General features: G+C 70.0%; 42 protein-coding genes and 1 pseudogene (1 of these 43 running past the window's edge). 24 read left to right on the top strand and 19 right to left on the bottom strand.

Translation table 11 applies throughout. The features are described from left to right. From AB0M65_RS07835 to AB0M65_RS07820, 4 genes and pseudogenes are all read right to left on the bottom strand, one after another. Nucleotides 1-114, bottom strand: the 5' portion of a protein-coding gene (locus AB0M65_RS07835; RefSeq protein ID WP_364023146.1) for a hypothetical protein. The gene continues 18 nt to the left of window position 1, outside the view; only the first 114 of its 132 coding nucleotides appear in the window; the start codon lies at nt 112-114; its stop codon lies beyond the left edge, outside the window. Between the two features lie 126 nt (nt 115-240). Further along, nucleotides 241-939: a hypothetical protein gene (locus tag AB0M65_RS07830; protein ID WP_364023144.1), complete on the bottom strand. Its 699-nt coding sequence runs from the start codon at nt 937-939 to the stop codon at nt 241-243. Between the two features lie 202 nt (nt 940-1,141). Next, nucleotides 1,142-1,855, bottom strand: a pseudogene (locus AB0M65_RS07825) (nucleotidyltransferase domain-containing protein); the annotation flags it as partial. A gap of 69 nt (nt 1,856-1,924) precedes the next feature. After that, a complete protein-coding gene (locus tag AB0M65_RS07820) occupies nt 1,925-3,232 on the bottom strand; it encodes a type VII secretion protein EccE (RefSeq protein ID WP_364023141.1) in 1,308 nt (435 codons plus the stop codon). A 178-nt stretch (nt 3,233-3,410) separates the two neighbouring features. On the opposite strand from AB0M65_RS07820, the gene AB0M65_RS07815 reads away from it, so the two are divergent. Genes AB0M65_RS07815 through AB0M65_RS07800 form a run of 4 tightly spaced genes read left to right on the top strand, consistent with a single transcriptional unit; the run spans nt 3,411 to nt 9,794 of the window. Beyond that, nucleotides 3,411-5,552 (top strand): fibronectin type III domain-containing protein, encoded by a 2,142-nt coding sequence (locus AB0M65_RS07815; RefSeq protein WP_364023138.1) that lies wholly within the window; start codon nt 3,411-3,413, stop codon nt 5,550-5,552. Beyond that, nucleotides 5,549-6,502 carry a MoxR family ATPase gene (locus AB0M65_RS07810; protein WP_364023135.1) on the top strand — a complete coding sequence of 318 codons (954 nt, stop codon included), beginning with the start codon at nt 5,549-5,551 and terminating at the stop codon, nt 6,500-6,502. Before AB0M65_RS07815 ends, AB0M65_RS07810 begins: the two co-directional genes overlap by 4 nt. Before the next feature lie 2 nt (nt 6,503-6,504). Next, complete coding sequence (locus AB0M65_RS07805; RefSeq protein ID WP_364023132.1) at nt 6,505-7,632, top strand: DUF58 domain-containing protein; 1,128 nt, start codon at nt 6,505-6,507, stop codon at nt 7,630-7,632. Then, entirely contained in the window at nt 7,629-9,794 is a 2,166-nt protein-coding gene (locus tag AB0M65_RS07800) for a transglutaminaseTgpA domain-containing protein (protein WP_364023129.1), read from the top strand. The genes AB0M65_RS07805 and AB0M65_RS07800 overlap by 4 nt, the downstream gene beginning before the upstream one ends. 288 nt (nt 9,795-10,082) lie before the next feature. Here the strand turns inward: AB0M65_RS07800 and AB0M65_RS07795 are convergent, their stop codons facing one another. Then, nucleotides 10,083-11,531 (bottom strand): protein kinase, encoded by a 1,449-nt coding sequence (locus AB0M65_RS07795; RefSeq protein WP_364023126.1) that lies wholly within the window; start codon nt 11,529-11,531, stop codon nt 10,083-10,085. Nucleotides 11,532-11,633: 102 nt separating this feature from the next. On the opposite strand from AB0M65_RS07795, the gene eccD reads away from it, so the two are divergent. Next, nucleotides 11,634-13,016 (top strand): type VII secretion integral membrane protein EccD, encoded by a 1,383-nt coding sequence (eccD, locus tag AB0M65_RS07790; RefSeq protein WP_364023123.1) that lies wholly within the window; start codon nt 11,634-11,636, stop codon nt 13,014-13,016. A gap of 4 nt (nt 13,017-13,020) precedes the next feature. Further along, nucleotides 13,021-14,454 (top strand): type VII secretion protein EccB, encoded by a 1,434-nt coding sequence (eccB, locus tag AB0M65_RS07785; RefSeq protein WP_364023120.1) that lies wholly within the window; start codon nt 13,021-13,023, stop codon nt 14,452-14,454. A gap of 72 nt (nt 14,455-14,526) precedes the next feature. Here eccB and AB0M65_RS07780 read toward each other — a convergent pair whose 3' ends face one another. From AB0M65_RS07780 to eccCa, 5 genes are all read right to left on the bottom strand, one after another. Then, nucleotides 14,527-15,771 (bottom strand): hypothetical protein, encoded by a 1,245-nt coding sequence (locus tag AB0M65_RS07780; protein WP_364023117.1) that lies wholly within the window; start codon nt 15,769-15,771, stop codon nt 14,527-14,529. Nucleotides 15,772-15,781: 10 nt separating this feature from the next. After that, the gene (locus AB0M65_RS07775) at nt 15,782-16,198 is read right to left on the bottom strand and encodes a hypothetical protein (RefSeq protein WP_364023114.1); all 417 of its coding nucleotides are present in this window, start codon (nt 16,196-16,198) and stop codon (nt 15,782-15,784) included. Between the two features lie 11 nt (nt 16,199-16,209). Beyond that, nucleotides 16,210-17,676 (bottom strand): hypothetical protein, encoded by a 1,467-nt coding sequence (locus AB0M65_RS07770; RefSeq protein ID WP_364023111.1) that lies wholly within the window; start codon nt 17,674-17,676, stop codon nt 16,210-16,212. Nucleotides 17,677-17,685: 9 nt separating this feature from the next. Next, nucleotides 17,686-18,066: a hypothetical protein gene (locus tag AB0M65_RS07765; protein ID WP_364023108.1), complete on the bottom strand. Its 381-nt coding sequence runs from the start codon at nt 18,064-18,066 to the stop codon at nt 17,686-17,688. Between the two features lie 88 nt (nt 18,067-18,154). Beyond that, nucleotides 18,155-22,126 (bottom strand): type VII secretion protein EccCa, encoded by a 3,972-nt coding sequence (gene eccCa / locus AB0M65_RS07760; protein WP_364023105.1) that lies wholly within the window; start codon nt 22,124-22,126, stop codon nt 18,155-18,157. A gap of 129 nt (nt 22,127-22,255) precedes the next feature. Between eccCa and AB0M65_RS07755 the strand changes: the two genes are divergently transcribed. Both AB0M65_RS07755 and AB0M65_RS07750 read left to right on the top strand, forming a co-directional pair. Continuing rightward, nucleotides 22,256-22,585, top strand: coding sequence for a hypothetical protein (locus AB0M65_RS07755; protein WP_364023102.1), 330 nt, complete (start codon nt 22,256-22,258; stop codon nt 22,583-22,585). Nucleotides 22,586-22,604: 19 nt separating this feature from the next. Beyond that, complete coding sequence (locus tag AB0M65_RS07750; RefSeq protein WP_364023099.1) at nt 22,605-22,913, top strand: hypothetical protein; 309 nt, start codon at nt 22,605-22,607, stop codon at nt 22,911-22,913. Between the two features lie 56 nt (nt 22,914-22,969). On the opposite strand, the gene mycP is transcribed toward AB0M65_RS07750, so the two are convergent. Beyond that, nucleotides 22,970-24,250, bottom strand: a complete 1,281-nt coding sequence (gene mycP, locus AB0M65_RS07745; protein WP_364023097.1) for a type VII secretion-associated serine protease mycosin — start codon at nt 24,248-24,250, stop codon at nt 22,970-22,972. A 118-nt stretch (nt 24,251-24,368) separates the two neighbouring features. Here mycP and AB0M65_RS07740 point away from each other — a divergent pair, with 118 nt between their 5' ends. The 4 genes from AB0M65_RS07740 to AB0M65_RS07725 are packed head-to-tail and all read left to right on the top strand — an operon-like array spanning nt 24,369 to nt 40,023. Next, a complete protein-coding gene (locus tag AB0M65_RS07740) occupies nt 24,369-24,740 on the top strand; it encodes a YbaB/EbfC family nucleoid-associated protein (RefSeq protein WP_364023094.1) in 372 nt (123 codons plus the stop codon). Continuing rightward, a complete protein-coding gene (locus AB0M65_RS07735) occupies nt 24,737-25,090 on the top strand; it encodes a hypothetical protein (protein ID WP_364023091.1) in 354 nt (117 codons plus the stop codon). The genes AB0M65_RS07740 and AB0M65_RS07735 overlap by 4 nt, the downstream gene beginning before the upstream one ends. A gap of 15 nt (nt 25,091-25,105) precedes the next feature. After that, the gene (locus tag AB0M65_RS07730; RefSeq protein WP_364023088.1) at nt 25,106-37,828 is read left to right on the top strand and encodes a toxin glutamine deamidase domain-containing protein; all 12,723 of its coding nucleotides are present in this window, start codon (nt 25,106-25,108) and stop codon (nt 37,826-37,828) included. Between the two features lie 23 nt (nt 37,829-37,851). Further along, nucleotides 37,852-40,023 carry an ADP-ribosylglycohydrolase family protein gene (locus AB0M65_RS07725; protein ID WP_364023085.1) on the top strand — a complete coding sequence of 724 codons (2,172 nt, stop codon included), beginning with the start codon at nt 37,852-37,854 and terminating at the stop codon, nt 40,021-40,023. 22 nt (nt 40,024-40,045) lie between these two features. Here AB0M65_RS07725 and AB0M65_RS07720 read toward each other — a convergent pair whose 3' ends face one another. From AB0M65_RS07720 to AB0M65_RS07705, 4 genes are read right to left on the bottom strand one after another with little or no spacing between them, the layout of a single operon-like run. Further along, the gene (locus AB0M65_RS07720) at nt 40,046-40,975 is read right to left on the bottom strand and encodes a DUF6177 family protein (protein ID WP_364023083.1); all 930 of its coding nucleotides are present in this window, start codon (nt 40,973-40,975) and stop codon (nt 40,046-40,048) included. Continuing rightward, nucleotides 40,960-41,316 carry a hypothetical protein gene (locus AB0M65_RS07715; RefSeq protein ID WP_364023080.1) on the bottom strand — a complete coding sequence of 119 codons (357 nt, stop codon included), beginning with the start codon at nt 41,314-41,316 and terminating at the stop codon, nt 40,960-40,962. The genes AB0M65_RS07720 and AB0M65_RS07715 overlap by 16 nt, the downstream gene beginning before the upstream one ends. 14 nt (nt 41,317-41,330) lie before the next feature. Further along, nucleotides 41,331-42,584 (bottom strand): HAMP domain-containing sensor histidine kinase, encoded by a 1,254-nt coding sequence (locus AB0M65_RS07710; RefSeq protein WP_364023077.1) that lies wholly within the window; start codon nt 42,582-42,584, stop codon nt 41,331-41,333. After that, entirely contained in the window at nt 42,581-43,246 is a 666-nt protein-coding gene (locus tag AB0M65_RS07705; protein ID WP_364023074.1) for a response regulator transcription factor, read from the bottom strand. Before AB0M65_RS07705 ends, AB0M65_RS07710 begins: the two co-directional genes overlap by 4 nt. 177 nt (nt 43,247-43,423) lie before the next feature. Between AB0M65_RS07705 and AB0M65_RS07700 the strand changes: the two genes are divergently transcribed. The 4 genes from AB0M65_RS07700 (at nt 43,424) to AB0M65_RS07685 (ending at nt 46,897) form a co-directional block, all read left to right on the top strand. Continuing rightward, nucleotides 43,424-44,074: a helix-turn-helix transcriptional regulator gene (locus AB0M65_RS07700; protein WP_364023071.1), complete on the top strand. Its 651-nt coding sequence runs from the start codon at nt 43,424-43,426 to the stop codon at nt 44,072-44,074. After that, entirely contained in the window at nt 44,074-45,732 is a 1,659-nt protein-coding gene (locus tag AB0M65_RS07695) for a right-handed parallel beta-helix repeat-containing protein (protein ID WP_364023068.1), read from the top strand. Before AB0M65_RS07700 ends, AB0M65_RS07695 begins: the two co-directional genes overlap by 1 nt. Before the next feature lie 10 nt (nt 45,733-45,742). Continuing rightward, complete coding sequence (locus AB0M65_RS07690) at nt 45,743-46,405, top strand: response regulator transcription factor (protein ID WP_364023066.1); 663 nt, start codon at nt 45,743-45,745, stop codon at nt 46,403-46,405. A gap of 99 nt (nt 46,406-46,504) precedes the next feature. Continuing rightward, nucleotides 46,505-46,897: a hypothetical protein gene (locus AB0M65_RS07685; protein ID WP_364023063.1), complete on the top strand. Its 393-nt coding sequence runs from the start codon at nt 46,505-46,507 to the stop codon at nt 46,895-46,897. Nucleotides 46,898-46,969: 72 nt separating this feature from the next. Here the strand turns inward: AB0M65_RS07685 and AB0M65_RS07680 are convergent, their stop codons facing one another. Continuing rightward, entirely contained in the window at nt 46,970-47,671 is a 702-nt protein-coding gene (locus AB0M65_RS07680; RefSeq protein WP_364023060.1) for an IclR family transcriptional regulator, read from the bottom strand. Nucleotides 47,672-47,750: 79 nt separating this feature from the next. Here AB0M65_RS07680 and leuC point away from each other — a divergent pair, with 79 nt between their 5' ends. The 6 genes from leuC (at nt 47,751) to AB0M65_RS07650 (ending at nt 51,496) form a co-directional block, all read left to right on the top strand. Then, nucleotides 47,751-49,169, top strand: a complete 1,419-nt coding sequence (gene leuC, locus AB0M65_RS07675) for a 3-isopropylmalate dehydratase large subunit (RefSeq protein ID WP_364023057.1) — start codon at nt 47,751-47,753, stop codon at nt 49,167-49,169. A gap of 32 nt (nt 49,170-49,201) precedes the next feature. After that, a complete protein-coding gene (gene leuD, locus AB0M65_RS07670) occupies nt 49,202-49,810 on the top strand; it encodes a 3-isopropylmalate dehydratase small subunit (protein WP_364023054.1) in 609 nt (202 codons plus the stop codon). Nucleotides 49,811-50,056: 246 nt separating this feature from the next. Next, the gene (locus tag AB0M65_RS07665; protein WP_364023051.1) at nt 50,057-50,728 is read left to right on the top strand and encodes an HU family DNA-binding protein; all 672 of its coding nucleotides are present in this window, start codon (nt 50,057-50,059) and stop codon (nt 50,726-50,728) included. 90 nt (nt 50,729-50,818) lie between these two features. After that, entirely contained in the window at nt 50,819-51,049 is a 231-nt protein-coding gene (locus AB0M65_RS07660; RefSeq protein WP_364023048.1) for a winged helix-turn-helix domain-containing protein, read from the top strand. Between the two features lie 37 nt (nt 51,050-51,086). Next, on the top strand, nt 51,087-51,296 hold the full coding sequence (locus tag AB0M65_RS07655; protein ID WP_364023269.1) for a hypothetical protein: 210 nt from the start codon (nt 51,087-51,089) through the stop codon (nt 51,294-51,296). A gap of 38 nt (nt 51,297-51,334) precedes the next feature. Then, the gene (locus AB0M65_RS07650) at nt 51,335-51,496 is read left to right on the top strand and encodes a hypothetical protein (protein WP_364023267.1); all 162 of its coding nucleotides are present in this window, start codon (nt 51,335-51,337) and stop codon (nt 51,494-51,496) included. A 54-nt stretch (nt 51,497-51,550) separates the two neighbouring features. On the opposite strand, the gene AB0M65_RS07645 is transcribed toward AB0M65_RS07650, so the two are convergent. The 3 genes from AB0M65_RS07645 to cofC are packed head-to-tail and all read right to left on the bottom strand — an operon-like array spanning nt 51,551 to nt 55,465. Then, the gene (locus AB0M65_RS07645) at nt 51,551-52,486 is read right to left on the bottom strand and encodes an NUDIX hydrolase (RefSeq protein ID WP_364023045.1); all 936 of its coding nucleotides are present in this window, start codon (nt 52,484-52,486) and stop codon (nt 51,551-51,553) included. Then, entirely contained in the window at nt 52,483-54,801 is a 2,319-nt protein-coding gene (locus tag AB0M65_RS07640; RefSeq protein ID WP_364023042.1) for an RNA degradosome polyphosphate kinase, read from the bottom strand. The genes AB0M65_RS07645 and AB0M65_RS07640 overlap by 4 nt, the downstream gene beginning before the upstream one ends. A gap of 58 nt (nt 54,802-54,859) precedes the next feature. Continuing rightward, entirely contained in the window at nt 54,860-55,465 is a 606-nt protein-coding gene (gene cofC, locus AB0M65_RS07635) for a 2-phospho-L-lactate guanylyltransferase (RefSeq protein ID WP_364023258.1), read from the bottom strand. A gap of 132 nt (nt 55,466-55,597) precedes the next feature. Between cofC and AB0M65_RS07630 the strand changes: the two genes are divergently transcribed. Together AB0M65_RS07630 and AB0M65_RS07625 are read left to right on the top strand one after the other, a co-directional pair. Further along, nucleotides 55,598-56,302, top strand: a complete 705-nt coding sequence (locus AB0M65_RS07630) for a lysophospholipid acyltransferase family protein (RefSeq protein WP_364023039.1) — start codon at nt 55,598-55,600, stop codon at nt 56,300-56,302. After that, the gene (locus AB0M65_RS07625; protein WP_364023036.1) at nt 56,302-57,318 is read left to right on the top strand and encodes an NAD(P)H-dependent glycerol-3-phosphate dehydrogenase; all 1,017 of its coding nucleotides are present in this window, start codon (nt 56,302-56,304) and stop codon (nt 57,316-57,318) included. The genes AB0M65_RS07630 and AB0M65_RS07625 overlap by 1 nt, the downstream gene beginning before the upstream one ends. Nucleotides 57,319-57,671 lie beyond the last annotated feature (353 nt).

The raw sequence follows: 57,671 nt of genomic DNA, 5'->3' as shown, positions 1-57,671 counted from the left end.
GTCGGGGTCGTCGATACGGCACGCGGCCCCGTCGGTGAGCTCGAAGTCGAAGTCGTCGAGCGCGGGGACGGCCAAGGCGGTGGTGGCTTCTTCCGGCGTGGCGGTGGCGGACATGGCACTCCCTTGCAGGCGAACGGGATCTTTCTCTTATGTAGCGCTCAAGATCGGCGAGCATTCCGTGACGCGCGACACAGGGTGAAAGCGTGACTCGCGTGCTCAGGAACGGATCTCACGGCCTGGTCAGCCGTTCAGGTGCTGGTCCAGATGTTTGAGCGTGACGTTCAGGGCCACGGCGTACACCGCGATCCGGCAGACCCATCGCGCGAACGTACCGGCCCGTGGCGCGGGCGCGGCGGAGACCGCGAGCACGTCGATGATGAGGTCGTGCACGATCCGCCGCGTCCGCGCGACCAGGACGCGGACGGTTTCGGTGATCTCCGCCAGCGCCGCCGAAACCGAACCGAGGCCCCTGATAGCCTCGATGTTGTTACCCATCAGGCGCCGGTGCTCGTCGGCTTCGTGCCCGTACCAGCCGGAGATGTCGTACTCGACGAAGTCCTCCAGGTCGTCGGCCATGGCGGCGAGTTCGACGGCGATGTTCCTCCAGGTCGCGGCTTGTGCCGCGATGACGTCCGGTTCGCCGGTGAGCCGGACGAGGACGTCGCGCAGGGGTTCGACGTCTTCGAGCCGCCAGCCCGCCCGCGCCGCCGGCCGGACCGCGACCGATGCGATCAGGGACGGCACGGCGGCGAGGCGGACCGGATCGGGCGCCGGGGTTTCGTCGCTCAGCGTGTCACCGATGAGCCGGAGGTTCTCCTCGACGTACTCGACCAGTCCGTCCTGGCGGACGTGCTTTTCGCGGAAGTTCTCGGTGATCCACCGGCACAGCCGCCCGTAGGTGCCGTCCGCGCGGGCGATGGCGGAACTGGCGTCGTGCACTGCCGCGAACCGCAGGCGCACGGCCGCGATGTTCCCGGCATGCCGGGAAATCTGGCCTGCCACCTCGGTACGGCCGTGCACGTTCGCCCCCTCGCCGGTCGCCGTTGTCGGCGAACGGTACAGCGGCGTCGCCGCGGGCGAGGGGGTTTTCGCGGATCAGACCGCCGCGGCCGCCGAGTGGAAAAGGGTTTTCCGCGTCGGTGACCGCCTTGGCGAGGGCGTCCGGGTCCGCCTTCAGCCCGGCCACGATCGCGTCGACGTCCCGCAAACCCGCCCGCGACAACAGCCTCTTCTCGTTGGTGACCCACTCGCCGCGCGCCGCCAGCACCGCGTGCGCCGTCTCCATGGCGGCCGTGGCCAGCGCGCCCGCGACCTCCGTGGCCTGTCCGCGTGGCACGAAGGCGCCTCGGGTGTACCGCAGCGTCAGCTCCGCTCGGCCCCGCCACATCGGCGGAGCCGTTTCGCGCAACGCGTCCGGGTACGCGGGCCGCGGCAGGTCACCGCGCAGGACCCGGTTGACGGCGAGTTCGGCCACCACCAGGTAGCTCGGAATGCCCGCGAGGTGGAACATCAATGGTTCCCACTGGAACCGGCCTTGCCGGGCTTCGGCGAGATGATGCTCGACGGCGTCGAGGTCACGGTAATGGACGTCGACCTGTCTGCCGTCGATCGTGAGCCAGGCCCCGCCGTTGAACACACCGCCACCCCAGGCGCCGATTTCGGAGACCTCGCCGTCCCAGCCGACGGCACGCAGATCGGCCGGGTCGAAGCCACCGCGGTAGTAGACGGCGAAATCCCAGTCGCTGTCGGGCGTATGGGTGTTCCGCGCCCGCGATCCGCCGAGGGTGACGGCGTGCGCGGCGGGCAGGGCGGCCAGCTTGCCGGCCACGTGGGTGAGGAAAGTTTCGTCGTTCATGGCGCGGACGAGGTTAGTGACGGTACGGAGCGAACGCGACGCGTTTTCGCGAGCGCCGGGTTCCGCCGCTCAACCGATCCCGATGGGCAGGGTGGCGGCCAATCCCTTGGCGTGCCTGCCATCGAGGCGTTCCAGGGTGAGCCCGCCCCGGCGGGCGGCGAGTTCCAGGTCCCGTACGGCGTGTTCCACCGCGTGCGCGCCCGCGGCGGCGACGCGGATCGCCGCGCTGACGTGAGGTTCCGTCTCCGGTGCGTTCCGGCGCGCGGTCACGGCGAGTGTCACGGCCGCCCGGGGTGCCGCGGCGAGCAGGCGGCGGGACAACTGGGCCGCCACGGCGGGGGACAGTGCCGCCCAGCCGTCGAGGCGGAAGGTCGCCTGCGAGATCGGGCCGCTGTGCCAGAGCCGCCATTCCTCGCGGATGCGTGCCCGTCCGGCGGTCACGTGCGCGAGCGAGGCGAGGGCGCCGAGGACCTCGTTTTCGGCGAGTGCCCGTACCGGCAGCCCGTCGCGGCGGAGTTGCCGCCGCACCCGCCGGACGGTGTTCCCGAGCGCCCGGCTCACATCGGCGTCGCGGTGGACGTCGGCGGTGCGCAGTGCCTGCAGTGCGACCCAGCCACGCGGTGGCCGGGAGCGGTCCGCGCCGGCGTGCTGGATCACCTGCGCGGCGACGTCCAGCACTTGTTCCCGCGAGGTCGGCAGCAAGGTCCGCGGTGACGGCATCGGCTGCTCGCGTGCGGCCGATTTCGGTTGCAGCACGGCGGTGATCCCGTCGGCGCGGCTGAGCATGAACACCGTCTCGCCGCCGATCTCGCCGGTGGTCCCGGCCGCTTCCGGTGACAGCAGGTTCAGCAGCGCCCGGCCCGCTTCACCCGCGTTCCGGAGATCCTTGTCCCGGTCGCGCACCAGATAACCCGACGCCGAGCCGAGCCAGGCGTAGAGCCAGCGCCCCCGGACCCGGACGGCGGTCAGCGCGATGGTCACGACGGCCGCGGTGACCACGGCGGCGGCCAGCGGCCACGGCCGTCCCGCGACCAGTACCAGCGCGACGAGGACGAGCTGCCAGCAGAGGATCTGCGGCACCCCGATCCGGAAGCGGCGCCGGGCCGGGGCCGCCACCGGCGGGGGCGACGGCGACGGCGGCCCGCTCGCGGGGACGGGAGCGGGCGCCGCGGACCACTGGGGACGCCGCTCCGCCTGTCGAGCGGCGGTCAGCGCGGCGAGCGCGGCCTCACGTGCCGCCGCCCGCGCGGCCGGAGCGGCGTAGGCGAGCGGGCCGGGGAGGGCCTCCGTCCGCGGTGCGGCCGGAGCCTGCCGCGGGAGCGGCGGGGGCGGCGTACTGAACCGCCCCTCGATACCGGCCGCGCCGGGTTCGGTCATCGTCGTGCCTCCTCAAGCCGTCGTGCCGCCCACCCTCCCCGGCGAACATGAGGTTTCGATGACACGGTGGTCCCAGGCCCGCGACAGGGTGTTTCATCGAAATTTCATGGTCGCTCTCTAACTTGACGGTCATGTACGCACTACTCGCGCGCGTCCGCGATTCCCGGGACGTCACGGCGTGAACACCGAGAAACGGTTCAGCGTGCTGGCGCGCACCCGGGCGGCCGTGGCGCTGCTGGTCGCCGGCTGCCTCGCGCTGGTCGCCTTGGCCGTGACCGGGCAGGCGTCGACCCCGGAAGGCCTCGAGTTCGTCCAGGTCGGCCACTGGGTCTACAACGACGCGGCCCAGTCGGCGTTCCACGTCGACGGCTCCACGAACCGCGTCGACGCGCGTGCGAACGTGCCCGGCGCCGAACGCGGCAGCCAGGTCGTGCAGGGGGACGAGAACGGTTACGTCGTCGAACGGAACCGCATCACGGAGTTCGACAAAGCGACACTGAGTGTCGAGGAGTCCACACCGGCGCCCGCGCCGGAAACGCCGTTCGTGCTGGAGATCGCGGGTGGCCCGTATCTCGTCTACCGCAACGCCGGCCAGATCGTCCGCCTCGGCGACCCTGCCGCGACGGTGCCCGCAGGGGGGCCACTGTCCCGGCCGGTCGCGACCGCCGACGGCACCGTCTGGGTGCACCGCATCGACAACGGCTCGATCTGCGAGCTGCCGAAGGGTGCCGCCGTGCTGACCTGCACCGCGCAGCTCCCGCCTGGCCACGGCGGGGCGCTCACCCTGGTCGGCGACCGGCCGGTGGCGCTCGACTCCACTGGCGACAGCCTCCACCGGGTCGGCCAGGACGGGCTCGGCGGGGCACTGTCGCTCGGCATCAAGCTTTCGCCGTCGGCACAGGTGGCCAACAGCGCTGTCGGGGACAGGCTGGCCATCGCCGACCCGGAGCGCAACCAGCTCCACCTGATCGACATCAGCGGCCTCGACCAGGACCGTCCGTCCGCGAAGCCGATTTCGGTCGAGCTGACCAAGGGCAGCCGGTTCAACGGCCCGGTCTCGTCGTCGAACGTGGTCGCCATGGTCGACGAGACCCGCGGCGAGGTGCTGACCTACGACAGCGCCGGCGTCCTCAAGTCCACCAAGAAGGTGCCCGGCGAGGGCGCGGCACCCAGGCTCGCCAAGGGTGAGGACAACCAGATCTACGTCGATACCTCCGACGGCTCGCATGTGCTGGTCGTCAACGGTGAGGACGGCACGGTGGCCGACGTCGACGTCGACAAGGCGGCCAACAGCCAGACCGCGGGCGCGCCGTCGTCGAACGCGGAACCGCCGCCGTCCGGTGACGCGCCGCCGCCACAGCAGCCACAGCAACCGCAGGCGCCTCTGCCCACCGAGGTGAGGAAGGTGGTCGCGCCGCCGCCGGTGGCGAAGGCGACCCCGCCCGGTGCGCCGAGGAATGTGGGCGCGACCGGCGGTGACGGCTCGATCAAGGTGTCGTGGAGCCCGGCCGCGGACAACGGCGCACGGGTCACCGGCTACCGGGTGAGCTGGGCAGGCGGATCGACGCGAGTCGGCGGATCGGCGCGGGGCACCACTGTTTCGGGGCTGACCAACGGGACTTCGTACGTGATCACCGTCGTCGCCGAGAACTCGGCGGGCACCGGTGCCGGCGCGAGCAGCAAGGCGGTCACCCCGGTGCCGGCGGGCAGGCCGGCCGGGGCACCGGCGGTCACCGCGAACGCCGGCACCGACGGGAAGGTCTCGGTGAGCTGGACCCAGCCGGACCTGCGCGGCGGCACTCTGGTGAACTACCTGGTGAGTGCGACGGGCAAGGGCGAACGCAGGCTTTCGGCCACCTCCACGGAGTTCACCGGGGTAACCGGCGCCGCGACCGTCACCGTCCGCGCGATCACGAAGTTCGGTTCGGGGCCCGCGCTCACCGGGGCCGCGGGGAGTAAGAAGGTCACCGTGCCGGTGGCTTCCGCGCCGCCGACGATCACGATCTCCACGGTGAGAGTCAAGGACCTCGCCTTGAACATCGCCGTCAACGCCAATGGAAAGGGGGGTTCCGCGACCTGCCAGGCGAAGTTCGGCAATGCCACGTCGCCGTGGAAGCCCTGCTCAGGCGCGACGACCCTGCTCATCCCGAACGTGAACTACATCGGCGCCATCACGGTCACGGCGACCATCAAGACCGACGGCGGCACCGCGTCGGACAGCTGGACCGGGGTTCCGACCGTGAACGGCGGAGGGCTGTTCTGGCTCGGCCCCATGGCGCTGGTAGGACTGCGCCGACGAAAGGACAAGGAAGTTCTGTGACGCTCACACCCAGGGTCGCCTACGAGCAGATCGCCGAGAACGTGCAGTCGGTGGTGCGCGGCAAGCCGGAAGTCGTCCGGCTCACCGTGGCGGCGATGTTCGCCGAGGGACACCTGCTGATGGAGGACGTGCCCGGCGTCGGGAAGACGACGATCGCGCGCTGTCTCGCCGCCAGCATCGGCGGCCGGTGGAACCGTATCCAGTTCACCCCCGACCTGCTGCCGGGCGACATCACCGGCGTGATGGTCTACCACCAGAACGCCGAACGGTTCCAGTTCCACCCCGGCGGCATCTTCGCGAACGTGGTGCTCGCCGACGAGATCAACCGGGGCACCCCGAAGACGCAGGCCGCGTTGCTGGAGGTGATGGCCGAACGCCGGGTCACCGTCGATTCGGTCGCGCAGGCGGTGCCGCGGCCGTTCCTCGTGGTGGCGACGCAAAACCCGATCGAGCTGGAGGGCACCTACCGGCTGCCCGAAGCGCAGCTGGACCGGTTCCTCATGCGGATCTCGGTCGGCTACCCGGATCTGGAATCCGAGATGCGGGTCGTGATGGGGGATTGCGCCGGGGTGAACCCGGACGAACTCAAGCCGGTGCTGAGCATCGGGGACGTGCAGCGGGTGATCGACGAGGTCCGGAAGTCCCATCTGGCACCGGATATCGTCAACTACGCGGTCCGGCTGGCCGCGGCGAGCCGTTCGCATCCGGACGTCCGCTACGGCGCCAGCCCACGCGGCAGCATCGCGTTGATCCGTGCGGCGCAGGCACTCGGTGCCACCTACGGCCGCGACTTCGTCACCCCGGACGACGTCAAGGACGTCGCGCATCCGGTACTCGACCACCGGCTCGTGCTCTCGCCGGAGGCGGAGCTCAACCAACGGCGGAGCGCCGACATCGTCGACGAACTGCTGGGCGCGACGGCCGCCCCGATGGCCGCGATGGGGAGGTAGGCGTGCGGCTCACCCGCCGCGGCGTCATCGTGCTCGCCTTCGCCGCCGGGTTCTACGCCCTCGGCGAGCTGGCCGGGTACACGTTCTTCCGTGCCATCGCGGGGATCGCGGCGGGCGCGGTGCTGATCGCCTTGGCCACCACCAGGTTCCGGCCCAAGGTGGAGATCGGCAGGACCGTGCGGCCGGACCGGGTCGAACGCGGCAGGCCCGCGCTGGCCTCACTCGTCGTACGCAACACCGGAACCCGCAGGCACGGCGGTTTCGCGGCGGGGGACGGGATCGGGACCGAGACGCATCGCCTGCGCGTCCGCCCGCTCGCGCCCGGCGCCGAAGCGACGTACCACTACGAACTGCCGACGACCACCCGCGGGAAGCTCCAGGTCGGGCCGCTCGTGGTACACCGTCCCGACCTCTTCGACCTCGCACGCGGCGACCAGACCATGGGTGAGCCGTCGTGGTTGTGGGTGCATCCGCGACGGCACGCGGTGCGTGCGGCGCAGGCCGGGCATCCCCGGCACCACCACGAAGGCCCGATCACCGATCCGCCACTGCGTGGTTCGGCGGATCTGCGTGCGGTACGGGAGTACGTGATCGGCGACGAAGTCCGGCATCTGCACTGGAAGGCGACAGCCAGGACTGGACGGCTGATGGTGCGCGAGTACGCCGATCCGGCGCAGCCGCGGTTCACCGCCGTACTCGACACTCGGCGCGCGGCGATGAGCCCCGCCGTTTTCGAAGAGGCTGTCGAGGTGGCGGCCTCGCTGTTCTACGCGTCGGCGTCCGCCGGGCAGCACTGCCGGTTCATCACCGCGACGGGAGCCGACACACTGACCGACAGCGGGGTGCGCGCGGCGAGGACGTTGCTGGACGAACTCGCGCTCGTCACCCAGAACGCGGCCGACGACGCCCCGCTGCTGCCCTCGGTGCTCGCCGCCGACCGGCGTCCCGGCGGGGTACTGGTCGTGATCACCGGCCCGGACGCCGATCTGGGCCACGCCGCCCGCTGGCGGCCCGACACGGTGGTCCGGCTCGGCGACCTCCGGCCCTCGGCGGGATCGAGCGGCCTGATCGTCGCGGTCGACGCGGCCGGTGCCGCCGCGCAGTGGAATTCCAAGGCGGGTCACGCATGACCGCCGGATTCGACCGGATCGCGGTCGCCGGGCTGCTCGGGGCGACCGGGGTCGCCGGGATGCTGTTCGCGCCGGTGTTCGGATGGCTGCCCTTGCTCGTTCCGGTGCTCGTGGTCGTGCTCCTCGGCTACGGCTGTGCCGAGCTGACAGCGCGGTTCCCGAAACTGGTGCCTTACCGGCCTTTGCTCGTGACGGTGCTCGGTCTGCTCGGCTTGATCGAGACGGTGCTGACCTCGACCACCCTCGCCTTCCTGCCCACGATGGCTTCGCTGCGGGGGCTGGCGCGCGGGTTCACCCAGGGCTGGCAGCTCACCTTGCAGTCCACCTGGCCCGCGCGGCCGGTCCCCGAGCAGCTGCTGTTCGTCCCGCTGTCGGTCCTGCTCGCCGTCGTGCTGGGACTGGAGTTGTTGCTGCGGCTGAAGAAACCGCTCCTCGCGTTGCTGCCGGGGCTCGCCGTCGCCGGACTCGCCCAGGCGTACCAGGCGTTGACCGGGATCGGCGCGGTGGCAGCGGCACTGGGGTATGCGCTGCCCGTCGGTCTCCTGCTGTGGTCGGGCCGTCGCCCCGGTTCCACGGGCAGCTCCGCCGGGCCGCGGTTCTCGTGGCGTGCGACCGGATCGGCCGTCTGGCCCGCACTGTCCACAGTGGTCGCACTGCTGGCCGGGGCGGTCGTGCTCGCCGGGCTCGATCCGGTGGACCGCGATCCGGTGACACTCAAGGACAGCCAGGCCGCGCCGCCGCCGAGGACCAGACTCGGCAACCCGCTCGACGAGATCGCACTCCGGCTCGGCAGGCCCGATCAAGAGGTGTTCCGCTATCGCAGTGACACTCCGGTCGACCAGTGGCGGCTGATCGTGCTGAACGGTTTCGACGGCGCGAACTGGCTCGCCGACTCGCGGCTGCGGCGGCTGGGTGCCGGTCTCGACGGGGCGCCGTCCGGCGCGGCCGGATCCGCCGAACTGCAGGTGCGCGGGCTCGCGGGCCCCTGGCTGCCGAGCCATCCGGACCTCACCGGCGTCGACGGGCTGACGCCGCTGGTCGACCAGACCGCCGGCACCCTGATGGCGGATTCGGCGTCGGCCCGTGACTACCGGCTCCGCTGGTCCACGCCCGAGATCGAGGGCCTGGGCACCGGCGAGATCGATCCGCGGGCACCCGGTGGTCTCGACGGCCTCGGCGCGGTGCCGCCGGATGTCGAACAGGTGGCCAAGGAAGCCGTCCGCGGTCTGCGTCCGACGTTCCAGTCCGCGTTGCAGCTGGAACGCTTCCTCGCCACGAACTACCAGGTCGCGGTGGGCGAGGATCTGCCGACCGGGCACGGCTGGCCGCAGCTGCGGCATTTCCTGCTGGAAAGCAAACGCGGGACGAGTGAACAATTCGCCGCCGCGTACGTGGTGCTGGCGAGGATGAGCGGTATCCCGGCCCGGCTGGTCGTCGGGTTCCGCGGTTCGGACCGGACCGAAGGCGGGATGAGCGTCGTCCGCAACCGCGATGTCCTGGCGTGGCCAGAGGTCGCGGTCGCCGGGGCGGGCTGGGTGCCGCTCGATCCGACCGCGTCGGCAGGCAAGGCCGGTCAGCTGCGGACCGGCCCCGGCAAAGCCGTCGCGCGGGCCAGGGCGCAACTGCCCGCCGAACAGGAACTGCGGCCGCCGCAGCTTCCGCCGGGGACACCGCCGGACGCCGCCGAAGACCAGAACGCCGACGCGGGCACGACCTGGTGGTGGGTGGCACTCATCGGTGTCGTCGTCCTCTTCGGACTCGGCTGGCTGCTCGGGGTTCCGGTGGCGAAGGTCGTCCGCGCACGACGGCGACGGCGTCGTTCGGGTGCGGAAGGAGTACTCGGTGCCTGGGACGAGATCCGCGACCGGCTGCGTGCGCACGGCGTGCCGTTCCGGATCGGGATGACCCCGAGGGACCTCGCCGAATCGGCGGGTTCCCTTGCCGGGGACGGGATCCGTGAGCCCGTCGCCAGGCTGGCGAAGGTGCTCGACGTGACGTTGTGGTCCGGCGTCCCAGTTGGGGACGGCGCGGTCCGACGGGCCTGGCAAGAGGTGGGCGAGGTCCGCAAGGGCCTGGCCGCCAGGCCGTTCGCGGCTCGGGTGCTGGCGGCACTCGAGCCGCGAACCCTGGTGCCGCTCAAGGCTTCGCGGCGGAAGTCCTAGCTCCGGTCCCGCAGGCTTCGTGAGGCCCGGTGCCGCTGCCGGTGCGGTGCCGCTGCCGGTGGCGCGGCACCGCACTCGCGTGCTTGAAGCCGGATCATGCGTGCTTAAAGCCGTAACTTGCGTGCTTAAAGAGGGAACTCGCGTGCTTGAACCTCGCACACGCGAGTTGCGGGTTCAGGCACGCGAGTTATGTGTTCAAGCACGCGAGTTGCGGGTTCAGGCACGCGAGTTATGTGTTCAAGCACGCGAGTTGCGGGTTCAGGCACGCGAGTTGCGGGTTCGGCCGGGTCAGGGGTTGCAGCGGGCACCGCGGATCGGGATCGGGTCGGTGGTGTAGATGTACCGGCCGTCGGTCGCCCTGAGCTGGAAGCAGTACCGGCGCGCCGGGTCGACCGGGACGTCCAGGCTGTGCTGACGGTGGGCGACGAGCTGTTTCGTTTCGAGCCGCTCGCCCGCCATGATCACGACGAAGTCCAGTTCGCCTTCCGCGGTCCAGGTCAGCTCGACGTGGTCGCTTTGATCCTTCGGCGCTGCCAGTTCCAGTTTGACGTTCGGGGCCGGGGCGGAAGCCGCCGGAGAGGGGATCGCGGCCGCCAGCGGGACGGCCTGCCCGCCGACCTCCGCCGGTCCCAGTAACAGCGGCACCACGGCCAGCCCGGCGACGAGCACTCCGGCACTCGCCAACGCGATGGTGCGCCACGGAATCTCGCGCCCCGGCTTGAGCGGGCCGCTGAACTCACGGATCAGGGTGCGGCCGCCCGCCGCCGGTGCCCGCACGGGCTGTACCGACGGCATCGCCGGGGCAGGTGCGACGGATGCGACCGGTGTGACAGGTGAGACAGGTGTGACAGGCGCGGAAACCACGGCGAAGTCGTCGAATTCGACGTCGACCTCGTCTTCTTCGCTTGCGACGTCAGGGGAATCGCCGGTGACGACCTCGCCACCCGGCTGACGCAGTTTCGTGAACAGCCGCGCCAGTGACGCCACGTCCTGCGGCCGGTCGGCGGGTTCCTTGGCCAGCAACCGGAGGATCGTGGCGGCGAGTTCACGGGGGACGGCGGGATCCGGGATCGGCGCCACCGGTTCCCGCAGCACCTGCAGGATCCGCTCGCCGGGCTGCTGCCCGGTGTGCTGGGGGAAGGGCGGCGCCCCGGTCAATGCGGCGTAGAGCACCGCGCCGAGTCCATAAAGGTCGGACGCCGGGGAAAGCGTGTCGTCGCGCAGGGTTTCCGGTGCGGTGTACTCCACCGCGTACATCGGATCGCGCGGGAACCGCCGCCGCAGCGCCACGCCGAAATCGGCGAGCACGAACTCGCCTGTCGCGCGGTACAACACGTTGTGCGGGCTCACCCCGCCGTGCAGGACGTCCGCACCGTGCGCCGCGGCGAGTGCCGACGCGATCGCGGCCCCGAGGGTGAGGACGTCGGGAACTCCCAGCCGGGCACCGGAATCCAGCAGTCCGGCCAGCGATCCCGGGCACAGTTCACGCCGGACGCCGGATCGGCCGTCGGCGTAGGAGATCACGTCGTCGACCTGCAGGACCGACCGCGTCGCACGTACGGCGGACAAGGACTTCCGCTCGCGTTCAAGCCACGCCGAGGTCTCGCGGTCGAAGGCGCCAGGGAACATCTTGACCGCGAAGTCGTTGCCCGTGGCGGGATCCCGGCCCGCGTACACGGTGGCGATGGGGCCCTGGGCGAGCAGCCTCGGTCCGCCGACGGTGGTCTCGATGGTCATGTACCCATTGTCGCGCAAGAAGGACGGTTTCGGCGTGCTTTCCCGGCGGCAGGTTCCTGCCGAACCGGCCCGGCCGCCACGATCGTGGCCGACCCTTCTCTCATGCAGACTGCCGGCCTGGTCAGGGTCACCATCACCACTCCGCACCGGCGCATCGACATGGCGCTGCCGGAACACGCGTCCGTCGCCGAAATCCTCCCCGGCCTGCTCGCGCGGGCGGGTGAGGGGATGGCCGACGACGGCGTTACCGGCGGCGGCTGGCAGTTGCGCCGTGCCGACGGGGCACCCTTCGATCTGGACCGGACGCTGGGTGCGCACCGGGTCCGGGACGGGGAGATCCTCCATCTGACACCACGCCGCGCCGAATGGCCGGAGCTCGAATACGACGACCTGGTGGACGCGATCGCCACCGGTTCCGGTCGCACCGGCCGGGCCTGGGGGCCGCGGCACACCCGGCAGGCTGGGCTGACGGCCGGTGCCGTCGCGGCGTTGTTCGGGTTGCTCGCCGTGCTGCGCGCGGGGCCGCCGTGGACGTCGCCCGCGTCCTGGTCCCTTGCCGTTTCCGCGTTGCTGCTGGCCGCCGGTGTACTGCTCGCGCGGGCGATGCGTGACGCCGGGGCGGGGGCGGTGCTCGCCGCCGTCGCGCTTCCGTTCGCCTTCACCGGCGGTGGTCTGCTGCTGGCCGGTGACGACCCGATCGGTGCCCTGTCGGCCGGTCATCTGCTGCTGGCGAGCGCGGCGTTGCTGCTCGCGGCCGTCGTCGGCCACCTCGGGGTGACCGCCGCGCCGGAACTGTTCGCGGGTGCGGCGACGGCCGGGCTGCTCGGCGTGCTCGGCGGCTGGCTGGCCACCTTCGACGACCTGGCAGGCTACCGGGCCGCCGCCGTGATCGGCGGTGGCGTGCTCGCGTTGTCGACCACGTTCGCCCCGCTGGCACTGCGGCTCGGCCGGGTGCCGATGCCGGTGCTGCCGCGTTCGACCGCGGACCTGGTCCGCGACGATCCACAACCACCGCTCGACCTCGTGCACGCGGCCGTGGCCAGGGCCGACGCGCTGCTCACCGGCATGCTGGGCGGCGCGGCCGTCGCCGTCGTGTACTGCCAGCTGGTGCTGATCCGCAGCGACAGCGAGGCGGCGGTCGTCCTCGTCGCCCTGCTCGCGGCGGGTTTCCTGGTGCGGGCGCGGTTGTACCCGATCCTGCGGCAGCGGCTGCTGGTGCTGGTGACCGGGATCTTCGGCGCCGGTTGCCTCCTGGCTGGTCCGCTGATGGCGGATCACTCGCTGCTGCTCGTCCTGGCCGGGCCGCTCTCGCTGGCGGTGGCCGCGGGGGTGGTCGCGTCCGGGATCGTGCTGAGCACCAAACCCGCGAACCCTTATCTCGGCCGGATCGCCGAGTATTTCGAGATCCTGGTGATGATCGCCGTCGTTCCGGTGGCGTGTTCGGTACTCGGCTTGTACGGCTACGTGCGCGGACTGGGGGGCTGAAACCATGGCGTCCAAACGGGATCAACTGCAGGCGTACCAATTCATGGTGCAGCGCGCCATCTCCGCGCTCGTCACCAGGGAGACCGATCCGGAGCAGCCGCCGTTCCGCCGCCCGTCCGGTGCCGCTTTCGCCAGTGTCGCGCTGGCGATCGTGGCACTGGCGTGCGTCGGGGTCTACGGGATGATCGTGCCGGGCGGGAACAACGCCTGGCGCAAGGACGCCGCGGTCATCGTCGAGAAGGAGACCGGCACCCGCTACGTTTATCTGGACGACCGGCTGCACCCCGTCGCGAACTACGCGTCCGCGTTGCTGCTGCTCGGTAATCACGGCACCACGCAACAGGTTTCCCGCAACTCGCTGGCCGGAGTCCCGCGTGGGCCCCGGATCGGTATCGCCGACGCGCCGGACGCGTTGCCCGGTCCCGAAAAGCTGCTCACCGGTTCGTGGTCCCTGTGCTCGGCTCCCGCCAGCGACCTCGCGGGCACCCGGATCGAGGAGTCGGTCCTGCTGGCGGGTGCCTCACCGTCGGGCGGCGCGGATCTCCAGGATCAAGCGCTGCTGGTGGAATCGACGTCGACCGGCGACCGGTTCGTCGTCTGGCGCGGGCACCGGCACCGGATCAACGACTACGGCGCCGTCGGCACCGGACTCGCGCTCACCGCCGAACCGTGGGCACGGGTCGGCCGGGCGTGGCTCGACGTCCTCCCGGAAGGCACGCCGATCGGCCCACTCCCGGTGGCCGCGGCGGGCGAGGCGTCCACCGCCGTTCCCGGCCGGGCCGACATCCGCAACGGGATGCTGCTGATGGTGCAGACCTCCGGCGGCGGGCAGCAGCATTATCTCGCCGAACGCGACGCCCTGCGGCCGATCACCGAACTGCAGTACGACGTCCAGCGCGCGAGTGCCCAGATGCTGGCCGCTTATCCCGGCACCGAACCGAAAACCGTGCCACTGCCGCCTTCACTGGCGACCATGTCACGGCAACTCGACCCGATCCAGGCCGAAGCGGGTGCCGCCCCGGCCGCCCGGCCCGTGATCGCGCGCCTGCGTGACCAGGACGCCACCGTATGCGCCACTTTCGGCGACGGTGCCGAGGCGCCTTCGTTGACCGTCGATCCCACGCTGCCACCCGCCGACCCGATGTCCACCACCGCCCGCCGGACGGCCTCCGGCACCCCGCTCGCGGACCGCGTCCACGTGCCCCCGGGCAGCGCTGTCGTCGTCGAAGCGATGCCTTCGCCGCAGGCACCCGCCGGAACGCTCACCGTGGTGACCGACATGGGACGCCGCTATCCGCTTTCTTCACCCGACGTGCTGAAGATGCTCGGCTACCCGTCCGCGCGCCCCGTCCGCCTTCCCGCCGGACTGGTCGCCCGCCTGCCAGAAGGCCCGAGCCTCGACCCGGCCGCCGCCCGGCGCCAGACCCTGGGTGGCTGAAGGGTCCTGGAGGTACATGATGGCCCCCTTCCTTGCGTCCAGCGCGAGGAAGGGGGCCATCATGTACTCGGGTCAGCGGGAGTTCGGCTGCCAAAGGTCTTCGTCGAGCATCTGCACCGAACCGGATTCCGTCTCGTCGGACCGGTGACCGCGTGCCAGCGTGAACCCGCCGTCCGGAGTGCCGGTGGAGGCCCGGCCGCGGAGTTTCGCCGGGACCCCGTCGGTCTTGCCGGAAGACGACCTGCGAGTCGATCCGTTCCGGCCGGTCGGCTGATCACTCGAGCCGGGCCGCAGCGTGCCCGCCGTGGCCTGACCCCCGCCGCCGCCGTGAGGCGACATCATCGGCGGAACCCCGGTACCGGCGGATTTCGAGCCTGCCGTGGTCGCCGTGCCCGGTTGGATCTCCGACGCCAGGCTGGGTGCCCGCTTCCCGACAACCGGCTTCGCCGCTCCACCGAGGCCACCGAGGCCACCGAGCCCACCGAGTCCGCCGGCGGCGCCGATCCCGCCAAGGAGACCGCCCGGCATCGGCGGAAGGCCGGATCCGCCGGGGAGTCCGCCGAGCGAGGGGAGCGCGGCACCGGCCGCGGATGGCAGGGGCGCGAGCCCCGCCAGCGAAATCCCGGACGAGCCGCTCGGGCTGCTGCCGAGTCCGCTCAGGCCTTCGGACGCCGGGAGTTCGGTGCCCGCGCCGTCGCCGCCGAAGGAACCGGCCGTCTCGGCGAGGCTCTGCAGATCGGTGAGTGCGGTCATGCCGGCCTCGGCGGCGGCGAGGAAATCGGTCGGGGAGTTACCCTCGGCCGACACGGTTTCCTGCGACGTCACCAGGTCGGCGGGGGATTCGATGCCCGACGCCGCGCAAACGCTCAGCATCGAGGTGTCGAAATGCCCGCCCAGTTCGGTCATTTTCACGCCGGACGCCTGCTGGAGGGCGAAAGCCACCGGAGCACCGAACAGAGAACTGGCGGCGACTTGGTACTCCGCGTAGAGCGTCGCCACCGCCGCCGCGGTCGCGGAAACGTTGGACGCCAGCGTCGTCAGGGTCTCGGCGGGTTTGGCCGCGTCGATCCGATCACCCCAGAACTTGAGTTCGGCGAGGGTCCGCTGGGCCTCCTCTTCGTGCAGCCGTCCGGCGTCGTCCGTCCAAAAGGGAGAGAGTTCGCCGACCCGGGTGCCGAGTTCGGTCGTGGTGGTGTCGATCCAGCGGCGCACCTCGGTCCACATGCCCGCCGCTTCGAGCAGGACCGGGACCTTGCCCGCCTCGGCGCGGGCCATCTCGAAGTGCATCTCGATGGGCAGCAGTTGGTAGGGAATCATCGTCGGCTCCTCAGACACTCGCCTGCGGGCCGTCGGCCGCCGGCGCGTCACTGGTTTCGTCTTGGGACTTCGGGGCTTGGCCGATCGAACTCGACGCCTGTTTCAGCAGGCTCAAACCCTGTTGGGCGATTTTGAAGGACGACGAGGCCAGCGTGAGCGCGCTCGCCGCGTCCGCCGCGGTATAGCTCGCGGCGATGGCCTTGACTTTCGTCGAATCCGTGGCGAGGTCCACGGTGGTCTTCGTCAGGAAGGCCGTCATCTCGGCGGTCGCGGCCTTGTCCAGCAAGGACATCGCGATGCCCTCGAACAATCCTGTCGCGTTCAGGCCGTTCCCCAGCCTGCCCAGCGAACCGGGCATGTCCGGCGCTTTGAGCTGCCCCGAGTAAGCGGCCATCGCCTCGGGGTCACCGTCGACGAAATCGGGCATGAGCCCCTCCTTTACTGTCCGGTCCGGTATTTCGGTTCGTCGTGCCCGGTCGGGCCGACCTGCCACAGTTCCTCGTCGAGCAACTGGACGGTGTTCTCGCCGTCCCATCGCCGTTCGGCGGCGGGTGGCGGTGTGACGGCACCCGCCCGCCCAGTCCGGCCTCGCAGCGACACCCCGGGCGTACTGTCCGGCTTCCGGGATCGGATGGCGTTGACCTGTTCGGCGGCTCCTGGCCGGACCCCACCCGAAGAATTTCCCCCGCCGGCGTGCGGCGGGTGCATGGCGGGCATCATCCCCCCGCCCGCCATTCCGCCGGTTGCCGCGCGCGACACGCTCCCGGTCCCCGCCGCCGTTCCAACGCCGGGAAGCGGTGCCCCCGGCATCGACGTTCCCAGGCCCGCCGTGCCGGACATGGGGACCGAACCCGCGGTCGAAGGCACACCGCCACCACCCCCGCCGGAACCGATGCCCGCCGCGCCGCTGTCGAGACCGGCAAGACTGGGAAGCCCCGACCGATCACTCGACAGGCCACCGAAATCCACGGGATCGGGCAAGGGAGCCAGCGGGGACAACTTGCCTGGTTCGAGACCACCGAGTTCACTGCCGAGGTCCGTGCCGCCGACCTGCTGCAGGAGCCCGCTCGCCGCTTCCAAGGCCTGGGAACCGCTGTCCAGCAACGACGACGCCGATTCCATCAGGGACTGCGGGGTTTCCTGCTTCCCGGGGGTCTCCGGGGTGACCGGGGTGACCGGGGTCGCGGGTTCGGCAGGAGTCGCGGGTTCGGCGGGTGTTCCTTCCGTGCCGGTCCCGTCGGTACCGGTTCCGGACGGGCTCGTACCGTCGCCGGTGGCTGACGGACCCGGCGAGGTCGTGCCGGGAACCGCCGCACGCGGGCCGGACCATGGCGCGCCTTGGGCGTTGGCGATCACCATGGAGTACGTGGAGAAGTAGGGGTAGGTGAGGGACGACAACTCGGCCGCCATCCTGGCTCGGTAGCGCGGCTCCGCCAGGCCCTTCTCCTTGAGGTCGAGGTCGTAGATCCGGTGGAAATCGTCGTGCAGGAGCTTCATGTTGTTGTAGACGGTACGGACGTCGTTCGCCAGGTTCCGTAACGCGCCTGCCACGTTGGATTGGGTGATACCGAGGGTGTAGGTGGTATTCATTGTCAGAGCTCTGGAACTGTCCAGACCGAATACCGGTCTCTCCGCGCCGGGGACCTCGTTCGTCGACTCGGTCCACGAACGCAAGGACTCCAGATCCTTTTCCGCATGTGCGGCGAACAACTCGCCGGCGCCGTCGTCCCACTTTCCCTCGCCCCTGAGGTTCTGCAGCTCGGCGCGAAAGCCGACGATCATGGTGTCGATCCAGTCCCGGGCCTCGTCCCACATTTTCGCCGCGTCGTCCATCTTCGCGGCGTGCGGGAGTTCGGCGCTGATCTTCCTGAACAGGTCGTCGACGGAGAGACCTTCATCAGACATGGGCACGCCCTACTTCGGTTGGGCAACGGCAGGCGGGAACTCGGGTGCGATAGCGGGCAAGTTGGCGTCCCGTCGTTTGGCGAGGTCGTTGTCGAGGATTGCCCGCTTGCCCGCTTCCGCGGCCTGGAGATATTTCACGCCTTCATTTCGGACGAATTGCGCGTAGGCGCTGAATCCATAGCGAACATCGGTGATGAATTGCTGAAGATTTTTCGTGACTTCGGCGTCGACGCCGGTGAAGTATTTGCACTCGTCGATACCGCCCGCGCACGGGGGATCCACGACGCGGCGGAGCGCGCCGCCGGGAACTTCCTCGACGAGAGCCAGTACACGTTGTGAGAACACCTCCATCGCCGTGGTGTCCGCATCGGTCACATCGCCAAGGCCCATTTCACACCCCTGAATTCGAGTCTTTACGGAAAGGCAATCACTTCCCCCGCCTCGGCGGGCCGCCGCGACAGGAACCGGCCAACCCCGCTCAGTTCTCCGGCGGCAGCCAGGCCAGCTGGACCAGGCCCTTGGTGCCGCGGCGGTCGATCAGCCAGCCCCGGCCCGGTGGCAGCACCTGCGCCCGCATCCCGCCGAGCAGCGGGCCCTCGTCCCGGTCGCCGGACATCATCAGGCCAGGTGCTCCGACTTCCTTGACCCGGCCGAAGAACGGTTCGAAGATCCCTCGTCCGGCACCACCTGTGCGGCGGGCGAGTACGAGATGCAGACCGACGTCCGAGCCGTGTGCGATCAGGTTCAGCAGGGGCAGCAGCGGATGTTCCTTATGGGTGGCCACCATGTCGTAGTCGTCGACGAGAACGAAGATCTCCGGGCCCTGCCACCAGTTGCGTGCCCGTAGCTCCTCCGGCGTGATGTCCGGACCGGGCAGCCGTTTTTCGCAGATCCCCGCCAGTTCGGTCAGGAGGCCGCGGCTGTGCGTGTCGCTGGTGCCGTAGGCGAGCAGGTGTTCCTTCCCGACTTCGCCGAGCAAGCCCCGCCGGTGGTCGATGAGCACGATCTTCGCCTGCTCGGGGGTGTAGGCACGGGTGATCCGGCTGGCCAGCAAGCGCAGGAACGCGGTCTTGCCGGATTCGGTGTCGGCCAGCAGGAGGAAATGCGGGTCCGCGGCGAAATCGAGCCGGAACGGCGAGAGGTCCTTCTCGTGGATCCCGACGGTGAGCCCGGCGTTCGCGCCGCTGAGTTCGTCGGCTTCGGGGAGTTCCTCGTAGCCCAGCACACCGGGAAGGAGACGGACGGAGGGCGCGGGTTCGCCCGGCCAGGCCTTGCGGACGGCTTCGACCAAGGCGGCCAGTCCGTCGGCGAGGTCGTCCGGATCGGCTTTGCCGTCGATCCGGGGCAGGGCGATCAGCATCTGGTGTCCCTGCATGGCGAGACCCCGGCCCGGCGCACCGGACGGCACGCTCATCGCGGCGCGGCGGTCGATGGCCGAGTCGATCGGGTCGCCGATCTTCAGTTCGAGCCTGCTGGCGAACAGATCCCGCACGTTCATCCGCAGGTCGAACGAACGGGTGCACGACGCCACCACGTGCACGCCGAAGGATAGGCCGCGCGCGGTGATGTCGTTGACGATGTCCTCCAGTTCCGGGAAGTCGTTGCGCAGCGTCAGCCAGCCGTCGACGATCAGGAAGACGTCACCGTGCGGGTCTTCGGGGAACTTGCCCTCGGCACGGAGCCGCCGGTAGGTGACGATGCCGTCGATCCGGTGTTCGGCGAACATCCGTTCCCGCTGGGCCAGCAGGGCGGCCACCTCGGCGACCGTGCGGCGGACCGCGCCGGTGTCGAGCCGCCCGGAGACCCCGGAGACATGGGGGAGGCCGCTGATCGAAGCGAGGGTGCCGCCGCCGAAGTCCAGGCAGTAGAACTGGACTTCGCGCGGGGTATGGGAAAGCGCGAGGCTGGCGATCAGCGTGCGCACGGCGGTGCTCTTGCCGGTCTGCGGCGCGCCGAGCACCATCAGATGGCCTGCCGCGCCGGAGAGATCGAGCACCAGCGGATCCCGCCGCTGCTCGAACGGCCGGTCGACGATGCCGAGCACCGGCCGGAGCGTGCCTGCCAGCTCGGGCGCCACGGGAGTGAGCCCGCGCTGAGGGTGGACGACCAGTCCGGGCAGCAGCCCGTTCAGGGTCGGCGACTCGTCCAGCGGCGGCAGCCACACCTGGTGCGCGGGAGTGCCTTGGCCTTCCAGCCGGTCGACCAGGATGTCGAGGAGCGTCTCGCCGACAGCCGTGTCGTCGTCGGTGGGGGTGGCCTCCTCTTCTTCGTCGAAGCCGACCTCCGGAGCGACATAGGAGGTCGTGTACTCGTGCAGTTCAAGCTGGTCGTGTCCGGTGGACTGCACCGGGATCCCGGTGTCACGCTGGTAGACGCCGGAGACGTACGCGGCGCGGAACCGGTCCATCGGCTCGGTGCCGACCTTGAGGAAGCCGTGTCCCGGTGCGCGGGGCAGGTGGAACGCGTCGGCGACGCCCAGCACGGCGCGACTGTCCATTTCGGAAAAGGTCCGCAGTCCGACGCGATAGGAAAGGTGTGCCTCCAGGCCGCGCAGCCTGCCTTCGTCGAGTCGTTGTGACGCGAGGAGCAGGTGCACCCCCAGCGATCGGCCAACGCGGCCGATCTGGACGAACATGTCGATGAAATCGGGTTTGGCGGACAGCAGTTCGGAAAACTCGTCGCAGATCACCAGCAGCGTCGGCACTTCGGGCAGCGGTGCGCCCGCGGCCCGTGCCTTCTCGTAGTCGCGCAAGGAGGAGAAGTTCCCCGCCGCACGCAACAGTTCCTGACGGCGGATGAGCTCACCATTGATCGCGTCGGTCATCCGGTCGACCAGATGCAGTTCGTCGGCGAGGTTCGTGATCACCGCGCTGGTGTGCGGGAGCGCGTCCAAGCGGGCGAAGGTGGCCCCGCCCTTGAAGTCGACGAGAGCGAAGTTCAACGAGTTCGGCGGATGCGTGACGGCCAGCGCCAGCACCAGGGTCCGCAACAGCTCGGATTTACCGGATCCGGTCGCCCCGATCAGCAGACCGTGCGGTCCCATCCCTTCCTGGGCGGATTCCTTCAGATCGATTTCGATCGGGGCGCCGTCCTCCTGGATGCCGAGCTTCACCCGCAGCCGGTCCCGGTTCGGCCGGGGCAGCCAGGTGTCGGCCGGGTCGAAGTCGTAGGGATCACCGAGTTGCAGCAGTTCGGCCAGCCCCAGCTCCGAGGTCAGCGGAGCCTCACCCCGCAGGCCCGCCGTCAGGCGAAGCGGGGCCAGTTGCCTGGCCAGCCCCTCCGCCGCGACAGGACCCAGCGTATCCGCCTGCCCGAGCGGGGCTTCGCCGTCGATGGTCTCGCTGACCAGCGCGCGGCCGGCGTCCACCGCCAGCACCACCGAGGTCCGGTCCAGTGCCCGTGGCGGCATCGTGGTGAGGTCCACCACCGTCACGCCTTCCACGCCACCGCCGGTCATCAGATGATCGGAGCCGGCGATCGATCCGCCGTCGAGCACGACCACGACGTGCGGCCCGTGGACGCGGACGTCCACCTCGGGGTCGAAACGCGGACGTTTGCCCAGTTCCTCCTCCAGCATCGATTCCAGGCCCTGGATACCCGGCGCGACCAGGCGCAGCGGGCCGAGCGCGTCGGTGCGCTCCGGATGCAGCGCGTGCGGGAGCCATTTGACCCAGTCCCAGTCGGCACGCCGGTCCTCACCGACGCAGACCGCGATCCGGAGGTCGTCCGGGGAGTGCAAGGTGGCCAGCTGGGCCAGCATCGCGCGCAGGACACCGAGCGACGCTTCGCGGTCACCGCGGAGGAAGATCCGGCTGAAGCCGTTGACCGCGATCGCGATCGGCAGCCTGCCCACCGTGGTGTAGGTGGTGATGAACCGGCGCAAAGCCAGTGCCGACAACGGTTCCAGCTCTTCGAGTGGTTTGGTGTCCGGTGCGATCAGGCCGAGCGAGGGTGCCTGCGGCCCCTGCCCGATCCTGGCGATGCCGAAATCCTGGTCGTTCTTGCGCCGCTCCCACAGCCGGTAGCTCGACGCCAGCGACCACAGCGTGCCGGGGTCGGGATGCAGGTATTCCATCGCCTCGCGCTGCCGTCGCACCGATCGGCGCAGCCGTAACCGGTGCTGGGACAGATGGCGCAGGTACTTCCGCCGGGCGTAGGCCATTTCTCGTTTGCTCGGCCCGCCGCCCTGCAGGAAGCCGGTGACGACCATGCCGAGCATGCCGACGCCCATCAGGCCGTAGATGACGAACCGGATCTGCCCGGTCATGCTGCCGGAGTACATCAGCAGCATCGCCGCCATCATGGCCACCATCGGCAGCACCATGAAGATCTGCGTCCACTGCCGCGCGGGCGGCGGCGGGATCTCCGGCGGTGGCTGCAGGATCAGCTCACCGGCAGGCATTTCCGGAGCGGGCCGACGGCTCGGCCGTTTCACCATGATTGTCGCCACGTCACCGATCGTCCGCGAAGACCGGCTCCGCCCGGCGGCGATGGCAGGAACTTGCCGTTGGCCCGGGTGCGGCGTCCCGGCGACCTAGCCTCTCGGAAGAGTGCGAAGGCACGGAAAGGAGAACCGAGCATGTCGTATTGGGATTTGATCGACGACGACACCGCCGCGTTGCGCGCCCAGTCGTCGCGTTTCTCGGAATTCGGCCAGACCATGGCGGACGGCTCCAAGCGGGTCGCGAGCGCGGTCGACGAGGGAGCGGCCGCGTGCAGTGGGACGTTCGTCCCCGCCATGTGTGACGTGGATACGTCGCGGCGCGGGGAGACCGGTGTCCACGTCGGGCAGACGACCGACACTTCGGACGGGATGATGACCGCGGCGGGCATCATCGTCGACCACGACTCGGAAGCGTCGCGGTTGGCACAGGGATCGGCGACCTACGGCCTCGCGGCCAGGATGTAATCCGGAAAGGAGACTGGTAATGGCGATGAATTCCGACCGCGTCACCGCACACCGGGAAACCGGCGAAACGATGGCGAGCACCATCACCTCCGACGCGAACGACCAGATCGACAACGTCGACCAGCAGCGGCAGCAATTCGCGTACCTGTACGACTCGGACGTTCGCTCCGGGTTCGGTCACGAGCTGCTGCAGCAGGTGCACAGTGACATGGCGAAGGCAAGCGAAACCTTCAATACCCAGATCGGGCAGGCACACGGCACGCGTAACGCGTTCGAAACCCTGCTGGACGCGCCCCGTCAGGCGGCACAGGTGCTCAAGTCACTCTGAGCAAGATGTCCACTGAGGACGGAAGCCCCGGCGAGCCTGGCTCGCCGGGGCTTCTTTCACCACTTGGGGAGCAGGAACATCTGCTCCGGCGGTTCGATCGTCGCGGGCTCGGCCGGCAGTGGTGCCACCCGGCCGGGACGCCAGCGGCGACGTCGTCCGCGTAGCACGACGGCCACCCCCAGCGCGGCCAGCACGATCGCGGCGATCGCCGCGGTGGTCAGCCATTTCGCGGCCGTGCCGGTCGCCCGCACCCTCTCGGCGCGGTCGAGTGCGGCCTGGTCGACCGGCCCCGGGACATACGCCGGCATGGCCGCGGGCTTGGCCGTATCGAGCCCGTCGGTCACCGCGCGGTAGGGATCGGCCAGTCCCGCGCCGTACGCGTCGCTCGCCCGGCCGCCCCGTGCCGGGCTCGCCGTCGCCTTCAGCCGCTGGATCACCTGTGCGGCCGACAATTCAGGCCACGCGGACCGCACCAGCGCGGCCGTCGCGGAGACGAACGGCGCGGCGAAACTGGTGCCGTCGACGTAGGCGTGGCCTGCCACGCGGGTCGTGGCGAGTACCTTCGCGCCCGGCGCCATGATCCCGACGTAGGGGCCGATCTGCGAAGCGGTCATCCGTGCGCCGTCGATGTCCACCGCGCCCACCCCGAGCACACCGGGATATCCCGCCGGGTAGGACGGCAGCCCGGGATTCGTGTCCCGCTGCGCGTTTCCCGCCGCGGCGACGACCACCGCGTCCTTCCAGACGGCGTACGCCACCGCGTCGCGGATGACCGGGAAGTCACTCAGCCCGGCCAGCGAAAGGTTGATCACCTTCGCGTTCTGGTCCGCCGCGTACCGGATCCCGTTGGCCACCACCTGCGGGTCGATCCGCAGTGAGCCGCCTTGGTCGCTCAGGTCACGGTCGGTGATCCGCACCGGGAGGATCTCCGCGTCCGGGGCGATCCCGTGGAAACCGATGCCCGGTACCGGATCGGCGGCGATGACCCCGGCCACCCCGGTGCCATGCGAGACGCAGTCGAACGAGCCCGGCAGCCCGCCCGGCAGATAGAAATCCCGGCCATGGCGGACTTTCCCGGCTCTGCTGAGCTGGGGGTGGTCGGCATCGACCCCGGAGTCCACCACCGCGACCAGTACGCCGGCGCCCCGGCTTCGCGGCCAGACTTTTTCGGGGGAGAGCAGGCGCTGGGCCCAGGGCTCCGCCGGTACCTCGGCGTGCGCCGGCTCCGGATCACGGCAGGCCTCCCCGGGCGGGGCCGCGTACGCCGGGACAACGCCGGTGCCGCAGTGGAGCACGGCAAACGCCGTCGCGGCGACGAGTATCCGATGTCTCTTCACCCTGGCAATGGTCGGACGGCGACCGGCGTACCGGCCTCGGCTGGCCGCAACCTGCCACGGGCCCGCGACCGGCGCGTGACGGCCGCAAACTGGGCCGGAGACAGAGGTGGGAGGCACCATGGAGACGTCCGTCAACAGGTACGACGACTACCGGCGAATGGCCGGGGAGCTCCGGGTGGCCCAGGAGCGGATCGCGGAACTGCGGGCGACCGCCGAATCCGATGACGGGTTGATCAGCGCGACCGCGGGCGGCTACGGCGAGCTGGTCGAGCTGCGCCTTGATCCGCGTATCTATCGCGTTCCCGACTCCGCCGAGCTGGCGCGGTCCATCAAGGACACGATCCACCGCGCCGCCGCACGCGCCCAGGAGCAGTGTGCGGCGCTCGTCGCCGGTCACCTGCCGGACAACCCCGAGCCTGGACCGGCCGATTTGCGGTTCGGGCCCGCTTTGCACGTACTCGACCGGCAGATCGCGGGGGAGCACCGATGACCTGGCTGAGCCTGAACGGTGACGACGCCGCCGACATGGATCCCGAGGCGACCGGCTCCTTCATGGGGAATCTGCGTGGCGCGTCCGCCGATCTTCGCGACGCCTGGACCCGTGACAACAACCGGATCGTCTCCGCCAACCAGGTCGGCCGCGGTCCGCTGGGCGAGGCGTTCACCAGCCTGCTCAAGGGCAAGGACGGGGAATTCGCGCCGACCAAGGCCAGGGCGGCCGTGGCGTCGGTTCCCGGCTTCTACGTCAACGTCGCGGAACTCGGCGAGCTGCTGGTGCCGGTCTACGTGGCCCATGACGCCGAGGCGGCCAGTGCCATCTGGTCGTCGGTCCGCAGCTGATCGGCGCTCGCGGTCATGGAGGACAAAGGCCCGCCGTCGGGCGATTTCTGGAACCTGATCCTGTCTGAAGGCGGCGGGACCGTCGACGACTACTACCCCCCGGACAGCGCGGTCCACGCGCAGGAGAAGGCCGAGGGGTTCAAAGCGGGCGCGAATCACGTGCGGCAAGCCGTGACACGCACGAACGACGTCGTGACCCAGCTGCACAGCAGCGCGTGGCGGGACAGGGGTGGCGCGGGCATGCGCGATCTCGTCCAAAACAACAACAACGGCGAGAACGGCATCATCCAGATCGCCGGCGGCCTCGATTCCCTCGGCGGCGCGTACGAGTCCTACGCGAACCTCCTCGTCGACATCAAGGACAAGATCCACGACACCTACGACCGCAACCACCTGATCTACCTCGCGCTGGGCTGCAATCTCCCGTATGTCAGGGGCTACTACCGGCGAAAGCTGGCGGAGGGGGTGGCCAAGGACATCAAGAAGATGATCAGCGATACCGCGCACAACATGCTGCATCCGTCGACGCCCGACACCACCCCCCACGACGGCTTTTTCGGCGGCCTCTGGGATTCGGCCGTCGTCCAGCTCAAGGCGCTCGCCGGGCTGGCCGGTTACGGCGAGGGCGGCTTTTCCGTCTACAACGCGGAGCAGGCATGGGGAAACCTCGGCCTGCTGGTCGGCGGCGCGGCGTTGTACGGCCTCGACCCGAATTTGGGCCAGTTCGTCGACGACAAGCTGTTCGACGGCGTGCTCGGTGACACGCTCACGGAATTCGGCAAGAACTTCATCGCCTATGACGAATGGAAGACCGACTGGAAGCACGCACTGGGATACACCACTGGGAACGTCGCCGGCCTGCTCGGTACCCGTGGCGCCGGTGCGGGCATCGCCCGCGGCGCGCGTGCCTTGGGAAAGGGCGCGAAAGCGGCCGACCTCACTGGATTCCCCAAGGGGCTCCACAAGGTCGGGGATGTCGTCAGCAAGGCGAATCTCACCGGAGTGACGAAATACGGCCTTGGCAAGGCGGCTCATGTCGTCGACGACTTCCGGAGTTCCCGCCGGGCGGAAGACGCCGCGCCCGGTGTCCCCCATGGCAAGGACTCCACGCCTCCCCCGGGACCGGTCGAGAAGACGCCGAACGCGGGCGGCTCCGAACCCCCGAACCCGGGGCCACCGCGTGACAGGGAGCCGTCGCCACCCAACCCGCGCGACGGGGAGCCGGTGCGTCCCACCCCGGCCGAGAAGGAGGGGCTCCGGCAAGGCATCGACAAGAAATTCGCCGACTTGGCCGAGCACTCGCCGACGAGTAAAGCGGCCACTTCCCTCGGCGATTCCTTACACGCTCCGGAACCCAGGTCCGCTCCGCCACACGGTGGAACGCCTGCCGAACAGCACGGCGCCACCCCGAATCGGCATGGTGGGCAGGATCCCGTACCTCAGGCGGACCGCCCGCCGGCCCCGGAGCCGGCCGCCGCCGAGCCGAAGGCGCCGTCGGAGTCCCACCGCGGCGGTGACCGGGCCGACGCCTCCCCGTCCCGTGACGGTCTCGACGGCCAGACCGGGCACGCGCAGCCGAGCGTGGACTCGCCACCGCACGGCCTCCGGGATCAGCTCGGCCCCGGGCAGAGCGGTCTGTTCGACAAGGCGTGGACGGAGTCCGCTCATTCCGGCTACCCGCCGAGGGTGCGGGAGGAATTCGCGTTCTGGCGGGCGACGGGGCACGTTTCGCCCAATATCGGCCACGGCCTCCGCATGGAGATCATCGACTCGATGCGCAAGGCGGACGTCGATCCTCCGCCGCCGACGCTGTCCCGTGACTCCGTCACGAAGGAAGACGTCGCGGGTGGCGCGATCGGGCGTGACGCGGCGAACATGGCCCGGAACGACCTGAAGAACCTCGGACGCGAAGGGCCGGCGCCCGCGAAGGTTCTGGATGGACTCCGCGACCGCGGGACCGGACAGCCAGGCGAAACCCGCGCCGGGAAGCACGGGGAAGAAGCGCCGGTCGATCGTCGGAATCCGGTTCACGACGAGGCGGGCCACGGGTCGAAGGACGGTGTGGGCAGCGACCGGGACGGATCGCGGGACGGGTCGCGAGGCGACCGGCACGGCGAGGACGGCGGCCCCGCCGATCGGGTCAAGGACGACGAATTGGCGCTCCGGGAGCGGCGCGAGCGGTTCGAAACGCCGATCGACCAGTTCGCGAAGAAGCACATGCCGGACGAATACGCCAAGCGTCACGGGGACGACGACGGCCCCATCGACGGCGTGGGGCCGGGCGGCGGCAACCCGAAGCAACCGGGACCGGTGCCGGGTGACGGCAGTGGTGCGGCGGCCGCGCCGCGTTCGTCGGCGGTCGGCCTTCTCGAAGGCACCGTCCCCTCGGCCGCGCACGAAGCCGCGCCGGCGCGAGGCGCGGATCGATCGGGGTCGACCACCGTGTCGCCCAAGCCGTTGCCTCATGCGTCCGTCGCCGGGCTTCGCGATGCCGAGCCTCACTACACCACGGGACTCGCCGATCCCGCGAGAAGCGCGGACCGCGTCGCGAAGCAGGAAGACGCGGCGGGCTTGGCCCGTCCCGAGCCGGAAAGCTTGAAGATCTGGCGCGAGGAGCGGCTACCGGAAGGGGATTCGGCCCGTCTTCCCGCGGAGCCACCGGTTTCGCCGCCGCCGCGTCCGACGCGGATCACCCCGGAGCCGGACGCCCCGGGGCGGCAGCCCGGTCGCGCGGCCGACGGTCCGGCCGCGGGCCCGCTGTCGCGAGCCGCCGACGAGACGACGACAACGCGCGAGGCCGCTCGAACGCGTCCTCCCGCGGCGTTTCCCTCGGTGCGGCAGCCCGAGGTCGTACCTCGCCCTCCCGACGGATTCCCGGCGACACGGCCCGCGGAGTTCACCGAGCCGAAGCGGCTGGACCACCGGCCCACACGTCCGTGGGATCCCGCGCCGTCGCACGGACTCCCCACCGTCCCGGTGACCCCCGTGCCGCCTGGCGACTTTCCGGGCCCCGTACCGGGGAAGCCGCCTGCCCCCGATCTTCCCCTCCACCGGCCGCCGCAGCCGGAAAAGCCGGCGCCGATCGAGCTTCCCGCACGCCCGGAGCATGATTCTCCCGCGTTGCCCCAGACGCCCGCTCGTCCCGGCGACCCCGTCGCTCCGGGCGTTGCGCGGCCGTCGGTTCCCGGGTGGCCCGAAGAGTTCCCCCTCCGGATCGACCGGCAGGGCCCGCCGGCGCCGGAGATCCCCGCCTGGCCCGGAAGGGACGACGGTGGCGTCGACCCGGACACCGACCCCCTCGCCGAAGTACCGCCCGAAGTACTGGAGCAGTTGACCGACACGGAGCGCGAGGCGCTGCGGAACCTGGCCGCCGGACTCGGCTGGAACGCCGCGCAGGTGCTGCACCGCGTTCTCGACGAGATCATCGACCGGCTCATCCTGCACCCTCGGCCCGGCGAGCCGCGCAGGATGATTTCCCGTGACGCCGATCTGGCCGAAAAGCTGAAGTTCCTGGAGGAACACGAAGAGCGCGAATGGCTCGGCGAGCGGCTGGCGGAGATGACCGGCACGCGGCCGGAGAAACCGAGGACGGTACGACCGGAACGTGGCGGCGGCGGAACACTCGGGCCACAGAGAATGCCGAATTCGCTGGGCCCTTGGGGATTCGCCGACGCCACGGTGCGGGAGCACCAGGAGATCGACGCTCTCCGGCGGTTCGCGGCGTATCTCGCCGATCCGGTGAAGAACCCGCTCAGCGACAGCGAACGGGCCGCGATCCGCGAGATCCTCGCCTACCGGGCACAGCGGGTCCGCGGGGAAGACCCGGCGCTGGACGCCTTGTACGAGCTGCTCCTGGAGAATCCCGGCTGGCTCGCGGGTGCGGAGATCGAGGGCGGACCGCGGCCCGTGCTCGACGAGCGGGGCGAGCCGACCGGGATGGTGGAAGTAGCGGGCCGGCTGGCCGGGCTCACCGGCTTGCGGATCCTGATCGTCCCGGCGCGCGATCTTCGCGAGGGGTCCGCGGCCCGCCGCGAAGCGATGGACCGGGCAAGGGCCTGGCTCGACGCGGCACCGGAAGGCGTGCGGAACAGTGCCGTGCTCGACGGCAGGCACCCGGCCGGCAAGGACCCCGAATCGGCCTCGCTGTCTCGAGAGCTGATGGACATCGGTTTCGACGTGGTGTTCCAGCACCGCGAATTCCAGGGCAGGGAAGCGAAAGCGGCTCCGTACACGGTGTTGGACTCCCTGCCGCATACGAAGAATTCCTTCCCGGAGAAAGCGACGGCAGACCGCCCGGTGCGTTCGCCGGCTCTGGCCAAGGCCCTTGGCGAGGAAGCGGCGGCGAGGGCGAGGCAGTTCGTCGAGCGGCACTGGCCGGAGCGAGCGCTCGAGGGCGATCTACGCCGGCTGGACACCGGGCAACTCACCGACGCGATGCTCGTGGGCGCCGAGATCGTCCACGTCGTGCCCGCGAACCGGGACGCGCACGGCAGGCCAACCGGTTTCCCGTGGGTCGTCGTCCGGCTCGCCGACGGCGGCCTGGCACGGGTCATGGTGGCCGACCTCCGCGGCTCCGGTGACGCCGCTCATCAGGATCTGCTGCGGCGGGCGCGGGAAGACCTCGCGAACCGGCCCTTCGGCAAACGCGATTTCCTGGTGGTCAACGGTCCGGCGGCGTGGAACGACCAGTCCGGCCTGCGGGAGATCACCCGGCGGTTGACGGAGGGGCCGGGACGACGGTTCGCCGGCGTGCTGTACCGCCAGAACTGGGAAGGGCCAAGAACACCGGGGAAGGACTCGCCGTTCACCCTTCTGACGCCGAACCCGCGGCTCAAGGGCAAGCTGCTCGCCGCTCCTCCCCGCGAGCCGATGGCGTCGAAACCGGAGAACAAGCCCCCGGAGCCGAAGGAGATCACGGAAGCCGAATGGCTGACCGAGTTCCGCGCGCTGGCCGATGTCATGGCCGGGATGTACGAGCGGCTTGCCGCCGAGGCGGGGCCGTCGGTCGCCTCTGACGAAGTCTTCGCGGTGTTCAAGGAGAACAACCCGGAATTGTTCGGGTACCTCAAGGAGGTCGGTACGGCGGCAGCCGTCGACGCGAGCAGGCTGGCCGATCTGCTCGGTGACGGCGTCGAGCGCCGGGCGTGGTCCCCGGCGGCGCGAGAGAACCACCTGGACAACGTGGCGATCGGGATCACGCGTGGCTGGGATCTGACCGACGCGGAACGCGCGCTCCTGGCGGCGATGGACGCCTACGCGCCCGAACTCCCGGCCTTCCGCCGCGAGTTCGGCGATCTTCTCGACCGGGTCCGGCAGACCATGCCCGAGAAGCTCGAACCGTTGCTCAGGGATCTCGGCGACGAGGCGTACTCCATCGACGAGAAGATGCTCCTCGCGAAAAAGTACTTCGACGTTTTCCTCGATGCCGGGAACAAGCCCGGTTCGCATCCTCCGGACGAGCTTCCGAAGCAGCTCGAAGAGGCCGCGCCAAAGGTGTCGGCTTTGCTGGAACAGGAAGCGGCGCTGGGCTCGCTCTCGCACGAGGAGGTCCAGCGGCGGACGACGTCCTGGGCGGGCTTCGCCGGCAAGGCCGCCGAGTTGCGGGACTCGATCGCCGCGGCGGAACGCACGCAGGACGTGCGGCCGGTGCTGGAGACTCTGCGCGCCCTCAGCGATTCCCTGCGCGCGTACGCCAGGGAGCACGCGGATTCCCCCGTGCCCGGCTGGGTGGAGGTCGTCGAGTTCGATCTCCTCGATCCGCACCGCATGCGCTTCCTGCGGCCGTCGGTGAGCGGGAACGGCCGGTTCGACGTGGTGACACGGGCGATCACGCGCCACTGGCTCGAAGCGCTGTTCGGTGCGGAGGGAGTGGATTTCGCGCACCGCCTCACGGAATCGGCGGTCCCTTGGGACGGCCGGTCCATCGCGAGCCATCCGATGCGGGACGGAATCCTGGCCCAGATCGGCGAGGACAAGCTCTTCGGCCAGTTGAAACGGCGTGCGGTGGCGCTGCCCGAACTGGGACTGAGCCTGATTCGCCCGGAGGTCGGCCTTGGTGAGCTCGTCACCACTCTGGTGCACGAGAGCGTGGTCCACGGAATGCAGGAGCCGAAGCCCGTCAACCTGTACCGGGGCCTCGCCGGGGAGTGGTTCGAGACCCTGATGCAGGCTTCGCACGAGTTCCAGGGGCGCAGCGGCGAACTCCTGGTGGTCGAGGCGTTGCGAGCGGGGGCCGTGGATTCGGTCGTACCGCGGGAACTGCGCGTCGACGTCGTTCCGCGTTCGTTGCGGGTGCCGTCGGCCGAATGGGATTCCTTCTGGATGAGCCGGGTCATCGGCATCGAGGCCGGTCGTCTCGGTGAAGCGGGCCGGGCCACGCTGTCAGGGCAGCTGCGGGAGATCGGCTTCGGCCACGAGAGTGACGCGGGCCGGATCCGGCGGGCCGTCGTCGATCCGCGACACCCGCGGATCGAGACTCCGGCCGTCGGAGAGTTCAAGGCCGATCCGGCGGCGTTCGCGGCCAAGTACCCGGCGCCTTCACCGTCGCTCCAGCCCGAAATGCCGCCACCGCCGCCACGGCCGGACAGCGGTCCGGCGGACCTGATGTGGCCGGACCCCATGGTCGGCGGCGGGCCCCGTCCCCTCGACTGGGGTGTCCCGTGGCAACCGGGAAAGCGACCACGGCATCCGCAGCGGCAGGCACCGCATCCGCGGCACGGCGGAGTGCCCACCCCGCCGGGGTTACCCGCTGGACTGGCGGGTTTCTGGGCGGCGTTGCGGGCGGAGGACCGTCGTGCGCTCGCGGATCTCGCCGCGGAGGTGGGGCCGAGGGCCGGGTTTCCCGTGCTGAAGAACTTCACGACGTTGCTGGCACGAAAGAACGGGTTCCCGGAGAAGACGGGCGAGGCGCTGGCCCACTGGCTGGCACAAGTGGCCCCTCCGGCCGGGCTTCCGCCGGAGTGGGCTCCGGTCTGGCACGCGCTTCCGACCACCGCGCAACGCGCCTTCTCGGAGTTGATCACGGCCGTCGGCGCCGCCGCGGCAACCGGCGAACTCATCGACCGAGTCTCCGGTCTGACCACCCACCAGGGCGGGATTCTCGAACAAATCGCGGACCTGCGGGGACATCCGGAGCGGTTCGGCGTCCTCGCCCGGCAGCTGACCGCGGCGATCGCCTCGGTGCCGTCGGCCGCACCGGCCGCACTTCCGGCGCCCCAGCCCGCTCCCGCGCCCGCCCCGGCAGGCCCGGTCCCCATCGAGGCGGGCGAGCCGGTGCGGGGGAAGACCTATCCCGAGAAGATCCAGCAGGCGTTGTGGGACGCGTTCCCCGAAGCGGTGAAAGTCGCCGGGATGACGATCGTCGGCCAGGACCCCCGGTCGATCACGATCGCCGATCCGCGGGGACGCACGATCGGCGTCGTCCTCGACCTCGCCGATCTCGAGGACGCGGCCGGCCAGTGGTCGGTACCGCGACGGCATCCGGACCACGGCCCGGCGCTGGGCACCATCAAGATCGCCGCGTCGACCCGGATGCCGCTCGAGGTCGCCCTCCGCGTGGCCGTGCACGGGCTCATCGCCGGGTACGCGAACCTGACCGGCGAACCCACCGCCGACCCCGGCGCGAGATTCCTCAGCCCGGAAGGGAATCTGGACGGCCTGCCGCGGCCGACCGCCGCCGACCGCGGTTATCTGGCCCAGCTCGTCGTCCTCGCTCGCGCCTTCGACAGCGCTAGATGGAACCTGCCCCAGCGATTCCGCCTCCGGAAGGAAATCCGGGACGTACTCGGCAAACTCGGCCTCGACCCGAACCAGGCGAACCACGGTCACCGCCTGGCCGCGTTGGCACGTGAACCCGTCACGTCGCTGATCAAGCGTCACCTGCCGCCCACGGTCACGGGTGGCTACCCGGTGACCCGGACCCATGTCGCCACCGGGCTCATCACCGGATTCCTGCCTTCCGGGAGCGCGGCGGTGGTCTTCGCGGCGGCGGGCTCGCCGGCCAGCGGCCTGGCGTGGGGCGTTTTCGGCCTCGTCAACGCCGTCTACAGCGGTTTCCTCGCCCGCGAATGGGAGATCAAGAAGGACGCGCAGGTCGCGGAGGTACGGAAGTACGACGCCAAAGCCCGCGAGATCGACGCCGTCGCGGCGCCCGCCGAACGGGTGCGTTCGTTGCTGGAGGTACTGGGCTGGGCCCCGGAAGAGGGCCACGACGTCCCGGCGGACAAGCAGGCGATGGGGCCGAGACCCGATCTCGCCCAGCCCCTGCGCAAACACGGGGCACGGTTCAGCGTCCCGCAATTGACCGCGCTCGGCGCGGGGACCGTGGCCTCCGTGCCCTTCGAAATCTGGGCGGACACGGGAATCGGACTGGCCTCTTGGCTCAGCCTCACCGTGTACGCGGTCGGCGCCGCGGTCTTCCTGCCGCTCGCCGAGCGCGCCAGGACCCGCGTCCAGAAGGGGGTGGAACTCAAGGAGATCGACAAGCGGGCCAGGGGCCTGGACAAGGCCGAGGCGGACGTCTACGCGGCCATGGGGCAGCGGCTCGGTCTGGAGCGGCCGCCCGAGCCGAGTGAGATCCCCGACCCGCACAACGCCCACCTGCCCATGCCCGAGCTGGGCATCATGGCCAATCTGCCGGACTTCTCCCAGTATTTCAGCGAGATCCTGCGGCGAGGACTGCGGTCGACCGCGTCGGGCACGATCGACAACACCGCGATGCTGTCCCAGCATCTGACGCTGTTCCAGGCGCTGGCCGCCTACGGGGCCGGGAAGAGCCTGCTCATGCTGCCGATCGCGATCTGGCAGCTGAACAAGCTGGACCAGCTCGAGCTCGGGTACACAGTGGACAGAAGGGCCTTCGACGAGCGGGACATCCGACGGCTGATGAGGCCGGATGTGTACGCGGAACGCATGGCGTTGCTCGAGCAGGTCGAGAAGATGATCGCCCCGCCGCGACCCGGCCTGCTGAGGCGGTTCCGCGAGGCGCTTCCCTTCCTCGGGCAACCGCGGGCGGAGCAGGTGCGCTCGGTCGTCCCGGGCGCGCTGCCGTCCGAGACCCGGCCGGGTTTCGCGTCGCGCGCCGAGTTCGTGAAGACCTACACGAGGGTTTCGTTCGTCAGCGCCAGCGTGACCGTCGGTTTCGTGGAAGCTTTCGGTGTCACCGAATCACTGGCGGTGGCCGCGATGACGGCGGGTCTGTTCGGTCCGGTGGTCGGCTGGCGCAAGTGGTGGCACCGGCGACACGAACTGGAACTGAGCGACAAGGACATCGCCGAGACCAACCAGGGCAAGGCGGCCGAACGCGTCGCGGTGCAGATGGCCGCGTCGGCTTTCGTGGATTCCCAGGTGATCCTCTCCGCCGCGACGGTGACGGCCGAGCTGGAGCGGCCCGGCCGGTCGGTCGAGCGCCAAGCGGGCCCGGTGCGGACGGTCGTCCCGGAGTTCACCGCGATCAGGATCAACGCGCACGACTATCCGTACGGGAACTGGGCGAACGCTTACCGAGACGCTCTCCGTGACCTGCGGCGCTCCCTCGGCGCGGAGGCGGTGCGGCTGGACCCGAACCGGCCTCGACGGGATTGGGGCGACTACCGGACACTCGGTGAGCGACGGCTGGCGATCGTGGAACTCGTCGCCCTCGCCGAACGGGCGGCCACGTACCTCGACGACCATCACCGGACCGGGAACGGCCTGCCGGTCTGGGAGGCCAACGCCGATCTGAGCAACGCCATCGACCGGTACCGCTGGCTGTACTCGCCAGAGTGGCCCAAGGAACTGGACCCGGCGCCGGACGCCCCCCGCCGTCCTGGCGACGACCCGGAGGTGAAACGAGCCGAGGAAGCCGCTGTCAGACACCTCCAGTACCGCGATCCGCCGGTCCGGCGGAACTCGATCGATCACCGGGGAGGGTGGCAGGGCTCGCCTCCGCGAGCGGGGGGCGAGACCCATCCCGACGGGGATGGTCGCCATGTCGACCTGGCGCCCGGCACCACGGGGCAGCACGTCCTTCCGGCGATCCACGCGGGTATTCCGGGCGCGGGAAAGTCCGGCATCGAGCGGTATATCCGGGAGCACCATCCCGAACTTCCTCTCACGAACCCGAACTATCACGCACCCGACGCGTACCTGGACGGCTACCGGACCAACTGCACCCGCGACGTCGTCTATTACGTGCGTAGGCTCCGAGGGGAGGACGTGACGGCTCCGCCGTTGCGGCCCGCGGATTCCGCGGTGCTGGGCACGCTGGAGTACATCTCGGAGCGGCTCGGCGGGACTTGGGAGCACAGCCACGGCACGAGCTACGACAGTGTCATCTCCGCGATGCTGGACCGTCCTTCCGGTGCGATGGCAGTGCTGGCGATGGAGTATCGCCTGGCAGGCGGGCGGGTCGAACGGCATGCCGCGCTGGTGGCCAACGACGAGGGCAGGATCGTTTTCCTCGACCCGCAGGACGGCTGGTTGCTGAGCCTGCCGAAGGACCCGGTCGGGCTCGATCTGTTGCCCTTCACCGATGTGGAGCTGCCGCCGGTCGGCGCGCCGGCGGGCGTCCGGCCGCCGCGAGGAGATCTTCACCTGCCGGAGCCTCGGGGCGCCGTGGTTTCGCCGGAAAGAACCGGCTACAACGGCAAGGACGACGATGTGTCCCTCGGGCCGGCCGAGGTGGAAGCCGTCCACGCGCGGGAAATCGGCCATGTCGCCTACCGGGAGACCCGGAATCCGGCGGCCGTGCCGCGCGAGGACTCCGTGTTGTTCCGGACGACACGGCGCAACGCGCTGCCCGCGATGCACGCGAAGACCGTGATCGGCCGGTGGGCGGCGGCCGCTTCCTACCTGCTTTCGAAGCACGGACAGCTTCCCGCGACCAATCCCCACTACTACGCGCCCGACGCCTTGGACGACGGATACCTGACCAACTGCACCCGTGCCGTCGTCTACTACGTGCGTCGCCTGCGCGGCGAGAACGTGACCGCGCCGCCGGTGCCGGTGGACCGGATGCGGGAGATGTCCAGCCTGGGGTACATCTCGGATCGGCTCGGCGGAACCTGGAACCACGATCACGGCACGAGCTACGACAGTGTCATCGCCGCGATGATGGACCGGCCGGCCGGGGCGCTGGCCGTCATCCATGTGACCTCCACCGAACGCGGCGGGTCGGTCCGCGACCATGTGGCGCTGGTGAGCCGGGACGCGAACGGCGTCGTCTTCCTGGAGCCGCACAACGGCTGGCTGATGCGCTTGCCGAAGCGTGTGACGGGAATCGGCTTGCTGACCTTCACCGACGCCGAACTGCCACCACGCGGGCAGGCCGAGATCCTCACGGAGGCGACTTCCGAAGTCGCGCGACGGGGAGCCGAAGAGATTCTGCGTGAGAGCGTGCTGGCCCCCCGACCCGGCCCGATCGACCTGACCGGCACGCAGTGGGCGGCGGTCAGGGCCGTGCGTGAAGGCATCGTGTCGTTCCCGGACAGCCCACCCGTGCGCTCCGTCCCCGCGTCGCCCGAAGACCAGGCCTGGCTGGACGACTTCGCCGCCTGGCTGGCGGAAGCCGCGGGTGGCACCGCCGGCAGTCACAGCGACGCTTCGAAGGACACCGGCCTCGCGTCCGCGTTCGTGACGTTCGACAAGGTGTCCTGGGCTTACCAGGCACTGGACGTCGTGCGTGAGCGGCTCGGCACCGAGCAGACGGAGATCGTGAGCCTCGACGACCGGTTCGTCCGGCCGCGCCACGACGGCTACCGCGATCTCCGGCTGACCCTGAGGCCGCCGAGTGGTCACCTCGCCGAACTGCAGTTGCGGCTCAAGGCCATCGAGGAGGTCGCGGAGACCGCGCGTGCGCTCGACGAAACCGTCGGCGCACTCGTCGGCCGGGAGGAAGAACAGACGAGGCCGTTGTCGCGTGACGAGGAGGCGTTGGAGGTGACGATCCTGCGACGGCAGGCCGAGTTGTTCGACGAGGCGACGAAGCGTGGCCTGCCGTCGTCCCCACCGCCGGGGCCGGAAGCGTTCGGGGACGCGGCGGAGGCGGCCATGACCGCGGCCGAGCCACTCGACTGTGTCGAGTTCGGCGACGGTCGCCAGAGTGCCAACGCCACCTACCACCTGACCTATGCCGACCACCCGCGGACCATCTACAAGCCGGCTTCGGGGGAGACTCGCGCGTTGGGGTCGCACCTTCCCCTGGCGGGACAGGGATATCGTGAGAACGCCATGTACCGGCTGGCACGAGCCGTCGGCTCCGACGCCGTCCCGCCGACCGCGTACATCGACGGACCACTGGGACCCGGTTCCAGTCAGGTGTGGCGCACAGACGCCGGTCCCGCGCTGGAGGTGCCGGCCTATCCTCGCGAGCAGCAACAGCTGATCGCCTTCCTGGACTACGTCGCGGCCAGTCTGGACAGAAGCCCGAGCGACTGCCTGACCGGTCCGTCCGGGGAAGCGATCGTGATCGACAACGGCCAGTCCTTCCCGGATTACGCCGACCCGCTGGCCGGGATCAGGTCCGGCTTCGTGGCCGCCTGGTTCGACGTGCCGTTCGACGCGGAGGTGCTCGCGGCGATCCGGGCGATCGACCCGGCCTGGCTGGTGCGGATGCTCGTCGCGACGGGGATCGGGGACGAGGCGGCCGAAGGCGCGCGTGAACGGCTGGAAGAGCTCCAGCGGCTGGGCAGGATCGCCGGGCAGACGTGGCCCGCCCGCATCTGGGACCACGAGTGGAAACTGGTGAGGGAGTTCAAGTGAGGGACACGGCGGGAGGAGTGATCGTGCGGGCTGCCGAGGCGATCGCCAAGGTCGAACAGTGGCTGAGGGCGGGGAATCCGGTCGACCTGACCCGGGGGGAACACGCGGTCCGGGTCGACCACGAGAACCTGCTGCGGATCCCGGAGGGCTGGTTCGTGCCCTACGACGCGGTTCGCGCGCTGGACGGCGGCGAGCGGCTCGCGGCCCTCGTGCCCAAACCCGCGCTGATCGTGCGCGAGGACGGAAGCCTGCGCCATCCGGATCCCGGCCCCGACGGCACCGGTCCGAGTATCGCGGTAGCCGTCGCCGGTCAGGACGACTGGCAGGAAATCGTGGAACCCGAGTTCGCGCGCAGCGGAGTGGCCCATCTCGGCGTCCCCGCCGTCGCCGTCATGGCCTGGCGCAAACGCGGCCCCCAAGGCGGCGAGATCCGGGTCAACCCGGACTACCGGCTCGGCCCCGAACGACTCGGTCATCCGGCCATGGACACCACCGCGGAGCAGTTGCTCGGCTGCTGGGAGACAGGCCGGTTCGACCGGCCGCGGTACCTCGCCGGCCTGCTGAGCGCGGAGCTCTACTACCCGGTCGACCACCGGACCGGGCAGCCTCTTTACGGGCTGTGGCAGGAGAATCCGCGCACTTTGAGAGTGTTCACCTCCCGCAGGCGGCTGCCGCCCGGTACCTCGAAATGGGTGCGAACGGATGTGCTGTCGTTCGTCGCGGAGTTCCCCGGAACCGGGCTGGCGATCAACCCGGGCGCGTTCCCGTCGGACGTCGTCACCGCCGTCGAACTCACGCGGACCCGTGCGCGGTGGCCCGAGTTCCGCGCGGCCGTCCGGGTCGTGGAGGTTTCGCCGGAATACTCCCAGGAAGTGGCGGCCGCGGCGGAAGCGATCCGGGCGGAACTGGGGCTCGCCGAAGCCGTCTCCGGGCTCCAGGAGGCGGCGGGCAAAGCCAGGGCCGCCGGATTCGAACTGTCCACTGAGGACTGCGAGCGGTTCGTTCGCGGCCGGGCTTGGGAACAGCGCAACAGGGCCGCACACGCCGGCGTCGACTCGCCGGACGACGACCTCTCCGGACAGCGGTGGCCGGCCGACCTGCGAGCCAACGGCCTGGTCGCGGGGTACGACGCGGCGGGGCGGATCCGGCCGCACGCGGTGACCTCCGGCAAGTTCTTCCGCCAGGACGCCGACGGCACGGAGTTCGCCTGGCACCGGGTGGCGGGCGCGTTCGCCGGGTTCGCCATCGGGGAGTCGCTGGGTTCGGCCGTGGACACGATGAGCCTGCCCGAGATCCGGGCGCGGTACGGCGAGGACGGGATCCTCGAACCCACCGGGACGATCGGCCCGCTGACCCGGCAGTTGCTGTTCCACACCGAGGGGCTGATGCGCGGCCTGCCCGCGAGGTTCAGTGGCGCCGCCCCCGGTGGCTTGATGGCGCTGGGAGCCTTGTCCTCGCAGCGGTGGCAAGACGCCCAACGAGGAGAGCGCGACGGCTGGCTTTCCCAGGTCCCGCTGCTGTGCGTGCCGGGAGAGGCCGCGCCGTCGACAGGGGACGACGTCGCCTTCCTCGTGCCCGGGATGGTCGCGGCGCTCTGCGGTGGCGGTCCGGAGTCCGATGTGGACACCGTGGCGCAGGTGGGACGCCTGCTGGCGGCGGGCGGGGGCGCCGACGGGCCCACCGCGGAAGCGGCCGGGGCGATGGCCGAACTGTTCAGCCAGTTGTTCCGGCGCGGGGAACCGCTGCCGCCGCACACCCTGCTCCAGCGGATCGTCGGGCGTGGACCCGCCCGTGGCCCGGTGACGGACGCGCTGGCCAACGCGGTGCGCGCCCGGACGGAACTGGTCCGCACGGATCCCGAAGAGCTGGACGGGGCGGGCCGGGGAGACACCGCCGTCGATGCCTTGGGCCGGGCCATGATCGCGGTGTCGCGACGGTTCTTCGACGCTGAGTGGGCGATACAGGCCGCTGTCGGCCACTCCGGCCGCAGCGCGATCACGGGGGCGATCGCCGGTGCGGTGGTCGGCTCGCGGGTCGGAATCCCCGGCCTGCCGTCCGGGTGGCTCGATCGCCTCGAAGCGGCCGATCTGGTGGAAACCGTCGCCGGGGACGCGTTTTGGCACTTCTCGGCGCAGTCCCCGTCGACGGACCAGCGCTATGCCGCGGAATGGGCCCGGCGGTATCCCCGGACCTGAGACCGGCCGAGCGGGTCTCGGGTCACTGCCCCGCGTCCATGAAGTGCCGGAGGATGCCGTCGAGTTCCTCGAAGGGGGACCGGCGGCCGGAGCCGAGCCGGAACCACGCGGCCTCACGGCCCTCTCCGCCGTACATCTTCACCTCATGATCGGGAGGAGTTCCCTTCCCGCCCACGAGCATTTCGTGCCCGATGAGGACGCCGTAGGGCACGGCGGGCAGGGTCGGCGTGCTGGAGCGCAGGCCGTTCCGCCTGCCGGGGTGTGCGGCGACCAGCATCTGCCGGACGAGCGGAGCGAGTGCCGCGACCAGCGTCTCGATGGCCTCCTGCCGCACCGTCCCGGCGGCCGGGCCGCTGAGTTCGATCTCTTCGAGCATCCCGGTATCCACTGTGGACACCCGTAACCGGCCGGTCACGCCGGGGCCGACGACGACCAGCCCGCTCGCTTCTGGCGAGCGGTCGCGGCAGAACGCGCCGAGCTCCGCCGCCGACCAGGGTTCGGTCGCCGGCTCGGCGACACCCCAGCCGCTCGGCTCACCGCCGGTGAGCACCGCCACGGCGGCTTCGACGATCTTGCCGAGCCGCGGCGGTTCCCCGGCCGGGTGCAGGGCGGCGATCCGCAGTTCCAGGTCGCCGGAACGGGGTGCGGTATCGACCGCGGTGGGAGCGGGGACGCCGGGATCGCGCTCGAACCGGCTGCCGTTCCAGGTCAGCGGGATTCCGCTGGTCCCCTCGCGATGCCGCCCCCGGTCGTCGCGCACCACCCACTCACCCCGGACCTCCGAGAGCAGCTTTTCGAGCGGGTAGGTGATTCCGCTGTGTTCGGCGGTGACCAGCTGGAGCGTCCGGCCGGTCCCGACGGCCGTCCACGCGGCGTCGATCAGCCTGGGGGAGGCGGGGACCACGGTGCGGAACTGCTCGAAGACCAGCGCTTCCTTCACCGGTTCGACCATGACAGACCTCCGGTCCCGGCGACCAGCGCCGTGGTGAACGCCCTGGCGGTCGCCTCCGCTTCCGGATCGTCGCCGGGTGCCCAGACCTCCACCCACCACACCGGATGCGGCGCCTCCACGTCGGCGCCGATGCCGAGCAGACGCCGCACTTCACCGTCGGTTCGCACCAAGTGGACGTCTTCGAGGGTGGTCATGAGCCGTCCGTCGGGATGGTGAAGCCGGATGAGCGGCTGCTCGTCCCGGAAGTCCGCCAGCAGTTCCTCCCCGGCCGCCGCCAGCGCCGGGATGACGGTTTCCGGGCCGGGTTCGTCGCGGCACAGGCCGATGATGTCGAAGGTCACGTTCGTCGCCTTCCTCAGTTCGTGCTGACCGGAAGCCTCAGTTCGAAGATCGCGCCGCCCTCGTCGGCGTTGTACACCGAAAGCGTGCCGCCGTGCGATTGGGCGACCCAGCGCACGATGGACAGTCCGAGCCCGGAAGACCCGCCGGTGCTGGCGAACCGGTCGAACGCGTCGCCAGCCATCGCGGTGTCGATGCCCGGTCCGTGGTCCGCGACGGTCACCGTGCCGCCCGCGACGGTCAGGTGCACGAACGCCTTGGCACCCGGCAGGCGGCCGTAGCGGACGGCGTTGTCGACGAGGTTGCCGATCGCCCGTTGCAGCAGCGCGGGATCGGCGTTGACCTTCGTCGGCGCGGCGGTGACGGTGATTTCCGCGCTGTCGGTCGTGGTGTCTTCGACCACGCCCACCACCAGCTGATCGAGCCAGATCGGCTGGATGCTCAGCTGTTCGACACCGGCGGCGAGCCGGGCGCGGACGAGCAGGTCGTCGATGATCCCGCCCATTCTCGAGGCGAGGCGCACGGTGCGCGGCAGCAGTTCCGCCGACTGGGCGGGGTTCGCCATCGCGGTTTCGGCGAGCGCGCGCAGGGCCGCGACGGGGGTGCGGAGGTCGTGCGCGGTTTCGGCGAGCAGGACTTCCTGTTGCTGCAAGGCGGCCGCGGCGGGGCGGATCGAGCGGCCGGACAGCAGGTGACCGGCGAAGCCCAGCGCCGCGACCAGCAGCACGGTGCCGCCGATCACCAGCAGCGTGAACCGGGTGTGCGCGTCGTCTTCGGCGGCGGTGGGCTGCACCGCGACGACGGCGGCGAACGGCTTGCCGTCGCCGTCGCGCAACGGCTGGGCGCGGACCTTGACCAGTTCGCCGCCACTTCCCTTTTGATAGCCGGAGACCAGTTTGCCGGTCTGCACTGCTTCGGCGGCGAGCCCGGTCAGCACCTGCGGGCTCATCGGGACGCAGTTCGCCCGCGAAAGGTGCGCCTGGAACGCGGCCGCACCGCCGGGCAGGATCGCGAACTGCGGGCAGCGGTCGTTCAGCACGTCGGTGTTGACCAGGCCGAAGTCGATGGTGCCGTCGAAGGCGACCAGCCTGCTGACCGAGGAGGTGACCTCCTTCAGCGCGGCGTCGGTCCGTTCCTCGCCCTGGTCACCGTCCTCGCTGATGAGCAGCCACGCGAAGACCACCAGCCCGAGCGTGTTCATCACGGTGAACAACGCGGTCAGCATCCAGCGGAGCCTGCGCAGCCGATCAGCCGAGGAATGGTTGTTCATCGCGCGCCCAGCCGGTACCCGAGCCCGCGGACGGCGTGGATCAGTTCCGGTTCCTTCATTTTGCGGCGCAACCGCTTCACCACCACGTCGACCACATTGGACATCGGATCGGCCTGCGCGTCCCAGCAGTGCTCGATCAGGTCGGCCCGCCGCACCGGCAGCCCGGCCCTGGTGAGCAGGTATTCGAGCACCGCGTACTCCTTGTTGGTCAAGGTGAGCAGCACACCCGCCCGGCGTACTTCCCGTCGCGCGCAGTCCATCACCAGATCGTCATGCTGCAGCACCGAGGGCCGGTCGAACGCGGACCGGCGGCACAGGTTCGCCACCCGCTCGGTCAGCTCGGCCATCACGAACGGCTTCACGAGGTAGTCGTCACCGCCGTGCTCGAACCCCGCCACCCGGTCGGCGAGCGCGTCGCGGGCGGTGAGGAACAGCACGGGCGTCCGCCAGCCCAGCTGCCGTCGCATGTGGACGTAGTCGATCGCGTCACCGTCGGGCAGCATCCGGTCGAACACCACGCAGTCGTGGTGCGTTCCGCGCAGCAGCCGGTCCGCGGTCGCGATGTCGCCGGCGCCGTCGACGGCGAAGCCGGTCGAACGCAGCTGCGTGACCAGCGCCAGCCGCAGATTCTCGTCGTCCTCGACGACCATCACCCGTGTCATCAAAACCTCATGTTCGAACAGCGAAAGTAGACGCATGCAGCTTCACCCACCCGCCGCGCCTGCCGTGATGCCCCTGAACGCTAACGCCTCGGGCACCCCGGTCCGCCCGGACGGCGGGAACTGGCATGAACAGGACGTCCACCCGTCGCCGCGTCGGGGAAAGTGAGGTACAGCGCCATGACTGTTCAGATCGGCGGGCTCAGCCTGGTCGTGGGAGCCGAACCGGCCCGTGACCGGGCAGGATTGACCGAACTCCTCGCGGCCGCGACCAGCGAAGTGCTCGTCATGAGCACCGGAGCGGACTCCGCGTTCCAGCGGATCGCGCTCGCGAACGTCCGCCCCGGGGTGCGCTACAAGGTGCTCTTCCCCGACTCCGCGCGGATGTCCGCCGCGCTCAACCGGATGTCCCGTGCCGGGGCCGAAGTACGCACCGACGCCGAAGTCCCGATGGACGCGCTGGTGATCGACCGGACCTCGGTCGTCCTTCCCGACGGGCGGCAGACCGGTTCCGCGGTGTTCCGGCTGCCCGGCGTGGTCACCGCGACGGTCGGCCTGTTCGAGCGGATCTGGCAGGCCGCCGCGCCGCTCGTCCCACTGGACCTCGCGGAACCCGAGGACGCTTCGATGCTGACCTGCCGCGAGCGCGAGTTGCTGACCCTGCTCTTCTCCGGCACCACCGACGAATCCGCCGCCGCCCGGCTGGGCATCTCGGTCCGCACGGTGCGGCGCATGGTCGCCGACATCATGAACCGGCTCGGCGCTCGCAGCCGGTTCCAGGCCGGGGCCAAGGCGGTCGACCGCGGCTGGCTGATGGCCAAGGCGGGCTGATGACCACCTCGACCCCCGGCCGGGTCCTGCTGGTGGCCCGGCGGCCCGGCGCGTACCCGACCATCGGCGACGCGCTGACGGACGCCTCCGACGGCTCCGTCATCACCATCGAGGGTGGCGAATACGCCGAAACCATCGAACTGAACGGCCTCCGGGTGACCCTGGCCGCCGCGGACGGCGCCACCGTCATCATCGACGGCCGCGGCGCCGACCGGCCCGTCTTTCGCGCCATCGGTGGATCGCTTGCCCTCAAAGGGATCGAAATCCTGGCCGACGGCTCCTCCGCGATCCGGGCCGACGACGCCGAACTGACCGTGCGCCGCTGCACGATCTCCGGCGCGCGCGGACCGGCGATCGCCATCCGCGGCACGACGGCGTTCACGGTCACCGGCTGCGTGATTTCGGGGGCGGAGCAGGGGATCCTCGTCGACGGCGCGCCCGGACGACTCGAAGACACCACCGTGGAGGACATCCTCGGCGACGGGATCACCCTCGGCCAGGGCGCCGATCCGGTCGTCCGCGACTGCGCGGTGAGCGGCTGCGGGCTGCGGGGGATGTACGTCTACCAGTACGCCCGGCCGGTCATCGAAGGCTGCGTGATCTCGCACACCGGGCATGAGGGCATCGCCGTCGCGCATCACGGCGCGCCGGTGCTCAGGCGATGCTCGGTCACCGACGCACGGGGTTCCGGGATCGCGTTCGCGTCCGGCTGCGGCGGCGCGATCTCCGCCTGCCGCGTCGAGAACACGGCGGAACCGGGGATTTCGATCGCCGAAGGAGCCACGGCGACGTTCAGCGAGACGGCCGATCCCGCTGATTCCGGCGCCGTCGGCGACGAAGCGCTGGACGAGATGCTCGGCGAACTCGACGCCATGATCGGCCTTCCCGGGGTGAAGGAAGAGGTCCGCGCACTCGTCGACGAGTTGCAGGTCAACGAATGGCGGCGCCGCGCCGGGCTGCCGATCGGCGCCGCCGGGCACCACCTGATCTTCGCGGGGGCACCCGGTACCGGTAAGACGACGGTGGCGCGGATCTACGGCAAACTCCTGAAGGCGCTGGGAGTATTGCCGCACGGTCAGTTCCACGAAGTCTCCCGCCGCGATCTCGTCGGGCAGTACATCGGGCATACGGCGGAGAAGACCGCGACCGTCTTCGAGGAGGCCAAGGGCGGTGTCCTGTTCATCGACGAGGCGTACACGCTTTCGCGGCTCGCCGGTTCCGGCGGCGACTTCGGCCAGGAGGCGATCGACACCCTGGTGCCGTTGATGGAAGAGCACCGTGACGAGGTGGCGGTGATCGTGGCAGGCTACACCGGCGAAATGGTCGATTTCCTCGCCGCCAACCCCGGTCTCGCGTCCCGCTTCGGCAAGACGATCGAGTTCGAGAACTACAGTCCCGAGGAACTGCTCGCCATCTTCGGGCGGATGGCGTCGGCCGGGGACTACGACCTGGACCCGGGTGCCTGCCCCGTGCTGGCCGACCACTTCCGGCTGATTTCGGCCGACCTCAACTTCGGCAACGCGCGGGACGCGCGCCGTCTGTTCGAGAAGGTGCGCAAGGCACAGTCGCAGCGTTTGCGGCTGCTGGGCCGGATGCCGGTCGTCGAAGAACTGCGCGAGCTGCACGTGGCCGACGTGGTGGTGGCCACGGCACGCTAACGTGCCGGGTGTGCGGGTGTTGGTGACCGAGGATGACGAGAACTTGCGGGTGGCGCTCGCGTTCGCCCTGCGCGGCGACGGGTTCGCGGTGGACACCGCCGCCGATCTGCCCGCCGCCGACGAGGCGCTGATGGTGAACGCCTACGACTGCGCGGTGTTCGACCGGATGCTGCCTTCGGGTGACGCGCTGGCGTACGTGCGCGACCGGCGTAGTGCCGGCTGGCCGATGCCGGTGCTGTTCCTGACCGCGCGCGACAGCGTCGCCGACCGGATCGACGGTTTGCGCGTCGGCGGCGGTGACTACCTCGTGAAGCCGTTCGCCATGCCGGAACTGATCGCGCGGGTGCGCAGCCTGTGCCGTCGCGACATGGCGGGGCAGGCGACGGTGCTGCGCTGCGCCGACGTCGAACTCGACACCGGCAGGCACCAGATCTCGCGGGCGGGGGTACTCCTCACGGTGACCCGCAAGGAGTACCTCGTCATGGAACGGTTGATGGCCGCGACCGGGCGGCCGGTCTCCCGGCGAGAGCTGATCCGGTACGCGTGGGACGAGATGGCGGACCCGGCGTCGAACGTGCTCGACGTCGTGATCGCCCGATTGCGGCGGAAGCTCAAAGATCCGCCGCTGATCCACACCATGCGGGGGGCGGGGTATCGCATGGCGCCCGTCTGATGGATTGCCGCCGGTCACCCGGCCATCCCACCGGCTGAAGCCACCCCGGATGTGCCATGCTCGACCAAGCACGAGGCGGCGAACCGAGAGGTGACGAGGGTGTCCATCTGGGCAGGCGTGATCAATTTCGTCCGGGCACGGTACGAAGTGCTCGAAGAGCGGGAAGACTGGCTCCGGTTCCGGGCCGACACCGAGGACGGCCGCGGCCAGCAGGTTTCCCTGCATCATCTGCCCGATCACGACGGCGCGGAGTGGGTGGAGATCTCGTCCCCGGTCGGCTGGGCGGACAAGATCGACCTGCGGCGCCTGCTCGAACTCGCCGGCGGCGGTGTGGTCGGCGGCGCGGCGATCGTGGACGGCGTCGCCCTGCTCAAGCATACGATCCCGCTGGTCGATTTGAACCTGCGGAACGAGTTCGAACATCCGCTGAAGTCCCTCGTCATCCGCGCGGACGCGCTCGAACACGAACTGACCCGGGCCGACGAGTTCTGATAGGACGGTCCTGGAGTACGTGAAGGCCCCCGCATCACGGTGCGGGGGCCTTCGTGTGTACTCCGACAGGGATCAGAGACGCTCTTGGAGTGCGTCCGCGGCGGCGAGCAGGTCCGCGGCCCAGCGGGCCCCCGGCTTACGCCCTATCCGTTCGATGGGCCCGGAAACCGACACGGCGGCGACGACGGTGCCCGTCGAATCCCGTACCGGCGCCGAGACACTCGCCACACCCGGTTCCCGCTCCGCCACGCTTTGGGCCCAGCCGCGACGGCGGACTTCGAGCAGTGTGCGCTCGCCGTACACCGCCTCGGAAAGGATCGTCCGCTGCGTATGCGGGTCCGACCACGCGGCGAGGACCTTCGCGCCGGAGCCCGCGGTCATCGGCAGCCGTGACCCGATCGGCACGGTGTCACGCAGGCCACTCGGCGGTTCCGCGGTCGAAACGCAGATGCGCTGGACGCCGTCCCGGCGATAGAGCTGCACGCTTTCCCCGGTGATGTCGCGTAATTTCGGCAGCACCGAACTCGCCGCGTCGAGCAGCGGGTCGGTCGAGCCGCCTGCCAGTTCCGCGAGCGCGGTACCCGGCCGCCAGCGTCCGTCCGGGCCGCGGCGCAACAGCCGATGCACCTCGAGACCGACCGCGAGCCGATGCGCCGTGGCACGCGGCAAACCGGTCCGCGTGCACAGTTCCGCCAGGCCACAAGGATCTTCGGCCACGGCCTGAAGCACGGCCACGGCCTTGTCGAGTACTCCGATACCGCTATGCTGTCCCACAAGCCGATACTATCTTCCCGAAGTTTGAGATGTCCAGATGGTGGGAAGTACCCGTTTCACCGCATGTGAGGAGCCGGAAATGCCCCGGACACTGGCCGAGAAAGTGTGGGAGTCGCATCTGGTGCGGCGCGGCGAGGGGGCCGAGCCCGACCTGCTCTACATCGATCTGCACCTGCTGCACGAGGTCACCAGCCCGCAGGCGTTCGACGGACTCCGCATGGCGAACCGGAAATTGCGCCGACCCGACCTCACCATCGCGACCGAGGACCACAACGTCCCGACGATCGACATCGAGCTGCCGATCGCGGATCCCGTGTCCCGCACCCAGGTCGACACCCTTCGCAACAACTGCAAGGAGTTCGGCGTCCGGCTGCATCCGATGGGCGACGCCGAGCAGGGCATCGTGCACGTCATCGGCCCGCAGCTGGGCCTGACCCAGCCGGGGATGACCGTGGTGTGCGGTGACAGTCACACCTCGACGCACGGCGCGTTCGGCGCGATGGCCTTCGGGATCGGCACCTCCGAGGTCGAACACGTGATGGCCACCCAGACCCTGCCGCTCCGTCCATTCAAGACGATGGCGATCACGATCGACGGCGCACTGCGCCCCGGCGTGACGGCCAAGGACATCATCCTCGCGGTGATCGCGAAGATCGGCACCGGCGGCGGGCAGGGCTACGTCCTCGAATACCGCGGCCCAGCTATCGAAAACCTGTCGATGGAAGCACGGATGACCGTGTGCAACATGTCCATCGAAGCCGGTGCCCGCGCCGGTCTCATCGCGCCGGACGAGACGACGTTCGCGTACCTGAAGGGCCGTCCGCACGCGCCGGAGGGCGCCGATTGGGACGCCGCTGTCGAGAACTGGCGCGAGCTCCGCACGGACGAGGACGCCGTCTTCGACGCCGAGGTGCGCCTGAACGCCGACGAGCTCACGCCTTTCGTGACCTGGGGCACGAATCCGGGCCAGGGCCTGCCGCTGAGCGCCGAGGTGCCCGACCCCGAGCGCATCGGCGACGAGAACGAGCGCGTCGCCGCCGAGAAGGCGCTGTCCTATATGGACCTGAAGCCGGGTACGCCGCTGCGTGAGATCGCGGTGGACACCGTCTTCCTCGGCTCCTGCACGAACGGCCGGATCGAGGACCTGAGGGCCGCCGCGGACGTCCTGCGCGGGCACAAGGTCGCCGGATCGGTCCGGATGCTCGTCGTCCCCGGTTCGATGCGCGTCCGCCAAGCGGCCGAAGCCGAAGGCCTGGACAAGGTCTTCCTCGAAGCGGGCGCGGAATGGCGCCAGGCGGGCTGCTCGATGTGCCTCGGCATGAACCCGGACCAGCTCAAACCGGGCGAGCGCAGCGCGTCCACCTCGAACCGCAACTTCGAAGGCAGGCAGGGCAAGGGCGGCCGGACGCATCTGGTCTCGCCGCTCGTGGCGGCCGCCACGGCCGTGCGGGGAACCCTGTCCAGCCCCGAAGACCTCCAGCCCGCCGCCGCCCGCTGACACCTGCTGACACCCGCGAAGGAGTTTCCGACATGGAACCGTTCACCCACCACACCGGCGTCGGGGTCCCGCTGCGCAGGTCCAACGTGGACACTGACCAGATCATCCCGGCGGTCTACCTCAAGCGTGTGAGCCGCACCGGCTTCGAGGACGGGCTTTTCGCCGCCTGGCGCTCCGACGAGTCGTTCATCCTCAACCAAGAGCCCTTCGACTCCGGTTCGGTCCTCGTCGCGGGCCCGGACTTCGGCACCGGTTCCTCCCGCGAGCACGCGGTCTGGGCTCTGATGGACTACGGCTTCCGTGCCGTGATCTCCTCCCGGTTCGCGGACATCTTCCGCGGGAACTCCGGCAAGCAGGGCCTGGTGGCCGCCGAGTGCGAACAGGCGGACGTCGAACTGCTGTGGAAGCTGCTCGAAAACGAGCCCGGGACGGAGGTCACGGTGGACCTCGAGTCGAAGACGGTACGGGCCAAGGACTTCGTCGCGCCCTTCCAGATCGACGACTACACCCGCTGGCGGCTCCTCGAAGGGCTCGACGACATCGCCCTGACACTCCGCCACGCGGAGGAAATCGACACTTTCGAGTCCCAGCGCCCCTCCTGGAAGCCGGTCACCCTCCCGGCGGCCCCCTTCAAGGCCTAGCCGTGAGGTGCGGATTCCCTTGCTGAGCTGGGAATCCGCACCTCGGCCGAGGGTCTTCGCGACAGCCCCGAAACCACACCGAACGGCACTCCGAGAGGCCTGAGAGGGTCCCTCTGGAGGCGGAACAGCCCCCGAGACAAGGGAAATTTCCGCGCGTCGTTTGGAATTTGTGCTGCATTGGTAATACCGTGTGCGCTAAGTCGGCCGACGGGGCCGTGTACAACAAGTTCTTCTTGGAGGACTGGAATGGCCAACAAGGCCCAGCTGATCGAGGCGCTGTCGGAGCGCCTGGGCGACAAGAAGGTCGCGTCGGAGGCCGTCGATGGCCTTGTCGACATCATCATCCGGACGGTCAACAAGGGCGAGAAGGTGAACATCACCGGCTTCGGTGTGTTCGAGAAGCGCGCCCGCGCTGCCCGCACCGCGCGGAACCCGCGCACCGGTGAGACTGTCCGCGTCAAGAAGACCAACGTGCCCGCCTTCCGCGCCGGCACGACCTTCAAGGACGTCATCAGTGGCTCGAAGAAGCTGCCGAAGGCCACCGCTGTGAAGCGTGCGACCACCGGCACCACCACCACTCGGGCCGCCGCCACCCGCGCGACGACGACCCGGACGGCCGCCAGCCGCCCGGCCGCGACGCGTTCCACCACCACGCGGACCCGCGCCGCCGCCGCCACGACGCGTACGGCTGCGAAGCCGGCCGCCAAGGCGACCGCGACGAAGGCAGCCGCGAAGCCGGCCGCCACCAAGGCGGCGCCGAAGGCCGCGGCCAAGGCGACGACGACTCGCGCCACCACGGCCAAGAAGGCGACCGCCACCAAGGCCGCCGCGAAGCCGGCTGCCAAGGCGACCGCCACGAAGACCGCTGCGAAGAAGGCTCCGGCCAAGCGGACTTCGGCGGCTGCGAAGAAGAAGTAAGCTCCCTCTAAGAGAGAGCCGACGGCAGGGCCCCGCGCACAGCGCGGGGCCCTGCCGTAGTTTCGGGGGTCCTTTCGGTGCCGTCCGGGCATGGAAGCGCTGCTCGCCACGCTGGCGTTGTCGTGCGGCCGTCTGGTTTCCATCGACGCGCTCGCCCGCCGGGTCTGGGGTGAAGATCCCCCGGAACGGATCCGCGGCAGCCTGCGGACGAATGTGATGCGTTTGCGGCGATTGTTCGGGGAACACGTCGTGGTGACCGAACGAAAGCTGCTGGCCGAGGCCATCTCACTTTGGGAAGGGCGGAACTCGTCGCCGAATTGACCGATCTGGTCGTCCAGCACCCGCTCCGGGAATCGTTATGGGAAAGACTCGTGCGGATTCTCGCGCGCTCGTCACGGATTTCACCGGCCGCGAGACCGAACTGGCCGAACTGGACGGGTTTCTCGGCCAGGGCGGGCCGACACGGATCGTGGTCATCGAAGGGACCGCGGGGTCGGAAAGACCGCTCTCGCCGTCCATTGGTCGCATCGATTGCGGGAAAAATTCCCCGACGGACAACTCTTCGTAGACCAGTGGGGGCATTTCGCCGGAACACCGGTCACTCCGATGGACGCACTGTCCGGGTTCCTCCAGGCGACGGGTGTGCTCGCCGACGCGCTGCCCTCCACAGTGGAGGAACGGTCGGCGGCGCTTTGCGTGCCATCGTCGTGGCTGATGGTGTTGCAGGACCACGAAAACGCGGCCCGAGCGCGGGAGGGTCGTGAGTGATTTGGGTCGTTAGAACGACCCAAATCACTCACGAGACCCAACCGGCGTGCGGCCTCAGGAATGCGCGGCCGCGGGGGTGGGCAAAGGCGACGCGAAGTAGTCCGCGGCCACCAGAACCGGCCCGTCCGACTCGGTGGGTGCCCGGAACGACAGCACCCAGAACGAGCCCTTCTTCGACGGCACGACCCCGCCACGCGTGGCGGGCAGGTCGACGCCGTCGCGGTCGGCCAGCGCGCTGACCACGTCCGGGATCACGCCGCCCTGGCTGGAGATCACCGGGGTCCCGCCGTCGCCCGCGATCGCGAGCAGCCGCGCGACGCCGAGTACCGGGTCCGGCCAGTAGCCTTCTTCCGACAGCAGTGTCTCGTGCCGGATCTCGGCGCCGAGATCGTCGGCGAGCCCGCTCACCGTCTGGACACACCGGAGCCTCGGCGCCGAGAGCACCCTGTCCGGCGCGTAATGCCGCAGCACCGAACGCAGCGCCTCGGCCTGCCGTTGTCCCGCGTCCGACAGCGGCCGCAGGTCGTCGTCGCCGTTCCACTCGTCGCGTTTACCCGCTTTGGCGTGCCGCACCAGGATCACCGTGCCGAGGTCGGCGGGCAGCGCGGAGAACTCGCGCAGGACACGGACGTCTCCCGGCCGCGTCAGCAGTTTCTCCGCCGTCTCGGCGTCGAGCCAGCGCAGTTCGTCGACCTCTTCATTGGCGGCGAAGGTGCCGGAAGCCACGCGAGCGGAGAAGTAGTCGACGGTCTTCGGCGCGCCGGCCACGGTGTACTCGGTCCGGCACAGATACCGCCCGAGCACCGCCTCGAACCCGGTCTCCTCACCGATCTCGCGGACCGCGGCCTGCGCGATGGTCTCGCCCGGATCCAGCTTTCCCTTCGGCAGCGACCAATCGTCGTAGCGCGGCCGGTGCACCAGCGCGATCTCGATCCGGTCCCCGTCACGACGCCAGAGGACGGCACCCGCCGCCCGCACGACCCCGCTCATCCGGCCGCCCCGTGCCGCTTCGCCAGCTCGACCTGGTGGTCGCGGACGTCGTCGCCGGTCGCCGGGAACGGGGTCCACTCGCCGGTGGCGGTCAGCACCCAGCACCGGGTCGCCGGATGCAGCGCGGACTCGAAGATGTAGTCCAGTTGCGCCGTCAGCTTCGGATCCTTGACCCGCACCAGTGCCTCGATCCGGCGGTCAAGGTTGCGGTGCATCATGTCCGCGCTGCCGATCCAGTGCGTGCCGCCCGCGCGGAAGTTGAAGATGCGCGAGTGCTCCAGGAACCGGCCGAGGATCGAGCGCACATGGATGTTCTCGCTCAGCCCTTCCACGCCCGGCTTGAGCGCACAGATCCCGCGTACGACGACGTCGACCGGCACTCCGGCCTGCGAAGCGTGGTACAGCGCGTCGATCACCTGCTCGTCGACGAGCGAGTTGCATTTGATCCGGATCCCGGCGGTCTGGCCGGCGCGGGCGAGTTCGATCTCCTCGCCGATCGCCCGCACGATGCCGCGGCGGATCCCGTGCGGCGACGTGAGGATGTTGCGGTAGGTGTCCTGCCGGGAGTAGCCGGTGAGCACGTTGAACAAATCCGTCAGGTCGGCGCCGATGGTCGGGTCCGCGGTCAGGAGGCCGAGGTCCTCGTACAGGCGCGCGGTCTTCGGGTTGTAGTTGCCGGTACCGATATGGCAGTAGCGCCGGATCGTCGAACCCTCCTGCCGCACCACCATCGACACCTTGCAGTGCGTCTTCAGCCCGACGAGCCCGTAGACCACGTGGACGCCGGCGCGTTCCAGCGTCCGCGCCCAGGTGATGTTGGCCTGTTCGTCGAACCGTGCCTTGATCTCGACCAGCGCGACGACCTGTTTACCCGCCTCGGCGGCGTCGATCAGCGCGTCGACGATCGGGGAGTCGCCCGAGGTGCGGTACAGCGTCTGCTTGATCGCCAGCACCTTCGAGTCCGCGGCGGCCTGCTCGATGAACCGCTGGACACTGGTGGAGAACGAGTCGTACGGGTGATGCACGAGGACGTCGCCCTCGCGCAGCGTCGCGAACACCGACTTCGGCGTCTCGCGTTCGCCGAACGCCGGATGCGTGGCAGGCACGAACGGACGGTCCTTGAGTTCCTTCCGGTCCACCCCGGACAACTGGTGCAGGCAGGTCAGATCCAGCAGGCCGGGGACCTCGACAACGTCACGCGGGTCGACCTCCAGCTCACGCAGCAGCAGTTCGAGCATGTGCTCGCTCATGTCCTGCGCGACCTCGAGCCGCACCGGCGGGCCGAACCGGCGCTGGGCCAGTTCGCGCTCCAGCGCCTGAAGCAGGTCCTCGTCCCGGTCTTCCTCGACCTCGAAATCCGCGTTGCGGGTGACCCGGAACACGTGGTGCTCGGTCACCTCCATCCCGGTGAACAGCTCACTGAGGTGCGCGGAGATCAGTTCCTCCAAGGGGAGGAACGTCCCGGTGCGGCTCTCCCTCGGCTGCTGCTCGATCCGCATCAGGCGCGGCACATTGCTCGGCACCTTGACCCGCGCGAACCGCTCGGTGCCGCCTTCCGGATCCCGGACGGTGACCGCGAGGTTGAGCGAAAGGCCCGAAATGTAGGGGAACGGATGCGCGGGATCCACGGCCAGCGGTGTGAGCACCGGGAAGATCTGCTCGCTGAAGTAGTTGGACAGCCGGAGCTGATCGGCGCCAGCCAGGTCGTTCCAGCCGACGATGTGGATGTCCTCTTCGGCCAGCCGCGGTCGCAAATGCAGTTCGAAGGCGTTGGTATGCCGCTCGACCAGGTCCTGGTTCTGTTTGGCGATGTAGGCCAGCTGCTCGCGCGGGGTGAGCCCGTCCGCGCTGCGGACCGGCAGGCCCGTCTCGTCGCGGCGCTTCAGCCCGGCCACCCGAACCATGTAGAACTCGTCCAAATTGGACGCGAAGATGGCGAGGAACTTGGCGCGTTCGATCAGCGGCTGCGACTCGTCCTCGGCCAGCGCGAGCACGCGTGCGTTGAAGTCCTGCCACGACAGCTCACGGTTGAAATACCGGTCGTCGGGCAGTGTCTCGACGGCGGTGGGTGCGGACGTCACCGCGGGCGGCGCGGCGGGCAGCGTGCGGAACGACTGGACGGGACGGCTCGCCGAGCCACCGCGGGTCGCGCGGATGGCGGCGCGCGGGGCGCTGTTCGTCTTCACCGAGGGGCTGGTCTTTCTTGCCCGGAGAGGCTTTGTGCCCTCGCTGTCCGGTGTCGATTTCGCGGCGGAGGTCTTCCGCTTCCTTGCCGGGTTCGGGGTGCCGCCGTCGTTTGTGCTCACGGGCTTCATTGTTCACCACTCGGGGCGATTATGTGCGCCCCGCGGTGGTCGGTCGGGTGAACTCCCCTCACATCACCACGCAGGGTGTTCCCAGCAAGGCCGACGTGCGCTTTCCGACACCCAGGGTGCAGACGTGAGCGAGATCATCCGCGGTGTCGACGTCACTGCGGAGTGATTCCCCGTCGATCGTGAGCGGGATCGCACCGGAGCCGGTGTGGGCGAGCGCCGAACCCCCGCCGAACCGGGGTTCGAGCGGCCGTCCGGCCGCCGCGAGCAACAACGTCGTGCCCGTGCCCTGCCGGTCCGCGACGAACGCCCGGCGTCCGGCCGCCTCGGCGAGCGCGGCGGTGAGGTCTTCGGTCCGCAGTGCGGGCAGATCGGCCTGCAGCGCGCCGACGAGACCGTCCGGGGTGTCCCGGCGCAGCAGTTCCGCGCCGAACCGCAGTGCCGCGTTCAGGCCGCCTCGTGACGGTTCGGCCACGATCTCCACACCCAGCTCGGTGAGATCCGCCACCGACGCCGGGTCGGCGGCGACCACCAGCACCCGGCGGATCCCGTCCGCCGAGGTCACCGCGGACAGCGTGTCGTGGGCCAGCGCCAGCACCAGTTCGGCGTGCCGCGCGGGCACGACGGCGCCACGCAGCCGCGACTTGCCCTCCGCCGGGCGCTTCATCGGCACGATCAGGTCGATCCCCGCAACGCTGTCCACGTCTATCTTCTTACCCGACCCTCCCTGGACCGCGCTCGCGTGCGCGCGGCAGGATCGTCGGAACAGGGACGGACGCGTCGACTCGAGGAGGACGAATTGGCCCGGCGTGAGAAGGGCGGCTTCTGGGTTGGCGTCGCCGCCGCACTGTTCTACCCGGCGACCGCCATCGGCAAGCGGGTCTACCGCAACACCGAGCGGATCCCCCGCGAAGGCGGCGCGCTGCTGCTGCTCAACCACGTGTCCCATATGGACCCGGCGGTGGACGCGGTGTTCGTGCACCGGATGAAGCGGGTACCCCGTTTTCTCGGCAAGGAGAGCCTGACCAGGACACCGGTCTTCGGCAAGATCTTCGTCGGCGCGGGACAGATCCCCGTTTCGCGTGGTTCCGCCGCGGCCGGTGACAGCCTCAAGGCCGCCCACCAGGCGTTGCGCGACGGCAAGGTCGTCGTGATCTACCCGGAGGGCACGATCAGCAAGGATCCGGACGGCTGGCCGAAGAAGCCGTTCACCGGTGCCGCGCGGCTCGCGCTGGAGACCGACGTGCCGGTGATCCCGATCGCCCGCTGGGGTACGAACCACATCTTCAACGGCTACACGAAGAAGTTCACGCCGTTCCCGCGCAAGAGGATCACGCATCTGGTCGGCGAGCCGATGGACCTCTCGGCCTACAAGAGCGGGTCCACCCGCAGTGCGTCCAAGCTGCGTGAGGTCACCGAGCTGATGATGACCGAGATCACCGCTCTCCTCGCGGAGATCCGCCAAGAGGAACCGCCCGCGAAGAAGCCGGGGGACGACGCCTGATGGCCGTCGAGGTCCAGCGGATGACCGTACTCGGCGCGGGATCGTGGGGAACGGCGTTCGCCAAGGTGCTCGGCGACGCCGGTCGCGACGTGACCATGTGGGCGCGCCGTCCCGAGGTCGCGGCCGAAATCCGGGACCGGCACCGCAATTCGTCCTATTTGCCGGAGGTCGAGCTGCCCTCGACGATCACCGCGACCGCGGATCCGGCCGAGGCCCTCGACGGTGCGCAGGCGATCGTCCTCGCGGTGCCGAGCCAGACCCTGCGGGCCAATCTTTCGGAGTGGTCCGGTCTGCTGCCGCGTGAGGCGATCCTGGTGAGTCTCGCCAAGGGGGTCGAACTGGGCACGCTCAAGCGGATGAGCGAGGTCATCGCCGAGATCGCCCGGGTCGGCGACGGGCAGATCGTGGTCGTTTCCGGGCCGAACCTGGCGAAGGAGATCGCGCTCGGGCAGCCGGCGGCCGCCGTGCTCGCCTGCACCGACCACGACAACGCCAAGGCGATCCAGCAGGCGAGCTTCAACCAGTACTTCCGGCCGTACACCAACACCGACGTCGTCGGCTGTGAACTGGGCGGCGCGTGCAAGAACGTCATCGCGCTGAGCTGCGGAATGGCGGCCGGGCTGGGGCTCGGCACCAACACGATGGCGACGCTGATCACCCGCGGGCTCGCCGAGATGGCCAGGCTCGGCGCGAAACTCGGCGCCGACCCGCTCACCTTCGCCGGGCTCGCCGGTGTCGGCGACCTCGTGGCCACGTGTTCGTCGCCGCTCTCGCGCAACCGGACCTTCGGCGAGCGGCTCGGCCGGGGCGAGACCCTGGAACAGGCGCTGGCCGCCGGGGGCGGGCAGGTCGCGGAGGGCGTCAAGTCGTGCACGTCGATCCGGGAACTCGCGCTGAGCCTCGGTGTCGACATGCCGATCACGGACGCGATGCACCGCGTATGCCACGAAGGGGTCGATCCCCGTCGTGCGGGAGCGGAGCTGCTCGGGCGGTCGCAGAAACACGAGTGGTCCTGACGGCGCAAGGAAGACCGCAAGAACGCGACAGACCGGGGCGGATTCGTGCTGCCAGCATGGTTCTGGAGGTGCGGAACTCACGGTCCACGGTATGAGATCGGTTGACCGCCGGGTTCCGCACTGGTTCGCTGAGGGCATGTTCGCACGTGGGATGACTGTGTCGCGGGGCCTCTCGGGTCTTGGCGCCGTCGTCTGTGCGCGCTTTTCGTGTCGCTGTTGTCGGTGAACCCCAGCCCCGGCCCAGCTCGACACTCTTCCCAGGGCCCCGGCAAAGTCGGTTGCCTGGATGAGGGCAGGCACGGTCTCTGGTTGATCATGTGAGTGTCTAAGTCCCATGATCGTGTGAGAGAACC

The organism is Amycolatopsis sp. NPDC051071, from assembly GCF_040682875.1.
In the GTDB taxonomy this organism is placed as follows: Bacteria; Actinomycetota; Actinomycetes; order Mycobacteriales; family Pseudonocardiaceae; genus Amycolatopsis.
Note: the sequence above shows the minus strand (reverse complement) of the source record. Positions and strands in the feature narration are given on the sequence as shown.

Coding starts and splice junctions, on each gene's coding strand:
- AB0M65_RS07700 (WP_364023071.1), top strand. CDS start 43,424: ATGACTGTTCAGATCGGCGGGCTCAGCCTGGTCGTGGGAGCCGAACCG.
- AB0M65_RS07795 (WP_364023126.1), bottom strand. CDS start 11,531: ATGACCATCGAGACCACCGTCGGCGGACCGAGGCTGCTCGCCCAGGGC.
- AB0M65_RS07650 (WP_364023267.1), top strand. CDS start 51,335: ATGGACGCACTGTCCGGGTTCCTCCAGGCGACGGGTGTGCTCGCCGAC.
- AB0M65_RS07780 (WP_364023117.1), bottom strand. CDS start 15,771: ATGATTCCCTACCAACTGCTGCCCATCGAGATGCACTTCGAGATGGCC.
- eccD (WP_364023123.1), top strand. CDS start 11,634: ATGCAGACTGCCGGCCTGGTCAGGGTCACCATCACCACTCCGCACCGG.
- AB0M65_RS07800 (WP_364023129.1), top strand. CDS start 7,629: ATGACCGCCGGATTCGACCGGATCGCGGTCGCCGGGCTGCTCGGGGCG.
- AB0M65_RS07765 (WP_364023108.1), bottom strand. CDS start 18,066: ATGGGCCTTGGCGATGTGACCGATGCGGACACCACGGCGATGGAGGTG.
- AB0M65_RS07625 (WP_364023036.1), top strand. CDS start 56,302: ATGGCCGTCGAGGTCCAGCGGATGACCGTACTCGGCGCGGGATCGTGG.
- AB0M65_RS07775 (WP_364023114.1), bottom strand. CDS start 16,198: ATGCCCGATTTCGTCGACGGTGACCCCGAGGCGATGGCCGCTTACTCG.
- AB0M65_RS07720 (WP_364023083.1), bottom strand. CDS start 40,975: ATGGTCGAACCGGTGAAGGAAGCGCTGGTCTTCGAGCAGTTCCGCACC.
- AB0M65_RS07645 (WP_364023045.1), bottom strand. CDS start 52,486: ATGAGCGGGGTCGTGCGGGCGGCGGGTGCCGTCCTCTGGCGTCGTGAC.
- cofC (WP_364023258.1), bottom strand. CDS start 55,465: ATGAAGCGCCCGGCGGAGGGCAAGTCGCGGCTGCGTGGCGCCGTCGTG.
- AB0M65_RS07640 (WP_364023042.1), bottom strand. CDS start 54,801: ATGAAGCCCGTGAGCACAAACGACGGCGGCACCCCGAACCCGGCAAGG.
- AB0M65_RS07665 (WP_364023051.1), top strand. CDS start 50,057: ATGGCCAACAAGGCCCAGCTGATCGAGGCGCTGTCGGAGCGCCTGGGC.
- AB0M65_RS07655 (WP_364023269.1), top strand. CDS start 51,087: ATGGGAAAGACTCGTGCGGATTCTCGCGCGCTCGTCACGGATTTCACC.
- eccB (WP_364023120.1), top strand. CDS start 13,021: ATGGCGTCCAAACGGGATCAACTGCAGGCGTACCAATTCATGGTGCAG.
- AB0M65_RS07755 (WP_364023102.1), top strand. CDS start 22,256: ATGTCGTATTGGGATTTGATCGACGACGACACCGCCGCGTTGCGCGCC.
- AB0M65_RS07735 (WP_364023091.1), top strand. CDS start 24,737: ATGACCTGGCTGAGCCTGAACGGTGACGACGCCGCCGACATGGATCCC.
- AB0M65_RS07740 (WP_364023094.1), top strand. CDS start 24,369: ATGGAGACGTCCGTCAACAGGTACGACGACTACCGGCGAATGGCCGGG.
- leuD (WP_364023054.1), top strand. CDS start 49,202: ATGGAACCGTTCACCCACCACACCGGCGTCGGGGTCCCGCTGCGCAGG.
- AB0M65_RS07730 (WP_364023088.1), top strand. CDS start 25,106: ATGGAGGACAAAGGCCCGCCGTCGGGCGATTTCTGGAACCTGATCCTG.
- leuC (WP_364023057.1), top strand. CDS start 47,751: ATGCCCCGGACACTGGCCGAGAAAGTGTGGGAGTCGCATCTGGTGCGG.
- AB0M65_RS07750 (WP_364023099.1), top strand. CDS start 22,605: ATGGCGATGAATTCCGACCGCGTCACCGCACACCGGGAAACCGGCGAA.
- AB0M65_RS07710 (WP_364023077.1), bottom strand. CDS start 42,584: ATGAACAACCATTCCTCGGCTGATCGGCTGCGCAGGCTCCGCTGGATG.
- AB0M65_RS07695 (WP_364023068.1), top strand. CDS start 44,074: ATGACCACCTCGACCCCCGGCCGGGTCCTGCTGGTGGCCCGGCGGCCC.
- AB0M65_RS07820 (WP_364023141.1), bottom strand. CDS start 3,232: ATGACCGAACCCGGCGCGGCCGGTATCGAGGGGCGGTTCAGTACGCCG.
- AB0M65_RS07705 (WP_364023074.1), bottom strand. CDS start 43,246: ATGACACGGGTGATGGTCGTCGAGGACGACGAGAATCTGCGGCTGGCG.
- AB0M65_RS07770 (WP_364023111.1), bottom strand. CDS start 17,676: ATGTCTGATGAAGGTCTCTCCGTCGACGACCTGTTCAGGAAGATCAGC.
- AB0M65_RS07660 (WP_364023048.1), top strand. CDS start 50,819: ATGGAAGCGCTGCTCGCCACGCTGGCGTTGTCGTGCGGCCGTCTGGTT.